This is a genomic window from Intestinimonas sp. HCP28S3_D6, from assembly GCF_052065695.1.
In the GTDB taxonomy this organism is placed as follows: Bacteria; Bacillota; Clostridia; order Oscillospirales; family Oscillospiraceae; genus Intestinimonas.
Genome location: NZ_JBQHTM010000027.1, coordinates 1 through 48,666 on the forward strand (window position 1 = coordinate 1; position 48,666 = coordinate 48,666).

The 48,666-nt window shown below is 53.2% G+C and carries 45 protein-coding genes and 1 tRNA gene; 29 read left to right on the forward strand and 17 right to left on the reverse strand.

Annotation, left to right across the window (positions count from 1 at the left end):
* The 7 genes from ACTNBK_RS10085 to ACTNBK_RS10115 all read right to left on the reverse strand — a co-directional run.
* Positions 1–315, reverse strand: a 315-nt coding sequence (locus tag ACTNBK_RS10085; protein WP_441145762.1) for a helix-turn-helix domain-containing protein, incomplete at its 3' end; no start/stop codon positions are given.
* Between the two features lie 340 nt (positions 316–655).
* Positions 656–2,479 (reverse strand): DnaB-like helicase C-terminal domain-containing protein, encoded by a 1,824-nt coding sequence (locus tag ACTNBK_RS10090; RefSeq protein WP_441145764.1) that lies wholly within the window; start codon positions 2,477–2,479, stop codon positions 656–658.
* A 1-nt stretch (position 2,480) separates the two neighbouring features.
* Positions 2,481–3,191 (reverse strand): hypothetical protein, encoded by a 711-nt coding sequence (locus tag ACTNBK_RS10095; RefSeq protein WP_441145766.1) that lies wholly within the window; start codon positions 3,189–3,191, stop codon positions 2,481–2,483.
* Positions 3,192–3,246: 55 nt separating this feature from the next.
* Positions 3,247–3,885 (reverse strand): HTH domain-containing protein, encoded by a 639-nt coding sequence (locus tag ACTNBK_RS10100; protein ID WP_441145767.1) that lies wholly within the window; start codon positions 3,883–3,885, stop codon positions 3,247–3,249.
* Between the two features lie 77 nt (positions 3,886–3,962).
* The gene (locus tag ACTNBK_RS10105; protein ID WP_441145769.1) at positions 3,963–4,247 is read right to left on the reverse strand and encodes a hypothetical protein; all 285 of its coding nucleotides are present in this window, start codon (positions 4,245–4,247) and stop codon (positions 3,963–3,965) included.
* Between the two features lie 148 nt (positions 4,248–4,395).
* A complete protein-coding gene (locus tag ACTNBK_RS10110; RefSeq protein WP_337555947.1) occupies positions 4,396–4,596 on the reverse strand; it encodes a helix-turn-helix domain-containing protein in 201 nt (66 codons plus the stop codon).
* A 70-nt stretch (positions 4,597–4,666) separates the two neighbouring features.
* A complete protein-coding gene (locus ACTNBK_RS10115) occupies positions 4,667–5,599 on the reverse strand; it encodes an RNA polymerase sigma factor (protein ID WP_441145771.1) in 933 nt (310 codons plus the stop codon).
* A 357-nt stretch (positions 5,600–5,956) separates the two neighbouring features.
* Here ACTNBK_RS10115 and ACTNBK_RS10120 point away from each other — a divergent pair, with 357 nt between their 5' ends.
* The 4 genes from ACTNBK_RS10120 to ACTNBK_RS10135 are packed head-to-tail and all read left to right on the forward strand — an operon-like array spanning position 5,957 to position 9,025.
* Positions 5,957–6,115 carry a DNA-binding protein gene (locus ACTNBK_RS10120; protein ID WP_441145772.1) on the forward strand — a complete coding sequence of 53 codons (159 nt, stop codon included), beginning with the start codon at positions 5,957–5,959 and terminating at the stop codon, positions 6,113–6,115.
* 28 nt (positions 6,116–6,143) lie between these two features.
* The gene (locus ACTNBK_RS10125) at positions 6,144–6,983 is read left to right on the forward strand and encodes a sce7726 family protein (RefSeq protein ID WP_441145774.1); all 840 of its coding nucleotides are present in this window, start codon (positions 6,144–6,146) and stop codon (positions 6,981–6,983) included.
* 9 nt (positions 6,984–6,992) lie between these two features.
* A complete protein-coding gene (locus ACTNBK_RS10130) occupies positions 6,993–7,931 on the forward strand; it encodes a sce7725 family protein (protein ID WP_441145776.1) in 939 nt (312 codons plus the stop codon).
* Positions 7,928–9,025, forward strand: coding sequence for an RES family NAD+ phosphorylase (locus ACTNBK_RS10135; RefSeq protein WP_441145777.1), 1,098 nt, complete (start codon positions 7,928–7,930; stop codon positions 9,023–9,025). The genes ACTNBK_RS10130 and ACTNBK_RS10135 overlap by 4 nt, the downstream gene beginning before the upstream one ends.
* A gap of 191 nt (positions 9,026–9,216) precedes the next feature.
* On the opposite strand, the gene rpmB is transcribed toward ACTNBK_RS10135, so the two are convergent.
* Positions 9,217–9,405, reverse strand: a complete 189-nt coding sequence (gene rpmB, locus ACTNBK_RS10140; RefSeq protein ID WP_294510716.1) for a 50S ribosomal protein L28 — start codon at positions 9,403–9,405, stop codon at positions 9,217–9,219.
* Between the two features lie 223 nt (positions 9,406–9,628).
* On the opposite strand from rpmB, the gene hprK reads away from it, so the two are divergent.
* The 4 genes from hprK (at position 9,629) to ACTNBK_RS10160 (ending at position 12,733) form a co-directional block, all read left to right on the forward strand.
* Positions 9,629–10,576, forward strand: a complete 948-nt coding sequence (hprK, locus tag ACTNBK_RS10145) for an HPr(Ser) kinase/phosphatase (RefSeq protein ID WP_441145779.1) — start codon at positions 9,629–9,631, stop codon at positions 10,574–10,576.
* 28 nt (positions 10,577–10,604) lie between these two features.
* Positions 10,605–11,537 carry a nucleoside hydrolase gene (locus ACTNBK_RS10150; protein ID WP_441145781.1) on the forward strand — a complete coding sequence of 311 codons (933 nt, stop codon included), beginning with the start codon at positions 10,605–10,607 and terminating at the stop codon, positions 11,535–11,537.
* A 14-nt stretch (positions 11,538–11,551) separates the two neighbouring features.
* The gene (locus tag ACTNBK_RS10155) at positions 11,552–12,499 is read left to right on the forward strand and encodes a nucleoside hydrolase (protein WP_441145783.1); all 948 of its coding nucleotides are present in this window, start codon (positions 11,552–11,554) and stop codon (positions 12,497–12,499) included.
* A gap of 157 nt (positions 12,500–12,656) precedes the next feature.
* Positions 12,657–12,733, forward strand: a tRNA-Pro gene (locus ACTNBK_RS10160).
* A gap of 63 nt (positions 12,734–12,796) precedes the next feature.
* Here the strand turns inward: ACTNBK_RS10160 and ACTNBK_RS10165 are convergent.
* From ACTNBK_RS10165 to ACTNBK_RS10185, 5 genes are all read right to left on the reverse strand, one after another.
* Positions 12,797–13,993, reverse strand: coding sequence for a tyrosine-type recombinase/integrase (locus tag ACTNBK_RS10165; protein WP_441145785.1), 1,197 nt, complete (start codon positions 13,991–13,993; stop codon positions 12,797–12,799).
* Between the two features lie 101 nt (positions 13,994–14,094).
* Entirely contained in the window at positions 14,095–14,313 is a 219-nt protein-coding gene (locus ACTNBK_RS10170; protein WP_441145787.1) for a helix-turn-helix domain-containing protein, read from the reverse strand.
* A complete protein-coding gene (locus ACTNBK_RS10175; RefSeq protein ID WP_441145789.1) occupies positions 14,288–15,625 on the reverse strand; it encodes an FtsK/SpoIIIE domain-containing protein in 1,338 nt (445 codons plus the stop codon). The genes ACTNBK_RS10170 and ACTNBK_RS10175 overlap by 26 nt, the downstream gene beginning before the upstream one ends.
* A 28-nt stretch (positions 15,626–15,653) precedes the next feature.
* The gene (locus tag ACTNBK_RS10180) at positions 15,654–16,445 is read right to left on the reverse strand and encodes a rolling circle replication-associated protein (RefSeq protein ID WP_441145791.1); all 792 of its coding nucleotides are present in this window, start codon (positions 16,443–16,445) and stop codon (positions 15,654–15,656) included.
* Between the two features lie 119 nt (positions 16,446–16,564).
* A complete protein-coding gene (locus ACTNBK_RS10185) occupies positions 16,565–16,804 on the reverse strand; it encodes a hypothetical protein (RefSeq protein WP_441145793.1) in 240 nt (79 codons plus the stop codon).
* A gap of 839 nt (positions 16,805–17,643) precedes the next feature.
* Here ACTNBK_RS10185 and ACTNBK_RS10190 point away from each other — a divergent pair.
* Entirely contained in the window at positions 17,644–18,291 is a 648-nt protein-coding gene (locus tag ACTNBK_RS10190; protein WP_441145795.1) for a SprT-like domain-containing protein, read from the forward strand.
* A gap of 442 nt (positions 18,292–18,733) precedes the next feature.
* Positions 18,734–19,975 carry an S-layer homology domain-containing protein gene (locus ACTNBK_RS10195; RefSeq protein ID WP_441145796.1) on the forward strand — a complete coding sequence of 414 codons (1,242 nt, stop codon included), beginning with the start codon at positions 18,734–18,736 and terminating at the stop codon, positions 19,973–19,975.
* 413 nt (positions 19,976–20,388) lie between these two features.
* Here ACTNBK_RS10195 and ACTNBK_RS10200 read toward each other — a convergent pair whose 3' ends face one another.
* Positions 20,389–21,534 carry an IS3 family transposase gene (locus ACTNBK_RS10200; protein ID WP_441145798.1) on the reverse strand — a complete coding sequence of 382 codons (1,146 nt, stop codon included), beginning with the start codon at positions 21,532–21,534 and terminating at the stop codon, positions 20,389–20,391.
* A 594-nt stretch (positions 21,535–22,128) separates the two neighbouring features.
* On the opposite strand from ACTNBK_RS10200, the gene ACTNBK_RS10205 reads away from it, so the two are divergent.
* From ACTNBK_RS10205 to ACTNBK_RS10275, 15 genes are all read left to right on the forward strand, one after another.
* Positions 22,129–22,566 carry a hypothetical protein gene (locus tag ACTNBK_RS10205; RefSeq protein WP_441145800.1) on the forward strand — a complete coding sequence of 146 codons (438 nt, stop codon included), beginning with the start codon at positions 22,129–22,131 and terminating at the stop codon, positions 22,564–22,566.
* Complete coding sequence (locus ACTNBK_RS10210; protein WP_441145801.1) at positions 22,551–25,205, forward strand: EAL domain-containing protein; 2,655 nt, start codon at positions 22,551–22,553, stop codon at positions 25,203–25,205. Before ACTNBK_RS10205 ends, ACTNBK_RS10210 begins: the two co-directional genes overlap by 16 nt.
* Before the next feature lie 221 nt (positions 25,206–25,426).
* A complete protein-coding gene (locus ACTNBK_RS10215; RefSeq protein WP_441145802.1) occupies positions 25,427–32,182 on the forward strand; it encodes a hypothetical protein in 6,756 nt (2,251 codons plus the stop codon).
* On the forward strand, positions 32,179–32,931 hold the full coding sequence (locus ACTNBK_RS10220; protein ID WP_441145804.1) for a hypothetical protein: 753 nt from the start codon (positions 32,179–32,181) through the stop codon (positions 32,929–32,931). Before ACTNBK_RS10215 ends, ACTNBK_RS10220 begins: the two co-directional genes overlap by 4 nt.
* Complete coding sequence (locus ACTNBK_RS10225; protein WP_441145805.1) at positions 32,928–33,269, forward strand: type IV pilus modification PilV family protein; 342 nt, start codon at positions 32,928–32,930, stop codon at positions 33,267–33,269. Before ACTNBK_RS10220 ends, ACTNBK_RS10225 begins: the two co-directional genes overlap by 4 nt.
* Positions 33,266–33,784, forward strand: a complete 519-nt coding sequence (locus ACTNBK_RS10230; protein WP_441145807.1) for a PulJ/GspJ family protein — start codon at positions 33,266–33,268, stop codon at positions 33,782–33,784. The genes ACTNBK_RS10225 and ACTNBK_RS10230 overlap by 4 nt, the downstream gene beginning before the upstream one ends.
* Positions 33,781–35,487 carry a GspE/PulE family protein gene (locus ACTNBK_RS10235; protein WP_441145809.1) on the forward strand — a complete coding sequence of 569 codons (1,707 nt, stop codon included), beginning with the start codon at positions 33,781–33,783 and terminating at the stop codon, positions 35,485–35,487. The genes ACTNBK_RS10230 and ACTNBK_RS10235 overlap by 4 nt, the downstream gene beginning before the upstream one ends.
* Positions 35,484–36,584, forward strand: coding sequence for a type IV pilus twitching motility protein PilT (locus ACTNBK_RS10240; protein WP_441145811.1), 1,101 nt, complete (start codon positions 35,484–35,486; stop codon positions 36,582–36,584). The genes ACTNBK_RS10235 and ACTNBK_RS10240 overlap by 4 nt, the downstream gene beginning before the upstream one ends.
* Positions 36,585–36,598: 14 nt before the next feature.
* Entirely contained in the window at positions 36,599–37,804 is a 1,206-nt protein-coding gene (locus tag ACTNBK_RS10245; protein WP_441145813.1) for a type II secretion system F family protein, read from the forward strand.
* A 95-nt stretch (positions 37,805–37,899) separates the two neighbouring features.
* Positions 37,900–38,310 carry a type II secretion system protein gene (locus ACTNBK_RS10250; protein WP_441145815.1) on the forward strand — a complete coding sequence of 137 codons (411 nt, stop codon included), beginning with the start codon at positions 37,900–37,902 and terminating at the stop codon, positions 38,308–38,310.
* Positions 38,311–38,465: 155 nt separating this feature from the next.
* Entirely contained in the window at positions 38,466–38,870 is a 405-nt protein-coding gene (locus ACTNBK_RS10255) for a prepilin-type N-terminal cleavage/methylation domain-containing protein (protein WP_441145817.1), read from the forward strand.
* A 31-nt stretch (positions 38,871–38,901) separates the two neighbouring features.
* A complete protein-coding gene (locus ACTNBK_RS10260; protein WP_441145819.1) occupies positions 38,902–39,678 on the forward strand; it encodes a prepilin peptidase in 777 nt (258 codons plus the stop codon).
* A 13-nt stretch (positions 39,679–39,691) separates the two neighbouring features.
* The gene (pilM, locus tag ACTNBK_RS10265; protein WP_441145821.1) at positions 39,692–40,717 is read left to right on the forward strand and encodes a pilus assembly protein PilM; all 1,026 of its coding nucleotides are present in this window, start codon (positions 39,692–39,694) and stop codon (positions 40,715–40,717) included.
* Between the two features lie 3 nt (positions 40,718–40,720).
* The gene (locus ACTNBK_RS10270) at positions 40,721–41,308 is read left to right on the forward strand and encodes a hypothetical protein (RefSeq protein ID WP_441145822.1); all 588 of its coding nucleotides are present in this window, start codon (positions 40,721–40,723) and stop codon (positions 41,306–41,308) included.
* On the forward strand, positions 41,305–41,871 hold the full coding sequence (locus tag ACTNBK_RS10275) for a hypothetical protein (RefSeq protein ID WP_441145824.1): 567 nt from the start codon (positions 41,305–41,307) through the stop codon (positions 41,869–41,871). Before ACTNBK_RS10270 ends, ACTNBK_RS10275 begins: the two co-directional genes overlap by 4 nt.
* A 508-nt stretch (positions 41,872–42,379) precedes the next feature.
* Here the strand turns inward: ACTNBK_RS10275 and bilS are convergent.
* The 3 genes from bilS to bilQ are packed head-to-tail and all read right to left on the reverse strand — an operon-like array spanning position 42,380 to position 44,380.
* The gene (bilS, locus tag ACTNBK_RS10280) at positions 42,380–42,862 is read right to left on the reverse strand and encodes a flavodoxin family protein BilS (protein WP_441145826.1); all 483 of its coding nucleotides are present in this window, start codon (positions 42,860–42,862) and stop codon (positions 42,380–42,382) included.
* A 1-nt stretch (position 42,863) separates the two neighbouring features.
* A complete protein-coding gene (gene bilR / locus ACTNBK_RS10285) occupies positions 42,864–43,970 on the reverse strand; it encodes a bilirubin reductase (RefSeq protein ID WP_441145828.1) in 1,107 nt (368 codons plus the stop codon).
* Positions 43,928–44,380 carry a bilirubin utilization transcriptional regulator BilQ gene (gene bilQ / locus ACTNBK_RS10290; RefSeq protein ID WP_441145830.1) on the reverse strand — a complete coding sequence of 151 codons (453 nt, stop codon included), beginning with the start codon at positions 44,378–44,380 and terminating at the stop codon, positions 43,928–43,930. Before bilQ ends, bilR begins: the two co-directional genes overlap by 43 nt.
* A gap of 705 nt (positions 44,381–45,085) precedes the next feature.
* On the opposite strand from bilQ, the gene ACTNBK_RS10295 reads away from it, so the two are divergent.
* From ACTNBK_RS10295 to ACTNBK_RS10310, 4 genes are all read left to right on the forward strand, one after another.
* On the forward strand, positions 45,086–45,856 hold the full coding sequence (locus ACTNBK_RS10295; RefSeq protein ID WP_441145832.1) for a nucleoside phosphorylase: 771 nt from the start codon (positions 45,086–45,088) through the stop codon (positions 45,854–45,856).
* Between the two features lie 11 nt (positions 45,857–45,867).
* Complete coding sequence (locus tag ACTNBK_RS10300; RefSeq protein ID WP_441145834.1) at positions 45,868–46,641, forward strand: nucleoside phosphorylase; 774 nt, start codon at positions 45,868–45,870, stop codon at positions 46,639–46,641.
* 14 nt (positions 46,642–46,655) lie between these two features.
* Complete coding sequence (locus ACTNBK_RS10305) at positions 46,656–47,408, forward strand: GntR family transcriptional regulator (protein WP_441145836.1); 753 nt, start codon at positions 46,656–46,658, stop codon at positions 47,406–47,408.
* 95 nt (positions 47,409–47,503) lie between these two features.
* Complete coding sequence (locus ACTNBK_RS10310; protein WP_441145838.1) at positions 47,504–48,631, forward strand: BMP family ABC transporter substrate-binding protein; 1,128 nt, start codon at positions 47,504–47,506, stop codon at positions 48,629–48,631.
* Positions 48,632–48,666 lie beyond the last annotated feature (35 nt).

Below are 48,666 nucleotides of genomic sequence, written 5' to 3' on the forward strand. Positions count from 1 at the left end.
TGGTTTCCGAGAACGCTTTCTGTTCGCTTTGTAGGCCGCTTCTCCGCGTCTTGCCGAGTATCCGGGCTTCCTGCCCTTGCTGCTCTTTCGGGGCGGTGTGCCGCGCATTAGCTCGTTCCCAACGGTGGTTGGTGAACATCCGATCGCTCTGGCAATGGCTCTGTTCGTGTAGCCTGCGTTCTTGAGATGCTGGATTGCGCCTCGTTCCTCTCGCTGTAGGTGCTGTCCCTTCTTGCGTTCTACCGATTCTGTGATATAATCTTGGCAGTCCATAGTGATTGCCCTCCCTTGGAAGAAGTTGTGTGCAAACTTCATTCTACCATGTGGGGAAAATCACTATGGATTTTTTCTTAGGTGTCCAACTTCATTTTACAATCGACCGATAAAAAGAGACCGCCTACATTTTCAGTAGACGGTCTGGCTGACGGTATGGGATTTTCAGACTTTGCGGCGGGGACTGTCTGCGTCAGCAGATTGTTCTCGTTGCAAAGTGCGCCGGGATAGCTGCGTAAGCAGCGCAAGGGGTGCAGCCCCTTGTACGGAACGAAGTGACGCAAAACAGCCCGGACTTTCAAGTGTCCGGGCTGTCTGCCTCGCAGAGCGCACATACAGGGCTTGCCCCTGTATAGAAGTGCGCCCTTGTTACCAAGGGATTTTACTCCGCATAACATGAAGGTGCAGGATTCTCAAATCCAATTTTTTCATCATTCCATATCAACGGCATTGCTCCCAATCCCCCACGGGCATTTTTCTCTATAAAGCACCACGCTATGCTCCTGTCAGCATTAGGATCATAGTACGCTTCGCGGTACAACAGAAGAATACTATCAGCAAAGGGGACGACGCTTTTGAAATGCGGAATATCTTTAACAAGAGGAATATGTTCTTTTCGGCGTTCAACTTTTCTTGATAATTGTGTAAGTACCAGCATCGGTACATTCTTGTCTTTTGCCAGTTGTTTGAGTTCTTGCATAGTGGTTTCAACTTGTTCTACATTTTTAGTTCCCACTGGCTCAAAAGATTGCAGACAGTCTATTATCAGAAAATCAACATCATTGGCATTCAGCTTATTTCTTAATGACTTGGTACATAAAGTATCTCCTGTCCATAATGATATGTTTTCAGGGCAATCTGTATCCGCCCGGCGTTTGAGTCCCTCCAATATATTCCTCACATTATCTGTCGGCGTAAATATCGCAACTTTTTTATAGGCAGTAGTGGCGAGGGCATATGCAACATCCAAGGCAAAGGTGGTCTTTCCCATAGCGACTCTTGCGCCTAAAATAATTACATCAGACCGATCTATGCCATCCAGAGTATCGTCAATTACAGCATACCCTGTTGAGACTCGCTGTGTATTCTCCGGCAGTATTGCTGCTTTCAAACGGAACATGATGTTTTCTACGGCATGTGCTTTCGGAAACAGATACTCTATTCTTTTACAACGATCCAACACCCATTTGTCACGGGAATGCTTCATTTCTTCCGTGATAACAGGCAAGTCCAATCCTTTGCGAACGTAATTCATTCCTCGCCATGCGTCCTTTTCCAAGAAACCATGTACTATGAGATAGTGGAATATATCATCACGAAAAGCAATCAGTTCCGACGGAGCATAATCGAGGTAGCGATTCATAAAAACTGCCTCATCGTCCCATGCCCCGGTTGCGTGAATAATTCCTGAAAATGAAATCAAGTCAGCAAAAGTGTTCGTGCCAAGAATACTCTGCTCATTATAACCATCATAGTAATCCAAAAGCGTTTGCCATGCGCTCAACGATATATTGACGCACGATGAATCCACTGTTTTGCTATGAAAAGTTTTATGAATAGACGAGCACTCCAAGCGAAACGCAAAGCTGATATTAGAAAGGGATGCACTGAGTTTTTCAGAATTCATTTTCAGTGAAACGGAAGCATCTGATTCTTTTTTTCGCAGCCAGTGATTTTTCAATATAACAAGAAAATCATCGCGCAAATTTTTCGGCAAGTCAATATCAAATACTGGAATATGCTCTCCATATCCCCATAGAGTCTGCCACGGAACATTGTGCCCATCCGGAATAAGAGTGGCTTGGTCCTGTTCGCAGGTTTTCTTTTTCGGCAAATCAAAACCGTCAAGATAGTCTGTTTCCCACTGAATAGAATGACACACAGGACAATGGTAGTGGGGTGGAAGCGGATTGCCAAAGGTGATTCCCAAAAGATAGAGGATAAAGCTGGAGCCGGCACATCCAGGCATCCAATATGGATGATTGTTCTTTTTGAGCCAGATAACCAGCTCGTATAAAGCGGCAACATCAAGCACCGTATCGCTGCGCTCCATAGCCGCCCATTCGTCGATGATCCGCTTCTTAATCAGTTCATCAGGCTTTTCACCATATTTTTCATATAGGGCGTTATCAATAATCTGCCGGAGCTTATACTCGACTTCGAAAGCAGATAAGCCGCTAAACATGTATTCAAAATCCATCAACATATCAACCCCCTCCCGTTGCGGTTTTCAAAAACAGTTCCCTTATATAAAGCATATCTCGGTACAGCGGAATAAATAGTTTCTCATGCCCTCTGAAACCGTCAAGATTTGTGACCTGCGGATGGCAAAAGCTGATGACAGGGATTTGCTTTCCTTTGATCTCGGTAAAGTAATACCACCAATTCCGATCAAAAGTCTTTGACCGGAATGATACCCATTCCGCAGAAACAGGCAACACATAATCTTTGAGTAAGGTTGCATTTCCTGTAATCCCAGAAGAAGTTAAACCACAACAAATAATAATGCTCGGATCACACAAGCAGATTTCTTCGTAAATCATGTCATGCTGTGTTTGCACTGCATCCAGAAGCTCATTCCCAGCGGTTCGGCTGACGCCGCCCTCTTTTTTCAAATTCATAACAGCAATACGTTTTAGCTGTGCGACCCGCTTTTCAGCGGACATATCCTGTGGATACTCTTCGCTACCGTCCAGCAGAGCCTTTGTCCACCTGCCGATGTTGTTCCAAGTTTTCCACCCACTTCCGTCCTTACGCAGGTCGGCGCACAAATCCCGCTCGGATTGGCAGTTCATATCTCGAAGAACAAATAGAATATGCGGGCTATCGTAGTGTTCAGAATCAACAATTCCATCCCGAATAAACGCATTAAAGTCATACTTGCTTTTCCATTTTATAAACAGCGCATCAAAATTCATTCAGCAATTCCTCCTTTCCCATATAAACGGCTGCGTTCACATTTTGGCTCCTGTACTATTCATCTTTTAGATGATCTCCGAACAAAACGGAAATACCATATTGAAGCCGCCACCCTCTTTTGTAAGTATCATACTCAATCCATTCGCCTGCTGCCTGTAAGGCGGAAATATACCGTTGAATCGTCCTCGTCGGCATCTCCAACTTATTAACAAGCTCCTGTGTCTTGATACCGGGATGAGAACGAATCAGGGATAAAATCATCAAGCAGTCCGCCATTTTCTTACTGAAATCTTTCGCTTTTTTAGATTTGCTGTGTGCCGATAAAAGGTGATATTGCAGATTAGTGGCAAGTTCTTCAAAATTTTCATAACACTTGAACTTTGCCCGCAAATGCCTTGGAGGCTTGGGATAGCCAAGCCAGAATACGGTTTCATCGGTACAGCCACCGATCTCCGTGTAATAATCAATAATCATTTCTTTGCTGTCTGAATCCAAGGCAGCTGCATTGATAATGAGCGCCGCCGCAGAAATGGCAATCAGATCGGTTGGAGCATCGGTGTCAAGCAGTTCGTACCCCTTTGCTGGCAAAGCGTTTTTGACCAATTCATTCTGTTCTTTGCTGAGTCCGAATGTTGTCACTCTTCCATCCGGGATAGTGATATACTCCCCGTTCGGGGCAAGAAATGTTTTCATATACCGTCCTCCTGCCGTGTGAATAAACAGATTATATCATATCATCACGACAACAGTGTGGCATACTGAAGACTTTCTCAAAATTTTAGTCCATTCTTTTTCGCCCACTCACTCGCTGCCTGTTTCCGCTCCTCGCTGTACGGCGCAGTTAGCCGGAAGCTCAGTCTGCCTTTTTCAATCTCAAAGATCAGCCCGCCTTGTTCATCATCGTCAATCTGTCGGCAGCACTCCGGGTACTTCGCCGCAAATGCCGACAGCCGCTTTTTGAGATCGGTATTATGGGTCTGCACCTCGATCATGCTGCCATACTCGTCAAAATAGATGGCAGTTGTCTTTTCTCTCTTAGTAAGTCCTGTTCTCATAAAACCTCCTGTTTTTTACAAATTTTTCTCGGCTCTTGAATTGGAAAAGTGAAGCGATTTTCCAATAGAAATGCTCCAAACGATGCGGAGTGTGTCCCGGTTCTCGCTATCGGCTGATTTGCCACTTTACCGGCTCTTGACCGTGTTTTCACGCTTTCCTGTTTGTGCGGCTTTTCAGCCATTCCACAAGCTCATTTTTCATAACCAATTTGCGTCCGCCAATCCGCAAGGTCGGAAAATCCGGGTCATTCAAAAGGTTGTATGCGCCCGCTTTGGAAATCTGCAACGCCTGTGCAAGTTGCTTTGCGTCCATCACATCGGGCATGGTTTCAAACGGCTCTCTGCTCATAAAAAACTCCTTTCCTGCATGAAAAAGCAGCAGTCACCATGTCGGTAACTGCTGCCGCTTCTGTCTCTGTTTACTTGTCCAAATACTTCTGATATTCCGCTGTCACATAATCCTCATAAGCGTCTGCGATCTTGGCGATTCGCTTATGGACTGCACTGGCGGTTTTATAGCCAACCTTGTCTGCGATCTCCTGCTCGGTGTAGCCCTCCATACGCAGCTTCAATATCTCTCGGTCTTTCTCTGTGATGGTGCTTTCTGCAAAGGTAGCGATCTGCATTTCGGAAATGACCGAGTTCTCAAAATCGCTGCGGGGGTCTGCTACATCGAAAATATCGCCGTCCTCATTCTCCATCATTTCATCCAGAGAAATCGGCTTGCCGGAACGGTTGTGATGCCACTTCCGCATGAAATCGGTCTTGACGGTGCTGCTGGTGGTTTCATAGTCCTCCACGGTGCGATTTTCCCAGATGGCATCGATCATCGGCTGCCATTCCTGCTCCGCAATCACCATGTCGGTGACATTGCCGATCAGATTGCTGAATTGCTGATAGGTCAGCCACGGCACTTCCACGCCCTGCGGGATGTTGTAAAGATTTTGGAATCCAAGCCCATTCTGCTCAAACTTCATGCGGATGTAAGGGATAATGCTATATGACAAACGCCACAAAGGAAAATATCCTGCGTACTGCGTCCATGTACCGGGAATATCACGATAATTACCCTTGCGATCTTTCACTTGGAAAAACTGCCATGCGCTCCATGCGCAGCAGTCCCACACAAGCAGCTTGAACATATCATCACATACGATGTGGTCATACTTGTCCGTCCGTAGCACCTCATAGGGGCAACGGGGCAGATCGTAGGCGGGTTTCCACTTTTCTGCAAGCTCCCTCGGCAGACTATAAAACAGGGTCAGCCATGATTTATCGCTGTCCTGCGGTATCTCGATGATCTCACCGGGCAGCACGACAATAAATCCTTTCGGGCTTTTCCGCTTCTCCATAAGCGTCACCTCCAATCGTTTTGAAATAGCCCTCTACTATATATGGCATGAGAACGGCTGGATTGTTCCAATGTTTCCAAAATTTTTTGAAAAAATCTCGGAATGGATGGGATAGGATGATTATAGCTTCATTATACTCGAAACCTGTGAATAAATCTATTGCTTTCCATTACGGACAAAAAAACGGGTACTCGGCTTTTATACCGAATACCCGTTATCTCGTTTACTTACCCCGTCTGACAGATGCCATAGTCCTCACGAAAAAGAAAACACAGGTATTATTTTTCGGAAAACCTTGACAAATTTCGTTTGAACGAATATAATATATTATGGTGTATTGTATTTGCGAGGTGCGCAATGGAAAACTATATGACTGTAAAAGAAACTGCCGCAAAATGGAAAATCACTGAACGGCAAGTTCAAATTCTTTGCAAAACAAATCGAATTCAAGGAGCAATACAAGTAAGCCGGATTTGGTTGATCCCATCAAATGCAGTAAAGCCAACAAGACAATAATTTTATTTGCAGAAAGGTGGTGTTTTGAGTGGACAATGCTAATTCAATATTGCTTAATCGTTTCTTTACTCGAAACACCTTTAAGCAAGTAATTGATGATGGGGAAAGCCCCGCTTATATAGCAGCAATACGCAGATATATCGTTGATCCTACTGGAAAGACCAACGAAGAATGTATTAGCGAAATTTACCAACACCTAAAAAAAGAATACCAAAATGAATATTATTATAAAAACACTCTACTCAACAAACTATTACTTGGCGTCCATAGTCCACGCACTACGACGGCATTAACTGAGGTTCCGGTTGGGAATTCCAAAGCTGACTTCATTTTGATAAACGGAAGAGCTGTTGTATACGAGATCAAAACGGCATTGGATAATTTTGATCGCCTTGACGGTCAAATTGAAGATTATTATAAAGCTTTTTCAAGAGTAGTTGTTGTTACATCAGAAAAGAACTTTGATGATGTACAGCAGCGGCTACAAAATTCTCCAACAGGAATCTGTTTATTGACAAAAAAAGGAACATTGAGTGTACGCAAGGAACCAATTGAATATAGCGAGATGCTTTCAAAACCAATTATGTTTAAGATCTTGCGCAAAAATGAGTATGAGCAAATCTTACTTAAACATTTCGGTTCGTTGCCGGATGTATCGCAATTTGAGTATTATAGAGCGTGTCAAGCAATGTTCGAGTCATTGCCAACAGATGTAGCCTATCAAATGTTTGTCCAAACCTTGAAATTAAGAGCAAAAATTGATGTTGTCGAATACTCAAAAATACCGTATGAATTGAAGTTCTTAATTTATTTTTCAAATTACAAGAAAAGTGACTACGCAAAATTATGTCGCTTTTTAAGTACATAGGAGGATATTATGTATTTCCCAATTTTGCGAGGTCGTCAATTTGAGCTTTTGGCTCTCCGTGAGTGTGTTAACAAAAGCCTTCTTAGCAACAAAATAATTCCTATTGTAGAACCAGTAAAAGTATCATCAACCTACACAAAAACTGTGGATTCTTTTATAAAAGCTGGTAAGTCCATTGCTATCATTCGTAATCCGCAAGTAGGTTCTTGGGTTAAGGATTCGAAAAAGGAAAGTAACGCTAAAATTCGTGAGCAAGCCAGCGAGCAGCTTAAAGATGCGAATGTTATTTCTTCTTTTTATGTGACACCAAGGTTATCTGCTGGCATTGAACTTGCTGCAAAAAATGGAATCTCAATCGATTCCCTTCTTTTGCTTTGCAACAATCCGGAATATGTGGGCAACTACGAAGAAGTAATCGGGGATAACATCCCTTTGTATAATGTGATCCCCGACAAAGGTGATTTTAGAAGAAGAATTCGCCCTAACCGTGTTATGTGTGAAGATCATTTTCCAAAACAAACGAGAAACATTGATTACTCAGATATAGAGACTGAATTCTTCTCGTCTGACCACTTGTACTACGCAGACGATGGATATAAAGGCTTCTCTGATTATTCTGTTGTGGGAGAGGAATATAGTGAGACAGGCTTTGCTCCGTACGCAGTGGCAATTCACATTGTGTACTTTGATGAGAAGAACATTTTGAGAATTGCGCACTTTGTTTCTGATTCTAATGACGATATTTCTGACCCGGCAAGAAAATTTGCGGAAGCTGTTGAAAAATTAGTTGAGTGGAATAAAACCATGAAATTGGATACTGTAGGTATCCGGGAGTTTGAAGCAGCTTATCACAACAAGACCTATCCCGGATTAGGTGTCGTAAAGAAGTACTCGATTATGCACCATCTTGAACTGATGAGCAAATATTTGGATGGGGTAGCAAAATGATTTTTTGTGAGCATTGTTTTAATGACAAAGAAATTGCATCAATTATTTGCGCTATATCTGCATCAAATGTAGGAGAATGTCCTGTGTGCCATCATAGAGAGGGGCACTTGTATGACACAAGCATGCAAAGTGAATTAACTCCTTATTTTGAAGAGTTGTTAAACATTTACACTCCTTCTACCATGCTTCCAGATACCTATCCCAGAGCCGAAACCAGATCCTTAATTGATGATCTGAAAGACCGATGGAATATTTTTTCAGAGATTCCAAGAACTCAAATTTATGAGATATTAAAGTCGGTTTGTAGTGAATTCTACGCAAATGTCCCCGAACTTTTTGATGGAACTGTTGGTATTCCAGAGTTGTATGATAGTGCATATCTAAAGGATCATGCTTTGCTAAAGAACAATGATTGGGATTCTTTCGTGGCGGAAATTAAAACAAAAAACAGATATCATTCAAAGCTGATCAACTTTGGTATTCTGGAAAAGTATTGTTCGTTTATCCGTAAAACTTATAGGGCAGGAGATTTATTTTATCGTGCGAGAATTTCCGAACGAAATGGATATCCGATAGATGAGATGTCGGCACCTCCTGCCGGTAAAAGTTCGGAAGGTAGGGCTAACGCCAGAGGAATCACTTGCCTTTATGTGGCAAGCGATGTTGACACCACTTTGCATGAAGTGCGTGCCGGTGTTTTTGATTTTGTATGTGTTGGTACATTCCGATTAAAGCAAGATATTACGGTGGTGGATCTTCGAGCCATAGCGGAGATCAGCCCATTTGTTGAAGGACTCGAATATCTTGACCACGCAATCAACAAGCAATATCTTGAAAAATTAAACACCGAAATGAGCAAATCGTTGCGCAGAAGCGACAGCACATTAGACTATGTTCCCACACAATACATTGTTGACTTTATCAAGAGTATCGAACACAACGACAAACAAGAATATGATGGGATTGAATACAATAGTACAACTAATCCGGGTGGATATAATCTTGCGATTTTCAATCCAGATCTGTTTGAGTGTGTGTCAGTAAGTGTATACGACATAGAGAAACTACAATATACATCCAAAAAGGTATTATAAAAGCAAGAGAAGCATTCTTTTTCGGAATGCTTCTCTTGCTTTTCCAACCCCGTCTGACAGATGCCATAATCGTAATTTCTTGAATTACTTTCTTATGAGCACCCGTTTAATGCCGGAGGGCCTTTTGATGTGTTGCGGGGAAGAGATAAAAAAATTCCGCACGACATCGTGCGGAATTTTTTATCCAATTGTCACACAGCGCGGGTGACCTTACCCGAACGGAGGCAGCGGGTGCAGACGTACACGTGCTTCGGGCTGCCGTCGACGATCGCCTTGACGCGCTTCACATTGGGCTTCCAAGGACGATTGGAACGGCGGTGAGAATGGGACACCTGGATGCCGAACACAACGCCCTTATCGCAAAACTCGCATTTGGCCATGATTCCTTCAACCTCCTCGCTGGTCAAAGTTTCGCTCATAACAAAGCATCGAATGATATGATAGCAGATATTTTGGGAAAATGCAAGTGCTAATTTCGATTTTCTCCGCAAATTTCCCCGGAAGCGGAATAGCCGTTGCGAAACAAGGGGAAGTCGGTTATACTAAGGTGGAAAAAGCGCCCCAAAGCAGGGCGCAAACGGCACTGGATAAGGAGTGGTGGATGTGGAGAACCGTTATTCCGTCAAGCTGGGCAAGCTCATCGAGGAATTTGAGCTGGAAGTCCTCCGTGGGGCGGAGAACTACCAGGATGTGCTCATACAGCGGGAGGACGTAAACCGTCCAGGCCTACAGCTGGTAGGCTTTTTCGACTATTTTGACGCCAAGCGGATGCAGCTGCTGGGCCGGGTGGAGAGCACTTATCTGGAGCAGATCAGCTCGGAGGAGCGCCGCAAGCGCTTTGACGCCTTCCTGGCCCACGACATCCCCGCCTTGGTCATCACCCGGGGTATGGAACCCTTCCCGGAGCTCATGGAGATGGCGGAGAAATACGACCGCACCATTCTCCGCACCCAGGAGACCACCACCGCCTTCATGGGGGCGCTGATCCTGGCCCTGCGCAACTATCTGGCGCCTCGGATCACCCGTCACGGCGTGCTGGTGGAGGTCTACGGTGAGGGTGTGCTGCTGCTGGGCGAGTCCGGTGTTGGCAAGAGCGAGACGGCCATTGAGCTGGTGAAGCGCGGCCACCGGCTGGTGGCCGACGACGCCGTGGAGATCAAACGGGTGGGCGTCAAGCGCCTGGTGGGCTCTGCCCCCGAGCTCATCCGCCACTATATCGAGCTGCGCGGCATCGGCGTGGTGGACGTGCAGCAGCTCTTTGGTATGTCTGCCGTCCGTGAGGACCAGGACATCGATCTGGTGGTCAACCTGGAGCAGTGGAACGACGAGACCATGTATGACCGCCTGGGTCTGGAGCAGCTCTATACGGTGATCCTGGATGTGAAGGTCCCAGCCCTCACTGTGCCGGTGAAGCCGGGCCGGAACCTGGCCATCATCGTGGAGGTGGCGGCCATGAACAACCGCCACAAGAAGATGGGCTACAATGCGGCCCAGGCCTTTACCCAGCAGATCAATGAGCACTTTGACCAGGCTCTCAGCGGTCAGCTGTGAGCTCGTAGGAGAAAAAGGAGGACCCGACTTGACCAAGCCCATCCCCATCCTGCTGGACGGCGACCCGGGCCATGACGACGCCATGGCCTGGATGCTGGCCCAGTCCTCGCCCCTGCTGGAGATCCGGGGCGTCACCTCGGTCTGCGGCAACCAGACCATTGAGAAAACCACCTATAATGCCCAGCGGGTTATGACCCTGCTGGGGATCGATGCTCCCCTGGCCAAGGGCCGCACCGGCCCTCTGATCGCTGAACATATGGCCGCCCCCAGCGTCCACGGCGAGTCCGGCCTGGACGGTCCCGCTCTGCCGGAGCCGGCGGTCTTTCCGGTGAACCTGCCCGCCTGTGCCCTCATGGCTAAGGTGCTGGAGGAGAGCCCGGAGCCGGTGACCCTGGTGCCCACCGGCCCCCTCACCAATGTGGCCAGCCTCCTCCTCACCCGGCCCGACCTGAAGGGGAAGATCGCCGGCATCTCCATGATGGGCGGCGGCGTCACCCATGGGAACTGGACCCCGGCGGCGGAGTTCAACATTCTGGTGGACCCGGAGGCCGCCGACCTGGTGTTCCGCTCCGGTGTACCCATTACCATGGCCGGTCTGGACGTGACCGAAAAGGCCCTGGTCTTCCCGGAGGACTTTGAGACCATCCGGGCCCTGGGCAATCCGGTAGCCTCGGTGGTGGCCGACTGGCTGGAGTTCTTCTACGGCTTCCACCGGAAGCTGGGCTACGCCGGCGCCCCCGTCCACGACGCGGTGGCGCTGGCCGCCCTCATCGCGCCGGAGCTCTTCCATATGGAGGAGATGTATGTGGCGGTGGAGACCCAGGGTACCTACTGCCGGGGCGCCACCATCGGCGACCGGTATCATCTTTCTGACTATGCCCCCAACGCCCGGGTCATCCTGGACCTGGACCGGGAGGGGTTCGTGGGCCTGTTGACCAAGGCCGCCGCCTCTTACGGCTGATGGGGGGAACAAGGATGGATAAAAAGAGACAGCCGGTAATCGTAGACTGTGATCCCGGCATTGACGACGCTGTGGCGCTGCTGCTGGCCGCACGGGCACCGGAGCTGGAGCTGGCGGCGGTGACGGCGGTGGCCGGCAACGTGGGCCTTGATAAGACCAGCCTCAACGCCCGCCGGGTCCTCACCCTGGCCGGGGTGGAGGTGCCCGTCTATGCCGGCGCTGCCAGCCCCATGTTCGGGGAACAGGTAACGGCGGACGAGGTCCACGGGGCCGACGGCCTGCTGGGCATCCCGGCGCCGGAGCCCGCCTTCCCCCTGGGGGAGGAGGCCGCCTGGGATGTGATCTGGCAAAAGGCCCTGTCCTATGGAGGGGAGCTGGAGATCGTGGCCACCGGCCCGCTGACCAACCTGGGCATCGCTCTAACCAAATACCCGGAGCTTCCGGCCCACATCAAGCGCATCGTCCTCATGGGGGGCGCCACCGACTTCGGTAACACCACCCCGGCGGCAGAGTATAATATCTATGCCGATCCGGAGGCGGCGGACATGGTCTTCCGCTCCGGTATCCCGCTGGTGGTGTGCGCCCTGGACGTGACCCACAAGGCCTATTTTACCCAGGAGGAGATCGACCGGCTGGAGGCCCTGGGGACGCCACAGGCCGTCTTCGCGGCCAAAACCATGGGTTATGGAGTGGAGTGGCACCAGAAGTTCCTGGTGCCCGGTGCCCCTATGCACGACCCCTGCGCCATGATGTACGCCCTGGAGCCGGAGCTGTTCGGTGGGGTGTCCTGCTGGATGGGAGTGGAGTGCCAGGGGAAGCATACCCGCGGCAAGACGGTGACCGACGCCTACAGTGATGCGAAGTCGCCTGCGGGCAGCAATGCTCTCCTGGTCAACCGGGTGGACCGGGAGCGGTTCGTGGAGCACCTGATCGGGAGGTTAGCGGCCTACGACATGCTGTAACCCCTTAAAAACAAAGCAGAAAATGGAACAGGCCCCGGAGCACATTTTCCGGTGTTTCGGGGCCTGGAAAAATTTTTTGAGAAATTTGAAAAAAAGACTTGCATTTCTGGGGAAAGCATGCTAATATATACGAGTCGCCCGGGTTCAGGGCTGACAACCGGGTGTGGCGAAGTTTGGTATCGCGCTTGAATGGGGTTCAAGAGGCCGCTGGTTCGAATCCAGTCACTCGGACCAAAAAAGTCCCGTAACCATGAGGGTTACGGGACTTTTTTTATTCCAGTTACCCTTATTTTTCCCTTATTGTCCAGAGACGTTTTTGATGTACTGTTCCATGCGCTGAGCACTCTCCTGCCGCATCTGATCCGTTACATGGCCGTACACATCCAGCGTAAAAGAAGCCGTGGAGTGGCCCAGATTCCCCTGTACCGTCTTGATGTCGTCTCCGCTCTTGATGGCGGCCACTGCGTAACTATGGCGCAAATCATGGAAGCGGGTGGCGGGGAGCCCCATGTCGGTCACGATCCGCTTGAAATTGTGATAGATGGTGTGAGGCATCAGGTGGCCGCCCAGTTCGTTGGTAAACACCAGACCCGTATCCTCCCATGCCGATCCTGCAAGCAGCCGCCACTCAGCCTGTTTGGCACGCTGCCGTTTGAGCCAGTGCATCACGAAGGGGGCCGGAGCTATTTTCCGCCACTTGCTGTTTTTCACAGAGGTGAATTGATAGCGATATTTCCCCTTTTTGTCTTTGAGCTTTTGGAGCTGTCGGCGGATTAACACAGTCCCATGCTCAAAGTCCACGTCCTGCCATTCAAGGCCCAGCACTTCACCCTGGCGCATTCCTGTGAACAAGGTGACCAGAAACAGAAATTCGTGAGAGTGTCCCTTGACGGCATCCATGAATTGGTGGATGGCATCGTCATCCAGCGGCTTCAACTCTTTGCGCTCAACCCTGGGCAAGATACAAGCGTCCGACGGATTGAAGCGCAAATAAGAGATCGCGACGGCCTGCTGGAGCGCCTTATGGAGGACACCGTGAACGATCTTTACCGTCTTGGGAGACAGACCACTATCAGTCAAGCTGTTGTAAAAGTGCTGGATTGTGTGGGTGGTCAATGTGTCCAGCTTGATAGGACCGAGCTGGGGGCGAATATGATTCTTAATCTGGCATTGATAAGATTCTAATGTCCTGGGCTTTACGCTGCCCAGGTAATCCTTCAGCCAAATATCCAGCCATTCCCCCAGGGTCATTTTGGACGGAGCCTGATAAGTTCCCTGGTCCACCTCAACAGCCATCTCCCGCATCTTCTGCGCGACCTCTTTCTGCGTCTTACCTGTGATAGAACGCTGAACCTGCCTGCCGGTAATGGGGTCATGCCCCACCGTGACGCGGGCCTCCCAATAGGTATAGGACTTTCCATTCTTTGTGACAGTTCTTTTTCTGATCGAGCCGCTGCCGTTGGCGGCACGGCCTGTCTCGTTCTTACGTGGCATAATGATATTGATACCTCCTATTTCTCTGCCACATAAGCGCACAATGATATTGTACTGCTCGTGTGGCAGACGGTCAATTATTTCCGATCTATTTGCGGGTATTAAGCGGACAGATATTCCGCTACTGCCGTCTTAGGAACCCGATACTGGCGTCCTACGCGGACACTCCTGATATGGCCGGAACGGATGAGGCCATAGGTGGTATCCCGACCCAAATTAAGGACTTGCGCAACCTGGGAAATGGAAAGGACAAGCGGAAGATCGGCAAAGTCCTTAGGGGGCTGGTCCAATTTTCTAATCATACGCAAGCCTCCACTCATCAAAATAGTACGCCTGGAAAACCGTATAGGTATCCGCACCCTGGTTGATCACAAACCGTCCCCGTGCTCCGCGTGGAATCAGATCAGCGGCGGCGGTGGAATCCAGGACAATTTCGCTAAGTACCTTATTGGCCATTCCGCAGCAGGCCATAGATACATTTGCCTTCACCTGAGGCGGCAGGGTATTCGCATCGGGCCTCTGGGTGCTGAGCAGGAGATGGACACCAGCAGTCCGACCCTTACGGGCAATCGAGGCAATGTGGCGCTCGGCCTGTTCTACCATTGCTTTTTGGGACTTGCTGGCCCCGACCTTATCAAACAGTTCCGCAGCTTCGTCCACGGCCAAAACGATATGATTCATTCGGTGTGCCCTGGGCTTTTTGTTGTACTCGTCGATATCCTGATAATGGCTGTCAGACAACTGTTTTTCACGCTGGGCTATTTCTTCGGAAAGCTCTTCCAGCACGGGCAGCAAATCCTCAACGCTGGTGATGACGCGGCATTTCTTGGCCCAGCGGCTGAAGCCCACGGCTCCTTTGAGGTCTACAATGATAGGCTCCACGCCCCAGGCGCGGCACTGGTGCAGGAGACAGCGCAGAGCTACCGACTTGCCGGAGCCGGTCATGCCTGCCAGGATTGCGTGGCCCTGACGCAGATCCCAGGTAACTTGCCGTCCGGCACAATCTTCTCCAAGGGCCAGAACATACTGCTCCAAAGGCAGATGTGCCGGGGTCCACACGATCATGGCAGGCAGGGTGCTTGCCGGGGGTGCAACAGTTACTTTAATGTGTTGGTTGTCCTTGCCATACTGCACATCCAGTATGGTTACGTCCAGAGCCGATTGGATTTTCTCCTTCCAGTCAAGCCAGACGCCGACAGGGATACCACAGGTCTCAAATTCCAAAACCGCTATCTTTCGATTGTCTTTGTCCTTGGTCTTGGACAGCAGCTCTGGGATTTCTCCATTGGAATTTGCAAACCCAATCCGGGCCAGATTTTCTTCTATGCGGCGGGCTTGCCATGGGCCTCCCCAAGCCCAGAAGAGGGCTGTGGTGAAGCCCATAGCAAGCGCCACAGCAGCAAGGCCAGTTGCAATACAATACAGCCGCCCCAGAAGTCCGCCCATCAGCAGACCGTCCGCCAGTCCATGACAAGTCCACCACATACATGTACTAAGATACACCAGCAGCAGACCGCCCCGTTTTCCGGCGTCTGTCTTGACCTTATTCGCACCGCGACCAATGCGCCTGATCGTCCGGCGCAGCTCCGTTTTCCGGGCCAGATTATGGCCCGAGTTTTTGTCCATAATCATGGTTAAAACTCCTTCCTTATCAGAACGATTAACGCTTTGGGAACTCCTCTGAGAGTACCCGAAGGCCATCGTGAATCTCAAATTCAGTTTGAATGTGCACGTTCAACTTTTCCGCATCCCGAAATTCATCGTAATTTTCCGGGTCAAGAGGGATGATTTCAGGGCCTTTGATAAGCCCTCTGCTGTGCAGATAGTACTTTCCAAAGATTTTACCGCTGTCGCTTTTGGTGATGTACTTGGCAATATAATTTGCGGTGCGCTCATCGTTTCCGTCCAAAGGGACACAGGTGGAAAAGCCGTATTTCCAGTCCAACATATTGTAGACCGGGCGGCCCTCCTTATCGGTCAGATGGCGGCCATTCTTACCTTTGGCCCGCTCAATCCTTACGCTGCCCAGATTGCATAGGCCGTGAAGATGGATGGCGGGCTTGTCCTCTCCGTCCTTCTGGGCGTGGTACTCCGGCACAACGAGATAGGCCAGTCCCTTGCGTCTAACCGCATTTGCGAGAAAAATTCTCAGCTTGCGGTAAATGGCCTTGGCATCGTAACGGTCTAATAGCTCTGGGTCGATGGTCCAGGTAAAAAAATAGTCAAACTCATTGCAGAGCGCCAAATCTCTTACCCTGGCCTTTGCACGACGCCGGCTCATTTCCATTGACCGCTCCTGATCTTTGGCCTGCCCCGGTGGAGAAACCGCATACGGACGCGGTTTGGACTTTCCTGGTGTCATTGGGAAAATAGCGCCTGTGGCGACCTGTTTCACCAGGCAATGGGGATACTCTTTGACCCTGGCATTGGTGTATACCGTGGGATTCTCCACAGCTTCGACCACCTTCTATCCATTTCTTTTGCCTGATAGGTGATGTCAATCTGTTGATTTATCAAGTAGGACGCCCCTCCCCCATATGGAGGAGGGGCGTCCTCATACTTAGAATAGGATCAAGTCTTAGCGATAGTCTCCGGCTTGCCGTAGCGATTGTACACCAACGTCACTTCATCCCCTACCCGGGGCTTGTAGCCGCATTTTGCGAGCTTACCATCAGACATATAGATACGCTCAGCAACCATACCCTCAGCATCCGTCCCCGTTACGGGATAGGTCAGGTAGATATTGATGCCGTTGATGACAGTACCCTCTTTGGTGGTAAAATTATTGCGCTTGTAACCGATGATCTTCATATTAGAGCATCCTTTCATTTAAATAAAATATTATGGACGGTACTCTGTCACCCAAACCGGGTGCCCTTGACAAATCAGCCTGTCAGGTTGACTGCTGGGGAACTCTACGCGGCTCCAGCCCCGCCTTACATCACCTCCTTTCCAAGGCGAAAAATACGACATACATTTGGAGACAAAAAAACGACATACATATCCGCTGACAGACATGATGACCCCCTTTACAGGTCCAACATGTGTCTATCAATGGTTATGTATGTCGTATAAAAACCTTATGTCACGTGACCAGACGGCCACCGGGTGGATCAGGTGCCTCCTCCTGAACCACGATAATACTATACTATGTCCAAATGCCTTTGTCAACATTTTTTCGCTTAAAAAGTCGCTATTTTTTAAAAAATACACTAATTATTGCAACTTTTATTGAAATATATTCTTCCCCCAAAGTTATTATATGCGGTCGGCGAATGTAATATTTTGCTATAAATAGTATAAATAGCATTTTTTCGCTGTATTTAGACCCATGTTTATGCAAAATAAATTATTTTATGGCGTTATACAGCTGATATTTCATGTATTTTAACGATTATAAAATATCAAAAAAGCATAATATAATCCGGTATCTTTAAATCATCTGCCTCTCAACCGGGCAAATAGCCCCCCCTTTCCGCCCCGTCAAGGCCGCAAAAAATCTCCAGTCTTTTTCGGACTGGAGATTTTTTGTGCGAGTGACCCCATAAGGGGTCAGCCTTGACAGGGCGGGACGGGGGCGCATCGGTGGGGACACAAGCTCGCGAGCGAGCTCTGTTACCACCATCTTTTGACTATGGGAGGCGCACACCATGAAACAGACCACCAAAATGAGCCGGGCCGTCAGCCAGTTGGAGCACATCTATAACAGCCTCAATACAGACTTCTTTTCCGGGGAGCTGCCCACGCCGATTATCACCGTGCAGAGCAAGCCGGGGACCTACGGACACTGTACCACGGCCAAGGTGTGGCAGCGCAAGGACGGCAGCACGTATGAGTTGAACATCGCCGCTGAAGTGCTGAATTACCCGATTGAGGAGACCTTGGACACCATGCTCCACGAAATGGTGCACCTCTATTGCCGGGAGCACGGAATTAAGGAGGTGAGCCGGGGCGGGAAATACCACAACGGCAGATTTAAAGCCATAGCCGAGGCCCACGGCCTAACCTGTGTGCCCTGTGGGCAATACGGATGGAATACCACACCAGGGGACAACCTTGTTGAATATGCACTATCAAAAGGGTGGAACGAAATTCAGATCGGGCGGTCCAGCCTGCCGCCCATGATCCGCACAGGGACAGGAGGCACGGCCCAGCCAGGGGCGGGAATCACCCCAGGCGGCAAGCGGCCCAGCAGCACACGCAAGCTGATTTGCCCCAAGTGCGGCCAGAGCGTCCGGGCCACCAAAAAAGTCAACATCCTATGCGGGGACTGTATGGAGCCCATGATCGAGGTATAAAAGTTGAAAATGCACTTTCAAAACAGGGAAATACCCGTTTTGAGGGTGCACTTTCAATTTATAAAGTATATTTCTCGTGAAATTCTTTCTGGCGGGTTCTTGAAATTCCAGGCCGGAACAGGTACAATGAGAACGGAAACATAATTGCGGGCAGGCCGCAGGGTGCGCCAACACCCCACGGCCCTATGCGAGTGAATGGCCCACTCAGCACAGCAACATACGTTGCACCACGGGGTTATTATACCTATTTCACCGTACTTTTTCAAGGCGGAGGGATAGGTTTGATTGCCTTGTGCTTCGCATTGAGGAATCAAGGCGGTGTTGAGTACATAACTCGACACCGCTTTTATGTTTCCGGCGGACACCCTGGGCGGGGGACTGCCCCGCCCAGGGAAGGACGTCTGCCGGAATTCATATTTATAGTATTGAGGAGCGAGGGGAAATGAAAAAGCGAATCCTGTGTACGGCGCTGTCGCTATGCCTCTGCCTGGGCCTGTCCGCACCAGCCCTGGCTGCCGGACCCACCTTCACCGACGTGCCCGCCAATCACTGGGCCTATGACTATGTGGAGCGGGCGGCAGAGAACGGCTGGGTAAACGGTATCGGCAACGGTCAGTTTGCACCTGAAAAGAAGATCACCTATGCCGAGATGTCCGTCATGCTGATGCGGGCTTTCTATCCTGATACGCTCAGTTATTGGGGTGGTTCCCCCAATGCCCCCTGGTATGAGCCTTATATGGCTGAAATGGCCGTCACCGGTCTTGACAACGGGACCCTGGTCGATCTCAGTTATAAGGCTGCTGCCAATGAGCTGATCAACCGTTATGAAATGGCTCAGCTTATCTACAATTTTATGAAGCAGGATGGCGATGTGACCTTCAATTACAATGCTGCTTCTGTGCAGTCCGGCATCAGTGATTGGGCGAGTGTGCCCAGTAATTATCGGGACGCTGTGACGGCAGTTGTGGCGAAAGGCGTTGTTACAGGCGTTGATAGTCAGGGGACTTTCAACGGCAATGGCGTGATGACCCGCGCTCAGGCTGCGACCGTCATGTGTCGTGCTGTTGATCTGATGGGCGAGGGCGTTTCTACTATCAATCCCACTCCCACGCCCACGCAGCCCAGCGGTTCTACCGGTTCCGGCCTGGGTCAGAAGCTGCCCAGTGGTGCCACCGCGGCGGCTGGCGTGAAGTCCAGTATTGGTAAGAGCGATGCCTATCCTACCTATGGCAATTCTGACGTGGTATCCAACAACGGTTATTTCACCGGCGCTACCAATACAGACATCGGCAATGCGCACCTGGAATATGAGTTCCTTGACTGGGTGAACGAAGTTCGTGTGGCTGAGGGACATGCACCGCTGACATGGGTACCGAGCGACGCGGCAGAAGAACACGGACTCCAAAGATGCTATGAGCTGGTAAGTAACTTTAGCCATGATCGGCCCAAGGGCAAGCTTGCCGCAGAAGTATGTGCAAGCGGATATATTACGTCTACAGCCGCTTTTGATGGATGGATGAACTCTTCTGCCCATAAACACCTTCTTATGAGTGATTCTTATCAGTATATGTCTGCAGCAAGGGCGGGCAATTATTGGATTATTTGTCTGTGGAGAGATAGTAGTATTAAGCAAGCTGAAAAATGGGCATATACTAATTACGATTCTTCTTCTGAGAATGGTTAAAAATAAGAGAGGCCTCACGGATAATAAACTGAACCGATAAAAACGGGCCCCCTGATGTCATCTGTTTTGACATCAGGGGGTCTTGCCATGGAGAAATGGAATGACACCTGCGTATTGCAAGTGCACATTCAAAACGAAAATTCCAGATTCTTATATACAAAAGAAAAAAGGGGGGGGGAACCGTCCTTGCACCGGTCCGTCCTGCAATTCTTTGGGCTTCTGGCCCGACACAGCAGTGTTAGGTGAAGCAGGGTTGTTTTTCGAACTGTAAAGTCGAAAAACAACCCTCTTCTTTTCCTCAAACCACTGATATATCTTAGGTTTTAAGTTTGCCGAAAAGAAATGGCCCATGAAAAAGGGATAAAATTCACCCCAAAATATACGTAATGGTTCCGGATTTAGACACAGGATTTTCATATATCCTGTGTCTTTTTCTTTCCATAAAGCTCCTCAAAACGGGTAGGAGTCTTATATGCCAGGGTCTGATGAGGCCTTACTTCATTATAAAAGCGCATGTACTCATCCACGCTCTTTTGAAAATCAGCCAGAGAGGAATACTCCCGGCGGTACGCTTCTTCTTTCTTGAACGTTGCAAAGAAGGTTTCGGCCACAGCGTTATCGCGAGGAGTGCCCGGTTTTGAAAAAGACTGCTTAACATCACATTTTCTTAACAAGGCACAAAAGCTTTCAGAAACATATTGGCTACCCCGATCACTATGAAATGTTAATCCTGTTGGATTCCCACGGCACTCGTAGGCTTTGCGAAATGTGAAGGTAACTAATTGGGTGCTGGATTTTCGTGATACCCGGTATCCGACGACCCGTCGTGAAAACAGGTCAAGAATAACACAGAGAAAAACCGGGTGCTCTTTGAGTTTAAAATATGTAATATCGCTGACCCAAATTTCGTTTGGATGCTGGGTTTTAAACTCTTGATTTACTAAATTACGCCTATGGTATTCTTGCCGTTTCATATAAGCCTTTTTAGCATTTTCTCGAACACTCTCCAGGCCCAGTTCCTGCATAATCTGCCGTATTCTCTTTTTGCCGACATGGATTCCGTTTTCTGATAGGATTATACGAATTTTTTCTGCGCCAAATCGATGTTTGCTGTCATTAAAGATCTGCTGTACCTGCACCATAAGAACCTGTTGCTCTTCCTGGTACTTTGTGCGATCCGCTCTTCGGAAAATGTGATTATAAAAAGTACCCCGAGAAACACCCAACGCCTCGCATAGCTCATGGACATTATATTGCTCAAACCGTTCATGAAGGTTCTCTAAAATATCCAGCATCCTCCTTAGCGGAACTTCAGCTATCAGATTAGATAGACGAATAATTTGTAAAATGTGCTCTAACCGCTCTTTCTGGAACAAAAGATTCCGGATATCCATTGGCAGCATATTTTCTTCAGCTATATACTCTTCCTTGGCTTTGACCCAGCGATAAATGGTACTGGGAGCAACACCGAATTTTACTCTTATATCTGTGAGAGGCTGCCCAAGTTGATATGCAGAAATGATTTCCTGTTTTTCTTCTTCAGAATACTTTTTAGGCACGATTCTAGACACATCCTTTCGGGTTTACATATGTCTATTTTATCTTACCAAGTATTTAGAGAGTATTTATTCCCCAAAATTATTAAAAGTAAAAAATATTAAAAACGAAAAATTTGTTGGGAGTATTCCGAAAATATGATATAATAAATCTGGAGAAGAGCATCCGCAATCTTTCTAAGGAACTTGACCGGATCAGCGCAAGTCTGGAGGAGTCCAAACCAGACGGACACTGTGATGCGCTCATATCTTCGAATTCGGCGCTTTCTGAACGAGCCATTCACTTGCAGGGTTACCGGGAACGGTGCATTCGGAATCGCTGTGGAATGATGGGACATGGAAATCCTGCTGTGGGAGTACAGAACAGAGTGGCAAATCTTAGTTCAGACATCGGTCAGTCTACAGGACCGCTCTGCGATGTAAACCAGTTTTGCCGGGAGGTCACAGATGGATTTTCCGCCTGTGTGAAGCAACTCACAGATCTTCAAAATTCAGACCCAGCCCATCATCCGGACGAAGCCCTTTCACAGATATCAAGGCTTGATCTCCTGTGGAACCAACTGAAAACCATCATACAAGCATAAAAGGAGCGATACTATGCGTTTATATTCCTTTCCCATGAAGGATGCAGTCAACAAGGAGATGGAAACCTACATCAATTCATTCGCACGAGTTATGAACTTCTGTCATCAGACCGAACAGCTGATTCTTCCGGTCCCGAAAAACATCCCTGCCTGGTTTGCAGAGGCAGAGCAAACGACTTCTTTGGCAAAATCAAACGCCCTGCTGTGGAAGAATTCCGTGGGCGGAAATCTCCTTCATATGCCGGAAGCCTTGCTGGCCTACCAGCCGGTATATCAGAGCAAGGCACAAACGGTACAGAATCTCTTTCAGATCCTGGCCGATCATCCGGAGGATCAGAACAGCCGCGCTCTGGCTGCGCAGCATCTCGCCGATTTGCACACCGTTCTTCTCTCCCAGAAAAACGCAATCCAATCGCAGACCAATCCATTGACAAAATGCTTCAATATATAGGTGAAACCTTTTGTTGCGACCGCACCTATATATTTGAGTTTAATGAATCGCGCTTCGCAAGTAATACTTACGAATGGTGTAAACCTGGCGTTACGCCACAAAAAGAGTTCTTGCAGAACGTTCCCTATTCAGCGATTGAGTGGTGGATGACGTTATTTGCTTCTCAAAAGGTCACGGTCATCCCCGATCTGGAAGATATTCGTACCATGTATCCGGAGTCTTACGCGATCCTGAAGCCGCAGGGAATTCGCAGTTTGGCCGCTGGGCCCATTACTTCAGACGGGGAAATTATAGGATTTATTGGCGTAGACAATCCTGATGCCGCGATGCTTCCCATGATCGAAACGTTTTTAAATGTAATCGGGTATTTTACTTCTACGCTTTTGCGCCGCCGGGAATGGCTCCGGCGGCTGAATGATCTGAGTTATCATGACCAACTGACAGGGGCTCTGAATCGCCATGCTCTGACTGAGCAATATGGAGATTTGCCAATGAACTCCGTAGGCGTGATCTATTGTGATATTACCGGCTTAAAAGCGACAAACGATACGTTTGGACACAAGTCTGGCGACCAACTCATCTGCCATTGCTACGAAATTCTGAAAGAGGTCGCCGGTTCAAGCAGAATTTACCGCACTGGCGGGGATGAATTTATCGTCCTCTGCCCGGAATATACCGAACAAGAATTTCAGAGCACAGTATTTGACCTTAGAAAAAAGGTCAGGGAAGATCAGCATCATATTGCCATTGGTTACGTTTGGTCTGAGCAGCAGCCGCTTAACTTAGACAAACTGATTTCGGACGCTGACCAAGTCATGTATGAGGATAAAAGGAACTACTATCGTATTTATGGCCAGTGCCCGGGCGTTGAACGCCGCGGCTTAGCCGGCAAAAATCGTCTGGCGAAAAATGAGACTCTTAATCCACAGACACCGTTACAAACGTTCTTATCCTTAGTGGAAATTGATGCGGAGTCGCTGATTCAGTCTGTTTCGGAGAATAACGATTCCAGTTACTTTTATTTGGGCGACATGCAAGAAGATTTATTTTATATTTCCGATAATATGCGTGACGATTTTGGCTTCCAGAGCAATTTGGTATATGGACTTTTATCTGCTTGGGGGAAACGAATCAGCACCCCGGAAGATCAGGATATTTATTGGCAGGATATTTCGCGAATGCTGCGTGAAAAACGGACGGTTCATGATTTGCACTACCGTATCCGAGACGTCAATGGGAATAACCAGTGGATACGCTGCTATGGCATCCTAAAGTGGGATGAGAAGAAAGCAAAGCCCCTTTTTTTCTCCGGCAGAGTCACTCACCAAGACAAAAAATTTGTGGTAGACCCTGTAACCGGGTTTCTGCGTGAGCATGCATCGATCCAGCAGCTCAATGAGCTGCAGAAGAGAGGGGAAGACACATTTATCATTGGATTTAGTCTAAACGGACTGACAGAGATCAACGGCACAAGGGGACGCGCATACGGAGATCGTTTGATCCAAAAGGTGTCAAATGAGTTGGTAGAGCGTTTTTCCTGGCAGATGACCTTCTACCGTCTGGAAGGCACCCGTTGTATGGCCATTGTTAACCCTGTGTGTGCATATATCGGTGCGGAAGCACTTATCGAACAGATCCGCAGCGTCGTCAGGGCCTGCTATGACAGCAAAGGGGTAACGATCCAAAAAGCCTGCGCATTCGGTGTTATGCGATACCCAAACGGTGATTTATCCTCCGAGGATTTGATCAACTGTCTTCTCACCCTGATCCGTGTCGCCAAACAAAATACATCGCTGCCCTATGTCGATGATTCAACAGAACACTTTGCCTCCGCCCAAAAAATGTCCAGCATGGCGTTGACCCTGAATCAGGATGTTATGCAGAACATGAAGAATTTCCGTATCGTCGTTCAGCCCGTGGTCTCCGCAGGCGACGGCTCGGCTCTCGGCGGAGAGGTTTTGCTCCGTTGGTCTTATGAGGGCCAGGACATATCACCGTCCATTTTTATCCCCATGCTTGAGAAGGACAGCTTGATGCATATCGTCGGCCGGTGGGTATTTGAGCAGGCGGTCAGCACATGCGTTAGAATCCATACATACAATCCGGTGTTTTATTTGACTTTCAACGTAAGCCTACAGCAGTTATCGGACCCAACGCTTCTTCCGTTTATGGAAGATACCCTAAAAAAATACGGCTTATCCGGCTCTAATCTAATTGCTGAATTGACCGAGAGCTTCCTGGACGAACAGCCGGAAAATTTAACGCACTTTGTTCTGGAAGCACAAAAAATGGGGCTTTATATTGCGTTGGATGATTTTGGGAGCGGATATTCCTCCCTGCGCATGCTGCTCCGTTATCCGTCCAGCATCATCAAGCTGGATCGTTCTCTGATTGCGGAAGTGATGGAGTCCAAAGAGAACCTGAACTTCATACGCAGTATCGTCTTTGCATGTCACCAGTTTGGCAAAACGGTATGCATAGAAGGAGTAGAGACCGAGGCGCAGAACGAACTGATTTTAGATACGGGTTGTGACATGATCCAAGGGTTTTATTATTATCGTCCTATGGAGCTAGGTGACATCTACCGGATGGTCAGCGAGATGGGCGAAAAAGCGCACAGAGAACAGGGGCTCCAGTAGAAAAACCATAAAGCTATGGGAATGGATGAGCCCCACATGATTTACACGCGTGAGATCCATCTTACCGCTGTACCAAAGTGGGAGACGGAGCATACGCCATCCCTTCTGTCGGAAAAACGGTATGGCGTCCAAACAGTTGGAAGGGAAAACAGCGGCCGCAGGGTAGAATTGGAACCGATCCGCATCACAGGCTTACACCACAGGGCACAGGGGGAAACTGTATGAACCTTACAAAGAAATATGGTCAGCATGGCTTCACCGTACAGGAAATGCTGCTTGTCATACTGATTTCCCTGGTTCTTCTGGCGGTGTCTGTCGTGGGGATCATAACCTATATGCGCTATTTACAGTTGGCCCAGCTGGACAACTCCGCCAAAGAGATTTTTCTGGCTGCCCAGAACCGGGCCATCCTTCTGCGCAGCAGCCAGCAGTTGAATGGATTGGTGGTTGATAGTACAAATTCAATCGAAAATGTGGAGGTCATCCCCAATTCCGACGGCGGCATTCAGATCACCGTCTACTATATTCATTGTGACAGCTCTTATATGGCTCAGCTACTTCCCAGCGGGACCATTGATCCCGCTCTATGGGACGGGGACTTCTGGATCACCTATGAGCCGGAAAGCGGCAGTGTGATCGACGTGTTCTACTCCGATCAGGATCTCGGTGTGACTGCTGGAACTTTCCCCGACTTCTATCAAGAGTGGCGGGCCGCATCCAAGCTTGACCGCATGAACCGCAAGCCCATGGTGGGCTACTACGGAGGAGAGTCCGCCGAAAGCGGTACCACCATCTCCTTGCGCACCCCGGTCATCAATATCTATAACGAGGATACTCTGCGGGTGGAGGTCACCTACTGGGTACCCAGGACCCTTCATACCATGGGAGAGGCAGACAACGTCGAGCTGGATGTGACCCTGACTTATCAGGAGCAGCCTTTAACGCTGGACCAGATGGCTGACAATGTAGAGCGTGCTTACGAAGAGGAAGTTTCCTACTTAATCTATACCTACACCTGGACACTGGATTCTTTGAAGGAGGATGAAAAGCAGTTCAAGGAACTCTTCAGTGGGTTGACCTATGGCGATGACTTTACCATTACCGCTGAGGTAGGATATGACGGCACAGAGCTGAAGGTCAACGGCGCCCGGAAGAGCGCCAGTGACAACAGTCTGTTTGCCAAGGGCAGCGATGGGGATACCGCCTACATCGCCTGTCTGCGCCACCTGCAAAATCTGGATTCAGATTGGTCCAATGTGGCCGCAGAAAAAACGAAGGCGGTGCAGAAGAAGGATATTCAGGATGTGGAGGGCTACGAATTCCGGCCCATTGAGAATGCGAAGTTGACCAGCTACGATGGCGGAGCGTTTTCTATCTACGATTTGAATGTCAAAAGTAGCGGCAGTGCTTCCGCAGGTATGTTTGGCGACTTCTCCGGTATGGATGGTGACATTAAAACACTGAACAACATCCGCCTGGTAAACACTGTGGTGAATGGCGGCAGCGGCCCAGCGGGTGCGCTGGTGGGCGATGGTAGCCATCTGACCATCGACAACTGTCAGGTCTACTGGGAGAACCGTTCCGAGGAGACCACCAATCTGCGGGATGTACTGGGCGACAGCGCCACCCAATTCAAGTATCAGATCACCGGCAGCGGCCCGGCAGGCGGTCTGGCGGGAAGGCTGACCAGCTCCGACATCACCAACTGCTCCGCCTCCTCCCTGGTGAAGAGCACCGACCCGGTGGGCGGCCTTGTGGGCGAGGGCAGCGGACTGGAAATTGACCGCTCCTACGCTGCCTCCTATCTGGACGGACCTGCTGCGGCGGGCCTGGTGGGCGATCTGATGGGAACTGGCACAACCATTTACGGCAGCTACGCCGTAGGCTTTATTGACAGCGGGGATACCTCTGCCCGGGCCGCCGGGCTGTGCCTGGGCAAAGGTACCGCGGCAGTGGAAAGCTCTTACAGCGCCATGCTGTTTACCGCGGTGGAGACAGTGGCCAACTATCCCCTGTGTGAAACTGGAAACGACTATAAAAAGACATACTATCTGGACTCCGAAGACTTTAACTTCCAGGGAAATGATGATCAGGGTGTGTCCTATGGCAACCTCATTGACTCCACTCAGTGGGATGATCTCTTTGGCAGCAATGTGTTTACCTCCAAACGCATCCTGCAGTCTCACCCCTATAACCTCCAGACCACCCTGTCCCTGAACACCTATATTTACCCTGGACTGGAGAAGCTGGACCACTGGGGCGACTGGGGCGCTCAGTTCCAAAACGGCAGTCTGGTGTACTACGAAGTCTACAAGGAGGAGGATGGTACATACTCCTACGGCTTTCAAATCAGCGGCCTGTCGGACGACAAAGCCGTGGTGGAGGACGGCTATGCGGTGGCCTACGAGAGCACACAGCAAATCTCCAGAATTGGAGCTACTTTGACTGTAAATTATCAAACCGCGAACAACAGCACCACTGAGGGCACATTTAACTACGGAGGCGGCAAGGAAGATCATCCCATTTATGAGATTGTGGATGTTGGCGATACCAATGAAGAAACCAATTACTACTACCTCCTGCCTCTGCCCGAGGAAGTGGTCAGCAGCGACTATGCTTCCCCCGATTTTTACCAGAAGATTACGATTGATGATACCCCTACAGGTGAAGGCATTATCGACGCGGGAAACCAGACCTACTACTATAGTCCCCACTTTGCCAACACCGTTCTCACCGATGAGGAGATCAAAGAGGATGAACTGCCCGCCAAGGCTGCACAGCTTCGGGTGGAGGTGCGCACCCCCCGTCATCTCTACAACCTGAGCAAATTTGAGGACTACTACGCCAGCAATAATCAGTACCGTTTCCTCCAGCAGCGGGATCTGGATTATGACACCTACAAGGGGTATCAGCGGTTTACAGAGCTGTTTACCGGCAACTGGTCCCAGACCCCCATTGGTCTGAGCGCGGTCAGCCCCTTCCGGTGTGTCTACTATGGCAACTACCACAGCATTACGGGGGTGGTGCCCACCGTTCAGGATGACGAGGGCAACGCCTACCAGCATGTGGGCCTGTTTGGGTACAGCACCGGTGTACTCCAGGATATCGTCTACCAGATGCGGGATACGGATGTGCTTTCCGTGACCCAATCGGGCAGCAGCTCTCAGACTTTGTATGTGGGCGCACTGGCCGGGTTCAATGGAGGTACAGTGGATAACTGCGCCTCTTATGGGGTGCGGCTGCAGGCCAACGGTTACCAGTACAGCACCATCTATCTGGGTGGTCTGGTAGGGCAGAACCACGGCACCATCCAAAACAGCGCCGTGGAAGGCGCATCCATCACGGCGGAAGCCTCCATGTCCCACGCCTATGCGGGGGGATTTGCGGGCGAAAACACCGCTGGCGGCATCATCGACCAGTGCTATGCCGTGGGTAAGGTGTCGGTTTCCCAGGCCCGTTACGGTACGGTGTACGCCTGCGGCTTTGCCGGGCGCAGTAGTGCCAGCCTCTCACGCAGCTATGCCGCTGTCTACCTGCTCTCCGACGGCGACGCCCAACGCTATGGTTTCTGCCCGGATTACTCCAGAAGCTGTGTCTATCTCAACAACGGCAACTTTACCTATCGGGGCGAAAACTATGCCGCCCTGTATGAGGACCCCTCCGCCACCGCGGTAACCTGGGAGGCCCTGGCCGGGCAGACCGAGAGTGATGCTGTTGATGCGCTGGGTATGGAACGGGGGGCCGCGTCCAGCTGGGAGGGGGCTTACCCCTACCCCGCCGTGGTCACAGTGGAGGGGAATGACACCGTGTCGCTGATCCACTATGGCCAGTGGCCCGAGCGGATGGACCTGGGCATGATGGGCGTGTACTACTGGGAAAAGCTGACCATTGATGAAACCGTATCTTACCATATCAGTGCCATCTCCCTGACGGCAGACGAGCAGGCAGTGAAAAGCGGTACCCTGTCCACTGCCCATGGGGACGGCGGTGTGGTCACCGAGTACGGGTATGGGTATTTCTCCCAGGCTTTAGGAGAGACCCTGGAAACCACGCTGAAGAGCGAAGGCATTGGGTATAGCAATGATACAGACTTTACCCCCGATAAAACTCTGGAAAACGCAGAAGCCAACGAGGCCCTGTCCGAACTGATGGGCGGGAAGTACGCCTTCCACAGCTACAACACCTGGGGCACGGCGGAGGAGAAGCAGGGCCTGTTCACAGTGGAGTCGGGCCAGGCCAAAAACGGCGAGCCCCCCTACGGCATCTGGAAGCTGACCCAGGGTACCGCCACCCTCACCGTGCGCCTCAGCCCCTTCTTTGCCGACGCCATGGCGGTCCAGCTCACCGGGGGGCAGACCGCGGCGGCGGGTGTGCCCACCGACCTGCCCGGGACGGAGAAAAACCCCTACGGGGTGCGCTCCATCGCCCAGCTCCAGTTTATCAACTGGAACCAGGAGGAGAAGGACACCAACACCGTTCTCACCAAAGACAACAATACCCAGTTCCCCTATCTGTCCTACAGCCAGGAGAAGAAAAATAAGCAGAATGATACCGTGACTTATACCGTTGTCCAGCGCGACTACGCATGGGCGCAGAGCCACGATCTGACCGGCAGCGGCAGGATCTATAACCCCATCGCCGAATTTTATGATCAGCAGCAGCAGTCAACCGGCTCCCTGTCCGGCTGGTTCGGGGGCACCTATGATGGGCAGGACTACCTGATCGCCAACGTGAACATCCAGGGACAGAAATCCTCCTGTGCCGGGCTGTTCGGCGCAGTATTCAACGGGGTGCTGCGCAATGTGGTGCTCTACTCCGAGGATGGCAAGGGCTTTGTCAACAGCTATAACAACGCTCAGGGCAAAACCGACAGTACCTGGTATGCCATCGGCGGCCTGGCCGGTCTGGCGGCCTCCACAAAGGGCAGCGCCATTGAAAACTGCGCGGTGGCGGGCTATACCATTACCGACTCCCACGAGGGCGGCGGAAACTGGGGCGGCACCGGCCTGGGCGGTCTGCTTGGAATCTCCAATATGAAGCTCACCGGATGCAGTGCCGTGACAGACATCATCCTTAGCTCGGATGACAACGACAACGTCCGTGTGGGCGGCCTGGTGGGGACCAGCCAGGGTAGCATCACCAACAGCTATACCGGCGGCAGTATCCGGGTAACAAACGCTGTGGTCGCCTATAACCGCGGCATCTATATCGGCGGTATTTCCGGCGGTATCTATATGAAGCCTCTGACCGTGGACAACAATACTAGGATTGGAAAAAATGGAACCCTGACCAATACAATTGAGAACTGCTATACCTATGTGGAACTGCCTGCCCAGAAGGATATGCCGGTCGAACCATTCTGGGACAGCACAAGCAATGCTAATCAGTACGGCGGAGGCATTGTTGCATTGTATGCTATCGGCGGTAACGGCGATCTGCGGGATGCCAGAGGCCAAGGTGTCGGCCAGAATACCAGCGACAGGGGTACCACTACCTATGACAATAACTATTATCTGGAATCTGTAGTATTGAAGAACAATCCCAATGGCATTTCCACCACGGATAATCAGTGGCGTGTCATGGCCGAGACTGACATCTACAACAATACAAATGTCACCCCCCTGACCTATACCGAAATGGCGGACACCAACCCGAACAGCGAAACCGGCTTGCTGGCAAGTCTCAACGCTAACATTACCGAGCAGGACCAAAAATTCTCCACCGTGACCATCACCTCATCTGGCGGCAATCCCCTCAATGGCCGGTACAGCTTTGGCAGCGATTCCAGTCTTTTGGGCCGGGACTACCCCTTCCCCACCATCCTCACCCAGTCCAGCGATCTGGTGGCCGGTGGAAAAGCCAGTGTTCACTACGGCGACTGGCCACTGGCAGGAATCCGCCGGGAAAACGGCGCTCTGCCGGTAAACCTGGATCTGTTCGCCGATTACAAAACAGAGGACGAGGGCGCGGTATGTCTCGAGGAGCTCTCCCTGGAGGGTGTGGACACGGATGGTACCTGGAGTGTGGATACAACATCTGAGAGCTATGACCCGGACATTGCCACGGCCACGCTTTCTGTAACCGCGGGTGAAACCAACACCCTGTCCATCACTGGCCGGCAAACAGGCAGCACCGTTGTCACCGTAACCTATACCGTAGACGGCGAGCCGCCATACACCCTGGATATTGCGGTCAATGTGACGGCGGAGCTGCGTCTGGCGGCTACGGCCACCCCTCCTGTGCTGATCTTTACCGATGAGACGGTGCAGACTGCTCTGGAGCTGCGGAATCGTGATGGAAATTCGCTGCCAGACACGCTGGAAAATCTCGTTGAACTGTCCATCTCCACAGTGGAGTTTGACCCGGACTACTTTGCCACAGCCTCCATTGCTCTGGACAATTTGATCCTCACTGCCAACAGCGGCACAAACCCCGGCAATACCCAGATTACGGTGGGATACGACTTTACTTACCTGGAAAAGAACTATCACGCCACCAGCGCAGTCAACCTGGAGTTGGTTGCGCCGGAAATCGAACTGACTCCCTTGGTCATCACCTTCGACGAAACTGCAACAGCAACCAGTGAAATGACTGTCTCCTATAACGGAACCGAAAGTAAAATTGAACCCGATGACGGAACCGGAACCTGTGCAGGAGGTCAGTTTACCCTCAAAGTGGACGGGGAAGCTCTCGTCTCAGACGTGAAAATTACAGCATTTGAGATGGATGACAACTACAAGAGCACCATCTTGGCGGATTGGGCTACGACCGAGGACGGCATAGATCAAATAGGAATCTTGTCCATTGAGGCCTACTATCCCAAGCTGGGCGAAGCTTACGCCTCAGTACGGGTGCAGTTCCAGTTTGAGTACGGAGGCAGCACACACCTTGTATGGAAAGACCTGCCGGTGCAGATCAAAAAAGAAACTACCGAAGAGGGTGGAGCGGGCATAGAGACAGAGGAGGGGCAGATATGACAGGCGCAATATCCCGTAAGCTGTGCAGTCAGCGGGGAGCCTCCATGCTGCTGGCTCTGCTGTTCCTGCTGATCTGCTCCATGGTCACCGCCTCCATTCTGATGGCGGCAGTGGCCAACGCCGGCAAGCACCGCAGCAATCTGGAGGAGCACCAGATCTATCTGGCCCTCTCCAGCGCGGTGAGCACACTGTGCGACGAGCTCAACCGGTCGGAATATCGTGGGCAGTATGTGTATTGGGAAGAGACAGAAGATATTACGAATGATGATGGGGAAGTAATAGAAACAATCATTCTGAAATATTTAAGGCAGTTGGACGGAACGTACACCCATACCAGTCCCGCCACAGAAGACGGGAATTTGAAAAATGTTTTTTTGAATGACTTTGAGTTGCTTTTTGCCGAGGAAATCAGTAGTGTTTTGACAGGAAGCGGAATTACGATTGTAGATCCCAAATCCGGTGCTATTTCCCCTCATACGCTTATCCTTACCACCGTTACCGGTACGGAACTGGATGACACTCCGGTGCACATTACCTTAGAGGTAAAAGAGTCCTACGCTATCTATATTACCGCATATCTGGACGGACTGAATACCTACAAGGTGGAAGCTGAGCTGACTCCGAAGGAGAATAAACCCACTGTTTCCAATCTGTCAGTTGGCACTCACGATACAGAGGCAATGCAATGGACCCTTGGCTGGATCACCATTTTGGATGTTGAAGAGGAAGGAGGGGCGGCAGGAGCATGAAATCTCTGAAACGAAAACTCCGCAGCCAGCGGGGCGAAACCCTGGTAGAAGTGCTGGCCTCCATCCTCATCGCCTCTTTGTCCGTGGCGATGCTGCTGGGGGGCGTAGCGGTCTCCGCCAATCTGGGCCGGCAGGCGGACACGTCTGACGAGTATTTCTATGAGACCCTGACGGCGGCGGAAAACCGCCAAGCCCCTGTGACCGAGGGTGTCAGTGCCTCTCCTGTTGTCAAGCTGACGGAGGGCGGCACATCGATTGACATTCCCGTCCAGGTGTACGGGGGAGAGGGGCTGTACTCCTACGCCCTGGACACCGCCGCCGGGGGTGCTGGCCCATGAAGCGCCTGCGCCGAAAGCTGAAAAGCAGCCGGGGCCTGACCCTGGTGGAGATGGTTGCGGCGGCGGGGGTGCTGGCGCTGCTGGGGCTGATGCTCAATACCGGCCTGTTCATGGCACAGGACAGCTACAACAAAATGACCGGTGAGGCGGAGAGCCAGCTGCTCCTGTCCACTCTTGCCGACCTGCTGTCCAACGAACTGCGTTACGCCCGGGATGTGGAGACGGACGGAAGCGGCAATCTTCAGCGCTATACCAGCGTCAATTACGGCCGCAACACCACCCTGTCCCTCAATGAAAATCAGCAGCTGGAAGCGAATAAACGCCAGATGCTCTCCGGCGGAGCCTACGGCAACGGAGCCTACCGGATTGAGACATGGAGCATCGTCTATGATGAAACGGCCAGGCTGTTTACGGTCCAATTAAAAGTGACCGGACGCAATTCCATCTCCAATGAAACCGAATTTTCCGTCCGCTGCCTCAACGGCGCCGTGGGCGAAGAGGGAGGAAGCACATGAAGTACACACGGCTGGGCGACCTGCTGGTGGGCAACGGCACCATTACCCAAGAGCAGCTGCAAGAGGCCCTCAAGCTGCAAAAAGAAAACGGCAAGCGCCTGGGCGATATCCTGCGGGACAACCACATCATTACAGAAAACCAGGTGATTGAGGCCCTGATGACCCAGCTGGGTCTGGAGTTCATCGACCTGAACGCCTGTACCATCTCATCAGAAATGGCCCAGCTGGTGCCCAAAAGCATTGCCAAAAAGCACCGGGTGGTCCCGGTGCGGGCCACTCGCACAGAGCTGTACCTGGGGATGTCCGACCCGCTGAACTTTACCGCCATTGAAGAGGTGGCGGCGGCTACCCGCCGCCAGGTCATTCCCATGATCGCCACCGAATCCGCCCTGGAGCGGGCTGTACAGAACCTGTACAGCAACCAGGGCACCATGAAGGCCATTGAGGACATGCGCCGGGACCTGGACTCCGGCCAGTATGGAGCGGCCATCCGCATCGGCGATGAGATGCAGCTGGCGGCCGACGAGGGGGACGAAAACGCCGCCCCCACCATCCGCCTGGTCAACTCCATCATCCACCGGGCCTATACGGAAAACGCTAGCGACATCCACCTGGAGCCTACCGGCGAGAAGCTGCAAATCCGCATGCGCATCGACGGCGTGTTGCGCAACATCATCACGGTACCCCGGGAATTACAGATGTCGGTCATTTCCCGTATCAAGATCATGGCCCAGATGGACATCGCCCAGAAGAACATCCCCCAGGACGGGCGCATCAACATGACGGTGCAGCAGGAGACCCTGGATTTGCGTGTGTCCACTCTGCCCACCATCCACGGGGAGAAAATCGTCATCCGTCTGCTGCGCAAGGATGCACGGATGGTCACCATCGACGGCATCGGCCTGCAGGGGGAGAACCGGCGCAAGTTCCTGGAGCTGCTCTCCGGCAGCACCGAGGGTGTGCTGATGGTGGTGGGCCCCACCGGCTCCGGTAAGACCTCCACCCTCTACACCATGATCGACCACAAGAAGAGCGAGGAGGTCAACCTCATCTCCCTGGAGGACCCGGTGGAGTACCACATGGAAGGGGTCTGCCAGGTGCAGATCAACGAGCGCACCGACCTGACCTTTGCCAACGCCCTGCGGGCGGTACTGCGCCAGGACCCGGACATCATCGCCGTAGGCGAGATTCGGGACGGCGAGACGGCGGAGATCGCCATGCGGGCGGCTATGACCGGCCACCTGGTGCTCACCACCATCCACACCAACGACGCCCTGTCCTCCATCGACCGCCTGCTGGACATCGGGGTGGAGCCCTACCTCATCGCCGGGGCGGTGCGGGGCATCATTTCCCAGCGGCTGGTGCGAAAGATCTGTCCCCGGTGCTGTCAGGCCTACACGCCCACCGAGGAGGAGGCCGCCCTGCTGGAGCTGCCCTGGAGGGATGACCTGAAGTTTTACCGGGGCGCGGGCTGCCCGGACTGCTTCCAGACCGGCTATCGGGGCCGGACGGCGGTGTTTGAGATCCTGCCGGTCACGCCGGAGATCCGCCGGGCCATCCACCGGCGGGACCTCAAGGAGCTGGAGGAGGCGGTACACCACTCCACCTTCCAGCCCCTCCTGGTCAACTGTGCCCAGCTGGTGACCCAGGGGGTCACCACCACAGAGGAAATCCTCAGGATCGTAGGGAGACAAGTGGAATGAACATCAAGGAATACATCGAAAAAGCCAAAGCTGACCGGGCCTCTGACCTGCATCTGGTCTGCGCCCTGCCCCCCAAATACCGGGTGGACGGGGAGATCCGGGACCTGGAGCCCACCCCCCTCACCGCCCAGCAATGCATGGAGATGGCCCGGGAGCTGGCGGGAGACAATTTCGGCCAGCTGGAGGCGGTGGGCGAGCTGGATCTGGCCCTCACCATCGCGGGGGTGCGCTGCCGTGTGAACCTGTTTCGACAGCAGGGGTTTTACTCCGCCGCCATCCGTCTGCTCAACGATCACATCCCCCAGCTGGAGGAGCTGGGTCTGCCCGAGGTGGTGAAGGAGTTTGCCTCCTACAACCAGGGGCTGGTGCTCATCACCGGCGAGACAGGCTCGGGCAAATCCACCACTCTGGCCGCCCTGCTCAACCAGATTAACCACACCCAGCGGCTGCACATCCTCACCCTGGAGGACCCGGTGGAGTACATCTACACCCCCGACCAGTGCCTCATCAACCAGCGGGAGATCGGCCGGGATACCATGAGCTTTGCCGCCGGTCTGCGGGCCGCTCTGCGTGAGGACCCGGATGTAATCCTGGTGGGGGAGATGCGGGACCTGGACACCATCCAGACCGCCCTCACCGCCGCCGAGACGGGCCACCTGGTTTTCGGCACCGTCCACACCAACTCGGCCGCCGACTCCATTGACCGTATCGTGGACGTCTTTCCCGCCGAGCGGCAGCAGCAGATCCGGCTCCAGCTGTCCATGACGTTGAAGGCAGTGCTCTCCCAGCAGCTTCTGCCCCGCAACGGCAAGCCGGGCCGGGTGCTGGCCTGCGAGGTGATGAAGACCGACGACGCCATCCGCAACCTCATCCGGGAGGGTAAGACCCCCCAGATTCAGAACTCCATCCAGACCAGCGGCTCCATCGGCAACATCCTCATGGACCGCTCTTTGCAAAACCTGTACCGCAGCGGGGCCATCTCCCAGCAGACCATGGAGGGCGCGCTGCGGGGCGGCTTGGGTCAGATGTCGGCCTCTTCTATGGGCGGGCCTGTGGGCACCGGTCTGGGAACCCGTCCCCGGAGCATTGGCCGATGAAGGAGGGATAGACCATGCCGACCTATCGCTATGAAGCCGTGGGCGGAGACGGCCAGCGGGCCGAGGGTGTGCTGGAGGCCTCCGACAGCGCCCAGGCGGTTTCCCTCATCCGCCAGAGCTACGACGTGGTGCTCAAGCTGGAGGAGATCGCCGCCCCCCGCACCGACCCTCTGGAGAAATTTCAAAAGCTCAACCTGAAGGTCTTTGCCTTGATGTGCAAACAGTTTGCCATCATCCTCAAGGCGGGCTTGCCTCTGGTGCAGACGGTGGACCTGGTGGCCTCCCAGATTTCGGATAAAATGCTCAAAAAGCTGCTGGACGAGGTGTCTCTGGACATCGCCAATGGCTGGAGCCTTTCTTACAGCTTCTCCCAGCGAGGCAAGGGCCGCCTGCCCGTGACTTTTATTGAGACCATCCGGGCGGGGGAGGAGTCGGGCGATTTGGTGCGCTCCTTTGACCGGATGAGCACCTACTACGACCGCATGACCAAGACCCGGCAGAAGGCCACCAGCGCCCTGATTTACCCCGCCTTTCTCACAGTGGTGGCGGTGTTTGTCATCATCATCATTATGACCTACGCCGTGCCCACCTTTGCCTCTGCCTTTGAGTCCATGAGTATAGAGCTGCCATTACCGACCCGAATTGTGATCGGACTGTCCAACTTTTTCAGCCGGTACATCTGGGTACTGCTGTGTGTGGTGGCAGCGATCGTCTTTCTGATCCGGCTGTACGCCGGAACGGCAGGGGGGCGCATCCGCATGGCCCAGTTCCGGCTGACCCTGCCTATCCTGGGCCAGCTTGCCGCCATGACCTCGGCCAGCCAGTTTGCCCACACCATGGCCGCCATGCTCTCGGCGGGCATGCCCATCCTGAAGGCGTTGGACACCGCCTCCCGCTCGGTGAGCAACGCCCACCTGTCGGCGCAGATCCAGAGCGTCATCCCCGGTGTGGAGGGGGGACGCCCCCTGGGGGAGTGTCTGCGCACCTGCAAAGACCTGCCCCCCATGCTGGTGCAGATGACCGCTATGGGCGAGGCCACCGGCTCGTTGGAGGGCACGTTGGAGATCCAGGCCGAGTACTACGACAACGAGGTGGACACCCTGTCCGCCCGGGCCCTGGCCCTGCTGGAGCCCATCATCATCTGTGTTATGGCGGTGTTTGTGGTACTCATTCTGCTGTCCATTTATCTGCCCATGTTCAGCCTGTACGGAAGCATTTAGTCTGTCATGAGAGGGCGGCCACCCCGTCCTTTGATGAAATATATGTTTTTGATCTGCCCCAGGGCAGATACAAATAAGAAGGAGGAGAGAATCCAATGAATCTGAAACAGAAATTGTCCAAGAAGCTGAAGAAGACCGGCGGCTTCACCCTCATCGAGATGCTCATCGTGGTGGCCATTATCGCCATTCTGGTGGCGGTGTCCATCCCCATGGTGAGCAGTTCCCTGGACAAGGCCAAAGTCGCCACCGACCAGGCCAATGAGCGGGCTGCGAAGGCTGCCGCAATTATTACTTACATGACGACTGGAACTACCGGTACTTGTTATTATGACGCAAATACCGGTACCATTGTTACCACGGCACCGACTGCCTCCAAATATGGTCAGTGTTCTAAGCATAAAGATGGCTATATTAAGCTTACTATCGGTACTGACGGTACCGTTAGTGATCTGGAATGGGCGGAAGTACCGGCAACTGGTGGTGATTCTACCGCTCATAGTTCGTGAGCATTTAAAAAGATATAAATAAAGATATCTTCCGCCGGGGCGGGGTGGCCCCCCGGTGGGAACCCAAAGCGGAAAACCGCTTTGGGAGAGCTCCGGACTTTCCGGAGCCCTCCCAAGGCCGTTTGTCTTGTCTGTCCCACAGGAGGCGAAGGAGTATGAAGAGGTCCCGGCGCCGCCGCACCGGCGGCTTTACCCTCATCGAAATGCTCATCGTGGTGGCTGTCATCGCCGTCCTTGTGGCGGTGTCTATTCCCATGGTCAATGCCAGCCTGGAAGAGGTCCGGGTAGCTACCGACCAGGCCAATGAGCGGTCCGCCAAGGCTGTCGCCCTGGCGGACTACCTGATGGAGGGCCACACTGGAAATATCACTTATTTTTACAGATCCGATGGCACGGCGACCATCATTACCCGTGATGAAGATTGGCCCCCAGCCGGAACCCCCGGCTATGACTACGGTCAGAGCAAAGCCCACAAGGGCAAATTTGTCCGAGTGGATATTACAGCGGACGACGGCGTGACCAACATAGAAATTAACTGGGATGAGGTTAAAATTTTTTGACTGATTTTCCTTGAAAAGGAGTACCCCGCGCATGGACGCAGACCTGCTGTTACAATTTTACATAGCCCTGTGGCTGGCCGTTCTGGGGGCGGCGTTGGGCAGCTTTCTCTGCTGCGCCGCCGACCGGGGCGGCCTGCCCACGGGGCGCTCTCGGTGTGATGGCTGCGGCCATGTGCTGGGGGTGGGGGAGCTGATCCCCATCTTTAGCTACCTGTTTTCCCGTGGCCGCTGCCGCCACTGCGGCGGGGCCATCCCCGTGCGCTGCCTGGTGGCGGAGCTGGTGGGGGCGGCGGGGTTTGCCGCCCTGGGGCTGAAATTTGGTCCCAGCCTGGAGCTGGTCATGCAGCTCATCCTGGCGGGACTTCTTTTGCTGCTCAGTTTAGTTGACTGGACTACCCACATACTGCCCGACAAGCTGTTGCTTGTGGCAATTGTCAACCGGGTGGCCTTTCTTGTCCTGCTCCAGGAGCCCCTGGGTGAGACCCTGCCCCAAATGGCCCTGGGTGCCTTTAGCGTGTCCCTGCCCCTGCTGCTGCTGTCCCTGGTGATGGACGCTCTGCTGAAAAAGGACACCCTGGGGGGCGGCGATATTAAGCTTTTGTTTGTGCTGGGGCTGTACCTTAGCTGGCTGGAGATGCTGCTGCTACTGGTTTTGGCCTGTGTGCTGGCCCTTGCGTGGGCCGCCGGGCCGGGACGGCGTCAGTCCGGGGCGGAAATTCCCCTGGGCCCCTTTCTGGCGGCCGCCTGGCTGGCGGTCACCCTGTTTGGAGGGCCATTGATCCAGTGGTATTTAAGTCTGCTGGGATGAGAGGATGAAATTGATGTCAAAAAGTATAAAAGTTGCCTTTGATCTGGGTAACAGCAGTTTAAAAATTGCTGCGCTGAAAAAGGGGGTTCTGGAGCTGCACGAGCTGCCCCTGCCGGAGAACCTGATGGAGGAGGACAATATCCTCATGCCCCACGCCTTCTCCGCCTTTTTGAAAAAGGCCAAAAAGGACCTGCGCCTGCCCGGCGGGCCGGCGGGGCTACTGTTGCCCTCCAGCAAGGCCATCTGCCGCCTGGTGACCATGCCCCGCATGTCGGTGGACCAGCTGATGCTCAACCTGCCCTATGAATTCAGCGACTTCATCCACGGCGAGCCCCATCAGTACTACTGTGACTACGCCCTGTGCCAGGCCGAGTCCCAGGAACCGCCCCAACAGGATGAGCCGGGGGAAGAACAGCTGACCATGATGGCGGCGGTGGTCCAGCGCCAGCAGATCCAGGACTATATCCGTATTTTCTCCGCCGGGGGCTTCTTCCTCAAGTGCATTCTCCCCCAGGAGATGTCCCTCATTCAGTTGGTGCAGAACTGCCGCCGGGAGCGCGCCGAAGCTCCCGGGGAGTTTTGCTTTATCGACCTGGGCTTTTTGTCCACCCGTATTTTTGTCGTCCACAGCGACCACATCCAAGCCGCCCGCCGCGTACCGATCGGCATCAGGGCTCTGGACGAGGTGGTGGCCGATCTGTTTCATATGGACCCCTTCCTGGCCGACGCCTACAAACGCGGCAACCACCAGGGGGTTCTGGAGCATCCCCGCTGCATGGAGGTCTACGAAAACCTGGCCGTGGAGGTGCTGAAGGTCATCAACTTCTACCACTTTACCTACCGACAGAACCAGCTGGACGGGGTATACCTGATCGGCGGCGGTGCGGAGATCGCGCCGCTGCGCCGCCTGTTGGAGGAAACTCTGGGCCTACCCGCCCTCCCGGTGGATACCCTCATCCCAGGCAGGGAGGGTCAAGTGCAAAACGGCACCTTTGTGTGTGCTGTTGGTCTGATGGCTGAAGCGGAAAAGGAGGGATAAGCCATGAAACTGGATACCGATGTGCGCCATCTGGTGGCCAGAAAAAAGATAGTCTATCCCACCAAGCGCTCCATGAATCTGTACTTCAAAGTGGACCGCACCACTGCCCCCGCCACTGCGGCGCTGTATATACTGTTTGCGGCGGCGGTGCTGCTTGGCCTGGGAAAAATCATGGTCTATGACTTCGTAAGCCAGGAGAAACAGCTGGAAAGCCACATTCTGACGCTCGACCAGCACACTGCCCAACAGATACAGCAGCTTGAAAACTACGATCAGGTGCTGGAGGACTACATCCGCTCCATCCCCACCCAGCAGGAACAGGAACACGCCGACGTCATGGAACTCCTGGCCCTCATCGACACCACCATCCGCCCCTCCGCCCAGATCTCCCAGGTGGCCATCGAGGGCAACCAGGTGGTTATCTCCTTCTCCGGTGTCACCCTGGCTCAGGCCGCGGACTTGATCGTCCAACTGGAACAGTCCCCTCTGGTATCTGACACTCAGGTGGATACCGCCTCCTCCACGGACGAAGCCGAACAGGTGGAGGTTCACGTCTATTTTCAGGTTGCACAGGAGGATACTGTCTCATGAGAAAGCTTTCCGTTCGTGAACGGGTGCTGCTGTTCCTGCTGGCCATCGTTGCAGCTGTCAGCGGATATGTCCTGTTTTTCTATCTGCCCACTACCCAGCGCTTAGCGTCCCTCAACACACAGATTGCCCAGTCTCAGGAACTGTCCGCCCAGCTGGAAGCCAAGCTGACCAGCCAGCAGCAGATGGAGAAAAAGCTGGAGCAGCTTTCCGCCCAGGGTGCCCAGGTACCCTATATGCCAGCCTACGACAACCTTCAGGCCGTCATGGTTGAGCTGCACACCATTCTGGCCGGCTGCCAGGAATACTCCCTCTCCTTCCAGGGTGAGCAGGGCGAGAACAATGTCTTTTATCGCCGTGTGTCCATTCCCTTTACTTGCGGCAGCTACGAGCAAGCCCTTGAAATCCTGCAGAAGCTCCATGACAGTACTCTGCGTGGCCTTCTGGGGGACATGCAGCTTTCACAGCAGGAAAATGGAGCTGTAAAAGTATCTGCAACCATAACATTTTTTGAGTATCAGACTGCCGAATCGGCTCAAAACCAAGAGGAGGTTGAGCCGTACTAAACATTTTTTCTCATACTCAGGCAAAAAATGCAGAATTTAATGGTAAGGAGAACGGTTTATATTTATATTTACGGAAATGAAACGGGCAAACTGTGCCCGCAGTGTGGTTACGACTGCTGGTCCGTGCGATATATCGAACAGCCAGGCGGAACAATATGTTTATGTACCTGTGCTGTGTGTTTACATTATTCTAAGACGGACGCACGAATTACACCTCAAATTATTCTTGTGGAACGTCCAGCAAAAAGTGTGCAGATTCAGTTATAAATTGACGGAACGAATTTTCCGGCGTTGATACTTTCTTTGAGCCTCCAACCTTGGATAGCGTATATACGAAGGGGCTGTTGCAAAATAGAATTTCAAAAAATTAGGCCAAAGAAAAAGTTAGAGAGAACCGTCAAATTAGTGGTTCTCTCTAACTTTTTTAATGGGCAATTTTCCTGTTTGGGTCTGAAAAACGAATTTTTCAACAGGCCCTTTCCCTTATTTCCGGGCCTTTTCCATAGTCTCACATCTGAACGGCAGCGGTGAGAGCGTCCAGATCGCGCTGATTGGGGTGGGAGAGGGCCTTGTCGAAGTTCTCCAGCATGGCGGTACGGCGGGGACTCTCCTCCATGGCCTCATAGCGGGTCCGTACGGCGGCTGGCATTTTACCCTGGCACATGTAACTGCCCGTCACGGTGACGCCCTGGGGCAGATGACCTCGGACCGTGGTCAGGATATGTTCAAAGTACTCGGGCGCGCCGCCGAAACCAGCGGTGCCGAAGAGAAAGACCTCCTGTCGGGTGACCTGGCCCAGGAAGTCGGCCACAGAGGCGTCGCAGTCCCCCTTGTCGGTCCAGAAGCCCACATAGAGCACATCGGCAGCCAGAGCCTCAGGGGAAGGGGCGCCGCAGTAAAGGCAATCCTCCGCAGGCAGAGCGGCCTGGATGGCCAGGGCCAGTTGTTTTGTGTTTCCGGTCTTGCTGCTGTAGACGATGGCGTAGGTCATGTCATTTCTTCCTTTCATAGATACAATGGACGCCTTTGTGGGCCATGAGCCCGCCCAGGCAGGCCTTGTTACAGCGGACGCAGCGGTGAATGGCGCTGGTCTGTCCGCCCATTACCTTGTTGGGCCAATCCGGGTCGGCAATGAGCTGGCGGCTCATGGCGGCGCAATCCATGCGCCCGGTCCGGAGTTGCTCTTCGATGAAGTCGGGGTCATTCAGACCGCCCACAGCGCACACCGGCAGGTCGGTGACCGCCCGGACGGCGTCGCAGAAGGGGAGAAAGCACCCCTGAGCGCTGAAGTAGGGATGTTTGGCTGGTGGAATGGTGTCGGTGAGGGCGGAGTGGTCGGCCAGGGCCACATGAAAACTGGTGACGCCCGCCCGTTCCAGCAGCGGGACAAAGACGGGTAGCTCCGACACCAGAACACCGGCATTGCCGTAGTGGGGGTCCTCCATGCGGACGGCTAGCTTGTAGTCGATGGGCATGTCGGGAAGCCGGCGGCGGATGGCAGATACCGCCTCCATGGCAAAGCGGGCCCGGTGGGTGGGGCCGCCGCCGTAGCCGTCGGTCCGGTGGTTGAAGACTGATGAACTGAAGCTGCCGCACATCCGGTCCCCGTGGACCTGGACCATATCGAAGCCGATGGCACGAGCCCGGACAGCGGCCTCACCGAAGGAGTCGGTGATCTTTGAGATCTTGGAGGCGGGCAGCTTGGTGATGTAAGGGCCCACCGCCTGGTTGAGCCGTTCACGAAGGTCATCGGGGCTCAGCCGCTTGGTGAGTACACCGGGGACGCACTTCAGGATGGCCATGAGATCGGAGTCGGACTGGTGGAGTTGGGCACAGGCCATGCAGCCGTGGCGGTGGACGGCGTCGATGAGCCGCTTGTAGTGGGCTGTGCCTTTTTTAGAGAAGAGGTCGGGGCCAAAACCATGCTTGCCCACAGGCACGTCGCCGATGATAATCATGGCGCAGCCGCCGGCAGCAATGGCCTCCAGTTTGGCCGCCTGCTCTTCCTCAGAAAGGCCCAGAGTGGTGGGGGCAAAGATGATCCGGTTTTTTAAGGTCAGTCCGCCGTAGTCGATTGGACTGCTGATGATGTCGTACATGTTTGATCCGCTTCTTTCTGTGCTGCTTTTGACAGGAGGGAGAGGAGCTGTGTCCGTTCCTCCGGGGTCAACGGGTCGAGGACCTGCCGGTCCCAGTCAAAAAAAACCTGGTGACTCACGGCAAAGGCCTGCTGTCCCTTCGCGCTCAGGTCCAGCCGGTAGGCCCGTCCGCATTTCTCACGGGTGAGAAAGCCGTCCTCCACCAGCCGGGTCACAGTGCGCTGGGAGTGCCCCCAGTCCAGGCCCAGGTTGGCGGTAAGTTCCGCCTGGGTGCAGCCAGGGTGCTTGCCCACGTAGATCACGGTGAAAAGGGAGCCGAAGTGGAGCCCCAGCTCCTGGAGCCGCCGGGTGGTGTAGTCGGTGAATTGCCGGTAGAAGACGGTGGAGAAGTAGGCCAATGTTTGGAACACGAGGGAGGTCCTCCTTTCTTGACTTAGTCAAGTATAAAAAAGAAATAAAACTTCCCCAGACAAGCGGTGGGCTGCCCGGGGGAAAAGAAACTGTCAGAACAGGTCGTAAAAACGGCGGACCAGCTCCACGTGGTCGCCACAGCAGATGTGCTGGTGGTTGGCAATGGGACCCTTGTTAAAGTAGTCCGTGCCGCCGGGGCAATGGCCCGAATCTGAGTGCGGCAGAGGTTACATTTTTCACCTCTGGCCTGCAAGTCAAAGCCACCGGAGCCGATGAAGAAGCAGGGAAAACCTTGGCGGAGAAAGGCTGCCTCATCCCAGGAAAAAACTTGTCTATACAGGACCGACAACGTGCCGTCCTGGCCTTGCGGGTCCCACTGGTGGACAGACCGGTTGTCGCGTGTAATGGCCAATGGGAATAAAGTGCCAAAAAAATAATAGAAAAATGTTGAATTTCGGATGCTTTTGATATTATTTTGGAAAGAAAATAGGTAGCACCGTTTGTAAGTGGCGCCGAAAAGCGAAAGGGAGATATTGTGCAAGTTGTGTAAAGTAGACAAAATAACCTGTATATACATGTTTAGTATAGCGCATTGACAACGGAGAAGAGGGAGGATTATACTTAGGTAAAAAGTGCTGGTATTTGGTAGAAGAAGGTCGGGAACGACAAATACTGAGAAAAAAGAAGAGGGGACGGGAAGCGCGATGGGAAAGCGGATGCTGCACACAGGCGTGGCCCAGGGAGAGATCGGACGTTATGTTTTTATCCCCGGCAGCGTAGAGCGTGCCAGGCTCATCTCCGAGTATTTTGACGAACCCCGGCTCCTCTGTCACAGCCGGGAGTTTCTCACCTACGTGGGGAAGCTGGAGGGAGAGCCGGTGGCGGTGACCTCCACCGGTATCGGGGGGCCTTCCATGGCCATCACGGTGGAGGAGCTCCACGCCTGTGGGGCGGATACCTTCATCCGGGTGGGGTCCTGCGCCTCGGCCTCGCCCAAGTCTAAAATCGGTGATGTCATCATCCCCAGCGGCGCAGCCCGGATGGAGGGTGTGGGCGAGCATTTTATGCCCATCGAATTCCCAGCTGTGCCCGATTACGGCATCTTCCGGCACCTGGAGCGGGCGGCCAGGGAGAGCGGCTACCCCTACAATACTGGCGTCACCATCACCAAAGATTCCTTCTACACCGAGTCCTCCCCGGAGACCAAGCCGGTGTGTGAGGAGCTTCTTTATAAGTGGAAGGCCTACGAGAAGGCCGGCGCCACCAACACAAGCATGGAGTGCGCGCCCCTCTTCCTCATGGGTGCGGCCCTGGGCCTGCGGACGGCCTCCATTATGATCTGTGCCACCAACTATAACGCCTATTCCAACGACAGCAAGGACTATCCCAGGGACTGGGAGCGCCGTGCCATTGAGGTGGCGGTGAGCGGACTGCGGTCCATCATCCGTGACGATCTGGCCGGGGCGGGTCGGTAAGGAGGGACGACATGGCCAAACGAATGATGCATGTGAGTCTCTGCCCCGGAGAGGTGGGCAGCTATGTGCTCCTGCCGGGCAGTCCCGAGCGGGCGGTCCGGCTGTCCGCCTATCTGAAAAACCCGCAGCAGATGGCCTACTTCCGAGAATATCAGACCTTTACCGGCCTTCTGGACGGGGAACGGGTCTCCATTACTTCCACCGGTATGGGCGGGCCCTCCATGGCCATCGCGGTGGAGGAGCTCCATGAGTGCGGTGCCCACACCATGATCCGGGTGGGCACCTGCCAGTCCACCTCGCCCAAGGCCCACAAGGGAGACCTGGTGCTTCCCAACGGCGCGGTGCGGATGGAGGGAGTGGCCAACCACTACGCTCCACTGGAATACCCGGCTGTACCGGATATGGAGGTGCTTGCCGCTCTGGAAGCGGCTGTCCGGGCCAGGGGACAGCGTTATCATGTTGGAGTGAATATTACAAAGGCTTGCTTTTCCACCCAGTTTGCCGCCGCGGGACGGCCCATGGGCTACGAGCTCACTAAGCGCTGGGAGGCTTACGAGGCGGGCGGCGCGCTGAGCGCCGATATGGGATGCGCGCCGCTCTTTGTTGCGGCGAGCTCCATGGGTGTCCGGGCGGGAGCGGTGCTGGCCGTGACCTGCGACCGGGGTGCCTACTCCGATGACTGGGCGGACTGGCCGGAGGAGTGCGAGGCTCTGGTGTGTGAGATGGCCGTGGAGGGCCTGCGGGAGTTGATCCGGCAGGACCGGGCGGCGCGGGTAGAGCAGTGAAAGGGCGCACAGGGGTGCTCCCCCTGGAACAGATCCCGCAGCTCCGCACCCCCTTGCGTACAGACATTCAGCTCTACGTACAGGTGTACGATGTGCTCTATGCGCTCATCCGCAGCGGTGTGGGAAAGCCGGGTGACCTGATCCCCGGCGAAAACGCTCTGGCCACCCACTTCGGCGTCAGCCGGGGCACCATCCGTCAGGCCATCCAGTACCTGGAGGAGGACGGACTGCTGATCCGACACCAGGGTCGGGGCTCAGAGATCGCTGAGCGGAACCACCAAAACGGCGGGCTACAGAATTTCAATGACATCTGTCGGGCATTCTGCACCACGCCTATCACCGGTACTCAGGTCACCTGGATCATCAGCGGTTCCGGAAGTTGGCTGAGTGAGCAACTGCGGCTCTCCAAGGGGTCGCTGATGGTGAACTACGACATCATCTATTTCAGCGGGGAGGAGTCCATCGCCCTCTCCCAGCGCCTGGTGCCGGCCGTGTGGCTGGAGCGCTGCTCAGTGGACCCTGACAGCCGGGAGGAGATGGAGCACTTCGCCGTGGAGCGGGTCCCGCAGCTGGTGACCAAAGCCAGAGCCGAGCTGCGTATCCAGACCCAGGCCATTCCGGAGATCAGCCGGTCGGGAGAGATCCCTTACTTTTCCGTCAGTGAGATTGCCTATGCGGCTGAGGACCAGGCGGTAGGGCATTTTAAAAACTACCTGCGAAGTGACTGCTACCAGCTCTATCTGGGACGCAAGGTGGGCCCCAGATAAGTGTTTTTGAACCTGTATATGATCCGTCCAGCTTTGCTGGGGGGATGATATAGAATCCGTAGACCCAGACAACAAAAACAACGGAGGAAAAGGAAATGAAAAAACAACTTGCACTTCTCTTAGCACTGGGTATGAGCGTGAGCCTGCTGGCCGGCTGCGGCTCCTCGAAGACCACCGAGACCACTCAGCCCACCAGCACCGGCAGCGCCGACGCTGCCGGCGACGAGCCCAAGAAGGTCGTCTTCATGGTCAACGGCAGCCTGGGCGACAAGGGCTTCTTCGACTCCTGCCAGGAGGGAATGGAGCGCCTGGGCAGCGAGTACGGCTGCGAGGTGAAGACCATCGAGATGGGCCGTGACGAGACCGCCTACGAGACCTACTTCCGCGACGTGTCCGAGCAGGATTGGGATCTCATCGTGGCCGCCACCTGGTCCGTCCAGGAGGTCTTTGAGGAGGTCGCCGCCGATTATCCTGACAACAACTATCTGTTCCTGGACGGCGAAGTGAGCTCCGACAATATGATCGGCATCACCTTCCCCTCCAATGAGGCTGGCTTCATGGCCGGCTGCCTGGCCGCTCTGAAGCTGAACGCCGGCGACGAGAAGATTGATCCCAGCCAGAAGATCGTGGGCTTCGTGGGCTCCATGGATACCACCAATATCAACGACTTCCTGGTGGGCTACATCGACGGCATCAAGTACATCGACGACTCCATCAAGGTCATCACCTCCTATGTGGGCTCCTTCGAGGATGTGGCCACCTGCCTGGAGATGACCACCCAGCTCTACAACCAGGGTGCTCAGATTGTCTACGCCCCCGCCTCCCAGAGCATCGTGGGCGCTGTGACCGCTTCCAGCGACTGTGACAAGTACATCATCGGCTGTGACACCGACCTATACAGCGAGATGGTGGAGACCGATCCCAACCTGGTCCGCAACGTGCTTTCCTCCTCTCTGAAGAAGATGGGCGACGCCGTGGTGACCGCTTCCACCAGCCTGTGGGATGGCACCATGAGCCTGGGCGAGAACTACTCCCTGGGTCTGTCTGAGGGCACCGTGGGCCTGGCTGACAACGACAACTTCCAGGCTCTGACCAGCGAAGAGATCCGTACCCAGCTGGACGACATCGCCACCAAGGTGGCCAATGGTGAGATCGAGGTCAGCAGTGCCTATACCATGGACACCGCTGCCATCGAGGCCATGCGCAACGAGATGAAGCCCTAACAGCATCGCGACCTGCAGCGGGGGGGGGGGGGGGG

What these genes read in the sequence shown, in the direction of transcription:
- ACTNBK_RS10090 (WP_441145764.1), bottom strand. Translation starts at nt 2,479, where the DNA reads ATGTTGATGGATTTTGAATACATGTTTAGCGGCTTATCTGCTTTCGAA.
- ACTNBK_RS10095 (WP_441145766.1), bottom strand. Translation starts at nt 3,191, where the DNA reads ATGAATTTTGATGCGCTGTTTATAAAATGGAAAAGCAAGTATGACTTT.
- ACTNBK_RS10100 (WP_441145767.1), bottom strand. Translation starts at nt 3,885, where the DNA reads ATGAAAACATTTCTTGCCCCGAACGGGGAGTATATCACTATCCCGGAT.
- ACTNBK_RS10105 (WP_441145769.1), bottom strand. Translation starts at nt 4,247, where the DNA reads ATGAGAACAGGACTTACTAAGAGAGAAAAGACAACTGCCATCTATTTT.
- ACTNBK_RS10110 (WP_337555947.1), bottom strand. Translation starts at nt 4,596, where the DNA reads ATGAGCAGAGAGCCGTTTGAAACCATGCCCGATGTGATGGACGCAAAG.
- ACTNBK_RS10115 (WP_441145771.1), bottom strand. Translation starts at nt 5,599, where the DNA reads ATGGAGAAGCGGAAAAGCCCGAAAGGATTTATTGTCGTGCTGCCCGGT.
- ACTNBK_RS10120 (WP_441145772.1), top strand. Translation starts at nt 5,957, where the DNA reads ATGGAAAACTATATGACTGTAAAAGAAACTGCCGCAAAATGGAAAATC.
- ACTNBK_RS10130 (WP_441145776.1), top strand. Translation starts at nt 6,993, where the DNA reads ATGTATTTCCCAATTTTGCGAGGTCGTCAATTTGAGCTTTTGGCTCTC.
- ACTNBK_RS10135 (WP_441145777.1), top strand. Translation starts at nt 7,928, where the DNA reads ATGATTTTTTGTGAGCATTGTTTTAATGACAAAGAAATTGCATCAATT.
- rpmB (WP_294510716.1), bottom strand. Translation starts at nt 9,405, where the DNA reads ATGGCCAAATGCGAGTTTTGCGATAAGGGCGTTGTGTTCGGCATCCAG.
- ACTNBK_RS10155 (WP_441145783.1), top strand. Translation starts at nt 11,552, where the DNA reads ATGGATAAAAAGAGACAGCCGGTAATCGTAGACTGTGATCCCGGCATT.
- ACTNBK_RS10165 (WP_441145785.1), bottom strand. Translation starts at nt 13,993, where the DNA reads ATGCCACGTAAGAACGAGACAGGCCGTGCCGCCAACGGCAGCGGCTCG.
- ACTNBK_RS10170 (WP_441145787.1), bottom strand. Translation starts at nt 14,313, where the DNA reads ATGAGTGGAGGCTTGCGTATGATTAGAAAATTGGACCAGCCCCCTAAG.
- ACTNBK_RS10175 (WP_441145789.1), bottom strand. Translation starts at nt 15,625, where the DNA reads ATGATTATGGACAAAAACTCGGGCCATAATCTGGCCCGGAAAACGGAG.
- ACTNBK_RS10185 (WP_441145793.1), bottom strand. Translation starts at nt 16,804, where the DNA reads ATGAAGATCATCGGTTACAAGCGCAATAATTTTACCACCAAAGAGGGT.
- ACTNBK_RS10190 (WP_441145795.1), top strand. Translation starts at nt 17,644, where the DNA reads ATGAAACAGACCACCAAAATGAGCCGGGCCGTCAGCCAGTTGGAGCAC.
- ACTNBK_RS10195 (WP_441145796.1), top strand. Translation starts at nt 18,734, where the DNA reads ATGAAAAAGCGAATCCTGTGTACGGCGCTGTCGCTATGCCTCTGCCTG.
- ACTNBK_RS10205 (WP_441145800.1), top strand. Translation starts at nt 22,129, where the DNA reads ATGCGTTTATATTCCTTTCCCATGAAGGATGCAGTCAACAAGGAGATG.
- ACTNBK_RS10210 (WP_441145801.1), top strand. Translation starts at nt 22,551, where the DNA reads ATGCTTCAATATATAGGTGAAACCTTTTGTTGCGACCGCACCTATATA.
- ACTNBK_RS10215 (WP_441145802.1), top strand. Translation starts at nt 25,427, where the DNA reads ATGAACCTTACAAAGAAATATGGTCAGCATGGCTTCACCGTACAGGAA.
- ACTNBK_RS10220 (WP_441145804.1), top strand. Translation starts at nt 32,179, where the DNA reads ATGACAGGCGCAATATCCCGTAAGCTGTGCAGTCAGCGGGGAGCCTCC.
- ACTNBK_RS10225 (WP_441145805.1), top strand. Translation starts at nt 32,928, where the DNA reads ATGAAATCTCTGAAACGAAAACTCCGCAGCCAGCGGGGCGAAACCCTG.
- ACTNBK_RS10230 (WP_441145807.1), top strand. Translation starts at nt 33,266, where the DNA reads ATGAAGCGCCTGCGCCGAAAGCTGAAAAGCAGCCGGGGCCTGACCCTG.
- ACTNBK_RS10235 (WP_441145809.1), top strand. Translation starts at nt 33,781, where the DNA reads ATGAAGTACACACGGCTGGGCGACCTGCTGGTGGGCAACGGCACCATT.
- ACTNBK_RS10240 (WP_441145811.1), top strand. Translation starts at nt 35,484, where the DNA reads ATGAACATCAAGGAATACATCGAAAAAGCCAAAGCTGACCGGGCCTCT.
- ACTNBK_RS10245 (WP_441145813.1), top strand. Translation starts at nt 36,599, where the DNA reads ATGCCGACCTATCGCTATGAAGCCGTGGGCGGAGACGGCCAGCGGGCC.
- ACTNBK_RS10250 (WP_441145815.1), top strand. Translation starts at nt 37,900, where the DNA reads ATGAATCTGAAACAGAAATTGTCCAAGAAGCTGAAGAAGACCGGCGGC.
- ACTNBK_RS10255 (WP_441145817.1), top strand. Translation starts at nt 38,466, where the DNA reads ATGAAGAGGTCCCGGCGCCGCCGCACCGGCGGCTTTACCCTCATCGAA.
- ACTNBK_RS10260 (WP_441145819.1), top strand. Translation starts at nt 38,902, where the DNA reads ATGGACGCAGACCTGCTGTTACAATTTTACATAGCCCTGTGGCTGGCC.
- pilM (WP_441145821.1), top strand. Translation starts at nt 39,692, where the DNA reads ATGTCAAAAAGTATAAAAGTTGCCTTTGATCTGGGTAACAGCAGTTTA.
- ACTNBK_RS10270 (WP_441145822.1), top strand. Translation starts at nt 40,721, where the DNA reads ATGAAACTGGATACCGATGTGCGCCATCTGGTGGCCAGAAAAAAGATA.
- ACTNBK_RS10275 (WP_441145824.1), top strand. Translation starts at nt 41,305, where the DNA reads ATGAGAAAGCTTTCCGTTCGTGAACGGGTGCTGCTGTTCCTGCTGGCC.
- bilS (WP_441145826.1), bottom strand. Translation starts at nt 42,862, where the DNA reads ATGACCTACGCCATCGTCTACAGCAGCAAGACCGGAAACACAAAACAA.
- bilR (WP_441145828.1), bottom strand. Translation starts at nt 43,970, where the DNA reads ATGTACGACATCATCAGCAGTCCAATCGACTACGGCGGACTGACCTTA.
- ACTNBK_RS10295 (WP_441145832.1), top strand. Translation starts at nt 45,086, where the DNA reads ATGGGAAAGCGGATGCTGCACACAGGCGTGGCCCAGGGAGAGATCGGA.
- ACTNBK_RS10300 (WP_441145834.1), top strand. Translation starts at nt 45,868, where the DNA reads ATGGCCAAACGAATGATGCATGTGAGTCTCTGCCCCGGAGAGGTGGGC.
- ACTNBK_RS10310 (WP_441145838.1), top strand. Translation starts at nt 47,504, where the DNA reads ATGAAAAAACAACTTGCACTTCTCTTAGCACTGGGTATGAGCGTGAGC.